The sequence below is a fragment of the Spirillospora sp. NPDC048824 genome (assembly GCF_043198455.1).
In the GTDB taxonomy this organism is placed as follows: Bacteria; Actinomycetota; Actinomycetes; order Streptosporangiales; family Streptosporangiaceae; genus Spirillospora.
This window is the reverse complement of the sequence record NZ_JBICUS010000014.1, coordinates 55,731-111,643: the sequence shown is the minus strand read 5'-3', so window position 1 is coordinate 111,643 and position 55,913 is coordinate 55,731. Positions and strand designations below refer to the sequence as shown.

The 55,913-nt window shown below is 72.5% G+C and carries 53 protein-coding genes and 1 pseudogene (2 of these 54 cut by a window edge); 25 read left to right on the top strand and 29 right to left on the bottom strand.

Annotated elements, in window-relative coordinates; all coding sequences use genetic code 11:
• A protein-coding gene (gene lon, locus ACGFIS_RS26270; RefSeq protein WP_392972879.1) for an endopeptidase La crosses the window boundary here: on the bottom strand, window positions 1-539 show its 5' end (the start). The gene continues 1,858 nt to the left of window position 1, outside the view; the window shows 539 of its 2,397 coding nt (coding positions 1-539); the start codon lies at window positions 537-539; its stop codon lies off the left edge, out of view.
• A gap of 186 nt (window positions 540-725) precedes the next feature.
• On the opposite strand from lon, the gene ACGFIS_RS26265 reads away from it, so the two are divergent.
• From ACGFIS_RS26265 to ACGFIS_RS26255, 3 genes and pseudogenes are all read left to right on the top strand, one after another.
• Window positions 726-887, top strand: a complete 162-nt coding sequence (locus tag ACGFIS_RS26265; RefSeq protein WP_392972877.1) for a hypothetical protein — start codon at window positions 726-728, stop codon at window positions 885-887.
• A gap of 277 nt (window positions 888-1,164) precedes the next feature.
• Window positions 1,165-1,404 (top strand): annotated as a pseudogene (locus ACGFIS_RS26260) (MFS transporter); the annotation flags it as partial.
• 109 nt (window positions 1,405-1,513) lie between these two features.
• Complete coding sequence (locus ACGFIS_RS26255) at window positions 1,514-2,410, top strand: MFS transporter (RefSeq protein WP_392972875.1); 897 nt, start codon at window positions 1,514-1,516, stop codon at window positions 2,408-2,410.
• 640 nt (window positions 2,411-3,050) lie between these two features.
• Here the strand turns inward: ACGFIS_RS26255 and ACGFIS_RS26250 are convergent.
• From ACGFIS_RS26250 to ACGFIS_RS26235, 4 genes are all read right to left on the bottom strand, one after another.
• The gene (locus tag ACGFIS_RS26250) at window positions 3,051-3,974 is read right to left on the bottom strand and encodes a GNAT family N-acetyltransferase (RefSeq protein WP_392898401.1); all 924 of its coding nucleotides are present in this window, start codon (window positions 3,972-3,974) and stop codon (window positions 3,051-3,053) included.
• A gap of 77 nt (window positions 3,975-4,051) precedes the next feature.
• On the bottom strand, window positions 4,052-4,381 hold the full coding sequence (locus ACGFIS_RS26245) for a DUF3817 domain-containing protein (protein WP_392972873.1): 330 nt from the start codon (window positions 4,379-4,381) through the stop codon (window positions 4,052-4,054).
• A 49-nt stretch (window positions 4,382-4,430) separates the two neighbouring features.
• Window positions 4,431-4,787 (bottom strand): hypothetical protein, encoded by a 357-nt coding sequence (locus ACGFIS_RS26240; protein WP_392898406.1) that lies wholly within the window; start codon window positions 4,785-4,787, stop codon window positions 4,431-4,433.
• 75 nt (window positions 4,788-4,862) lie between these two features.
• Window positions 4,863-5,000 carry a hypothetical protein gene (locus ACGFIS_RS26235; RefSeq protein WP_392972871.1) on the bottom strand — a complete coding sequence of 46 codons (138 nt, stop codon included), beginning with the start codon at window positions 4,998-5,000 and terminating at the stop codon, window positions 4,863-4,865.
• 360 nt (window positions 5,001-5,360) lie between these two features.
• Between ACGFIS_RS26235 and ACGFIS_RS26230 the strand changes: the two genes are divergently transcribed.
• Entirely contained in the window at window positions 5,361-5,903 is a 543-nt protein-coding gene (locus ACGFIS_RS26230) for a methylated-DNA--[protein]-cysteine S-methyltransferase (RefSeq protein WP_392898412.1), read from the top strand.
• 14 nt (window positions 5,904-5,917) lie between these two features.
• Here the strand turns inward: ACGFIS_RS26230 and ACGFIS_RS26225 are convergent, their stop codons facing one another.
• Complete coding sequence (locus ACGFIS_RS26225) at window positions 5,918-6,400, bottom strand: Uma2 family endonuclease (protein ID WP_392898415.1); 483 nt, start codon at window positions 6,398-6,400, stop codon at window positions 5,918-5,920.
• 124 nt (window positions 6,401-6,524) lie between these two features.
• On the opposite strand from ACGFIS_RS26225, the gene ACGFIS_RS26220 reads away from it, so the two are divergent.
• Window positions 6,525-7,100 (top strand): TetR/AcrR family transcriptional regulator, encoded by a 576-nt coding sequence (locus ACGFIS_RS26220; protein WP_392972869.1) that lies wholly within the window; start codon window positions 6,525-6,527, stop codon window positions 7,098-7,100.
• On the opposite strand, the gene ACGFIS_RS26215 is transcribed toward ACGFIS_RS26220, so the two are convergent.
• The 6 genes from ACGFIS_RS26215 to ACGFIS_RS26190 form a co-directional block, all read right to left on the bottom strand.
• On the bottom strand, window positions 7,097-8,005 hold the full coding sequence (locus ACGFIS_RS26215; RefSeq protein WP_392898419.1) for an oxidoreductase: 909 nt from the start codon (window positions 8,003-8,005) through the stop codon (window positions 7,097-7,099). The two genes, ACGFIS_RS26220 and ACGFIS_RS26215, sit on opposite strands and share 4 nt — an antisense overlap.
• A 152-nt stretch (window positions 8,006-8,157) precedes the next feature.
• Complete coding sequence (locus tag ACGFIS_RS26210) at window positions 8,158-8,646, bottom strand: glutathione peroxidase (protein WP_392898422.1); 489 nt, start codon at window positions 8,644-8,646, stop codon at window positions 8,158-8,160.
• 100 nt (window positions 8,647-8,746) lie between these two features.
• Window positions 8,747-8,902, bottom strand: a complete 156-nt coding sequence (locus tag ACGFIS_RS26205; protein ID WP_392898424.1) for a hypothetical protein — start codon at window positions 8,900-8,902, stop codon at window positions 8,747-8,749.
• Window positions 8,903-9,071: 169 nt separating this feature from the next.
• Window positions 9,072-9,230, bottom strand: a complete 159-nt coding sequence (locus ACGFIS_RS26200) for a hypothetical protein (protein WP_392898427.1) — start codon at window positions 9,228-9,230, stop codon at window positions 9,072-9,074.
• Window positions 9,231-9,315: 85 nt separating this feature from the next.
• Complete coding sequence (locus tag ACGFIS_RS26195) at window positions 9,316-9,609, bottom strand: hypothetical protein (RefSeq protein ID WP_392898429.1); 294 nt, start codon at window positions 9,607-9,609, stop codon at window positions 9,316-9,318.
• Between the two features lie 38 nt (window positions 9,610-9,647).
• Window positions 9,648-10,829, bottom strand: coding sequence for an LCP family protein (locus ACGFIS_RS26190; protein ID WP_392898432.1), 1,182 nt, complete (start codon window positions 10,827-10,829; stop codon window positions 9,648-9,650).
• Window positions 10,830-10,985: 156 nt separating this feature from the next.
• On the opposite strand from ACGFIS_RS26190, the gene ACGFIS_RS26185 reads away from it, so the two are divergent.
• A complete protein-coding gene (locus ACGFIS_RS26185; RefSeq protein WP_392972867.1) occupies window positions 10,986-12,998 on the top strand; it encodes an ABC transporter ATP-binding protein in 2,013 nt (670 codons plus the stop codon).
• A gap of 11 nt (window positions 12,999-13,009) precedes the next feature.
• On the opposite strand, the gene ACGFIS_RS26180 is transcribed toward ACGFIS_RS26185, so the two are convergent.
• Window positions 13,010-16,633 (bottom strand): AAA family ATPase, encoded by a 3,624-nt coding sequence (locus tag ACGFIS_RS26180; RefSeq protein ID WP_392898437.1) that lies wholly within the window; start codon window positions 16,631-16,633, stop codon window positions 13,010-13,012.
• Window positions 16,634-16,810: 177 nt separating this feature from the next.
• Here ACGFIS_RS26180 and ACGFIS_RS26175 point away from each other — a divergent pair, with 177 nt between their 5' ends.
• Entirely contained in the window at window positions 16,811-17,164 is a 354-nt protein-coding gene (locus tag ACGFIS_RS26175) for an STAS domain-containing protein (RefSeq protein WP_392898440.1), read from the top strand.
• 31 nt (window positions 17,165-17,195) lie between these two features.
• On the opposite strand, the gene ACGFIS_RS26170 is transcribed toward ACGFIS_RS26175, so the two are convergent.
• From ACGFIS_RS26170 to ACGFIS_RS26155, 4 genes are read right to left on the bottom strand one after another with little or no spacing between them, the layout of a single operon-like run.
• Window positions 17,196-17,810 carry an ATP/GTP-binding protein gene (locus ACGFIS_RS26170; RefSeq protein ID WP_392899570.1) on the bottom strand — a complete coding sequence of 205 codons (615 nt, stop codon included), beginning with the start codon at window positions 17,808-17,810 and terminating at the stop codon, window positions 17,196-17,198.
• A 40-nt stretch (window positions 17,811-17,850) separates the two neighbouring features.
• Window positions 17,851-18,303, bottom strand: coding sequence for a DUF742 domain-containing protein (locus ACGFIS_RS26165; protein WP_392898442.1), 453 nt, complete (start codon window positions 18,301-18,303; stop codon window positions 17,851-17,853).
• 30 nt (window positions 18,304-18,333) lie between these two features.
• Entirely contained in the window at window positions 18,334-18,783 is a 450-nt protein-coding gene (locus ACGFIS_RS26160; protein ID WP_358451981.1) for a roadblock/LC7 domain-containing protein, read from the bottom strand.
• Window positions 18,780-22,121 (bottom strand): nitrate- and nitrite sensing domain-containing protein, encoded by a 3,342-nt coding sequence (locus ACGFIS_RS26155; RefSeq protein WP_392972865.1) that lies wholly within the window; start codon window positions 22,119-22,121, stop codon window positions 18,780-18,782. The genes ACGFIS_RS26160 and ACGFIS_RS26155 overlap by 4 nt, the downstream gene beginning before the upstream one ends.
• 347 nt (window positions 22,122-22,468) lie before the next feature.
• Here ACGFIS_RS26155 and ACGFIS_RS26150 point away from each other — a divergent pair, with 347 nt between their 5' ends.
• The 5 genes from ACGFIS_RS26150 to ACGFIS_RS26130 all read left to right on the top strand — a co-directional run bounded on the left by ACGFIS_RS26150 (window position 22,469) and on the right by ACGFIS_RS26130 (window position 27,373).
• A complete protein-coding gene (locus ACGFIS_RS26150; protein WP_392898446.1) occupies window positions 22,469-23,455 on the top strand; it encodes an ABC transporter substrate-binding protein in 987 nt (328 codons plus the stop codon).
• Window positions 23,452-24,228, top strand: coding sequence for an ABC transporter permease (locus ACGFIS_RS26145; protein ID WP_392898449.1), 777 nt, complete (start codon window positions 23,452-23,454; stop codon window positions 24,226-24,228). The genes ACGFIS_RS26150 and ACGFIS_RS26145 overlap by 4 nt, the downstream gene beginning before the upstream one ends.
• Window positions 24,229-24,277: 49 nt before the next feature.
• A complete protein-coding gene (locus tag ACGFIS_RS26140; RefSeq protein ID WP_392898451.1) occupies window positions 24,278-25,081 on the top strand; it encodes an ABC transporter permease in 804 nt (267 codons plus the stop codon).
• Between the two features lie 52 nt (window positions 25,082-25,133).
• Complete coding sequence (locus ACGFIS_RS26135) at window positions 25,134-25,997, top strand: ABC transporter ATP-binding protein (RefSeq protein WP_392899573.1); 864 nt, start codon at window positions 25,134-25,136, stop codon at window positions 25,995-25,997.
• A 98-nt stretch (window positions 25,998-26,095) separates the two neighbouring features.
• Entirely contained in the window at window positions 26,096-27,373 is a 1,278-nt protein-coding gene (locus ACGFIS_RS26130; protein WP_392898454.1) for a flavin-dependent oxidoreductase, read from the top strand.
• Between the two features lie 75 nt (window positions 27,374-27,448).
• Here the strand turns inward: ACGFIS_RS26130 and ACGFIS_RS26125 are convergent, their stop codons facing one another.
• Window positions 27,449-28,063, bottom strand: a complete 615-nt coding sequence (locus ACGFIS_RS26125) for a TetR family transcriptional regulator C-terminal domain-containing protein (protein WP_392898457.1) — start codon at window positions 28,061-28,063, stop codon at window positions 27,449-27,451.
• 113 nt (window positions 28,064-28,176) lie between these two features.
• On the opposite strand from ACGFIS_RS26125, the gene ACGFIS_RS26120 reads away from it, so the two are divergent.
• Together ACGFIS_RS26120 and ACGFIS_RS26115 are read left to right on the top strand one after the other, a co-directional pair.
• Window positions 28,177-29,568, top strand: a complete 1,392-nt coding sequence (locus tag ACGFIS_RS26120) for an MFS transporter (RefSeq protein ID WP_392898460.1) — start codon at window positions 28,177-28,179, stop codon at window positions 29,566-29,568.
• 11 nt (window positions 29,569-29,579) lie between these two features.
• Window positions 29,580-30,266, top strand: coding sequence for an SGNH/GDSL hydrolase family protein (locus ACGFIS_RS26115; RefSeq protein ID WP_392898463.1), 687 nt, complete (start codon window positions 29,580-29,582; stop codon window positions 30,264-30,266).
• Here ACGFIS_RS26115 and ACGFIS_RS26110 read toward each other — a convergent pair.
• From ACGFIS_RS26110 to ACGFIS_RS26090, 5 genes are all read right to left on the bottom strand, one after another.
• A complete protein-coding gene (locus ACGFIS_RS26110) occupies window positions 30,248-32,011 on the bottom strand; it encodes a bifunctional 3'-5' exonuclease/DNA polymerase (protein WP_392898465.1) in 1,764 nt (587 codons plus the stop codon). The genes ACGFIS_RS26115 and ACGFIS_RS26110 overlap by 19 nt on opposite strands.
• Window positions 32,012-32,142: 131 nt before the next feature.
• The gene (locus ACGFIS_RS26105; RefSeq protein ID WP_392898468.1) at window positions 32,143-32,643 is read right to left on the bottom strand and encodes a DUF4234 domain-containing protein; all 501 of its coding nucleotides are present in this window, start codon (window positions 32,641-32,643) and stop codon (window positions 32,143-32,145) included.
• A 211-nt stretch (window positions 32,644-32,854) separates the two neighbouring features.
• A complete protein-coding gene (locus tag ACGFIS_RS26100) occupies window positions 32,855-34,390 on the bottom strand; it encodes a metallophosphoesterase family protein (RefSeq protein ID WP_392898470.1) in 1,536 nt (511 codons plus the stop codon).
• A 447-nt stretch (window positions 34,391-34,837) separates the two neighbouring features.
• Complete coding sequence (locus ACGFIS_RS26095; protein WP_392898473.1) at window positions 34,838-35,770, bottom strand: diacylglycerol/lipid kinase family protein; 933 nt, start codon at window positions 35,768-35,770, stop codon at window positions 34,838-34,840.
• Window positions 35,771-35,773: 3 nt separating this feature from the next.
• Window positions 35,774-37,369 (bottom strand): FAD-binding oxidoreductase, encoded by a 1,596-nt coding sequence (locus tag ACGFIS_RS26090; RefSeq protein WP_392899575.1) that lies wholly within the window; start codon window positions 37,367-37,369, stop codon window positions 35,774-35,776.
• 73 nt (window positions 37,370-37,442) lie between these two features.
• Between ACGFIS_RS26090 and ACGFIS_RS26085 the strand changes: the two genes are divergently transcribed.
• From ACGFIS_RS26085 to ACGFIS_RS26070, 4 genes are all read left to right on the top strand, one after another.
• Window positions 37,443-38,081 (top strand): TetR/AcrR family transcriptional regulator, encoded by a 639-nt coding sequence (locus ACGFIS_RS26085; RefSeq protein ID WP_392898476.1) that lies wholly within the window; start codon window positions 37,443-37,445, stop codon window positions 38,079-38,081.
• Window positions 38,078-39,649, top strand: a complete 1,572-nt coding sequence (locus ACGFIS_RS26080; RefSeq protein ID WP_392898479.1) for a glycerol-3-phosphate dehydrogenase/oxidase — start codon at window positions 38,078-38,080, stop codon at window positions 39,647-39,649. Before ACGFIS_RS26085 ends, ACGFIS_RS26080 begins: the two co-directional genes overlap by 4 nt.
• 90 nt (window positions 39,650-39,739) lie before the next feature.
• Complete coding sequence (locus tag ACGFIS_RS26075) at window positions 39,740-40,642, top strand: sucrase ferredoxin (protein ID WP_392972862.1); 903 nt, start codon at window positions 39,740-39,742, stop codon at window positions 40,640-40,642.
• Window positions 40,643-40,827: 185 nt separating this feature from the next.
• Window positions 40,828-41,124: a WhiB family transcriptional regulator gene (locus ACGFIS_RS26070; RefSeq protein ID WP_021600082.1), complete on the top strand. Its 297-nt coding sequence runs from the start codon at window positions 40,828-40,830 to the stop codon at window positions 41,122-41,124.
• Window positions 41,125-41,410: 286 nt separating this feature from the next.
• Here ACGFIS_RS26070 and ACGFIS_RS26065 read toward each other — a convergent pair whose 3' ends face one another.
• From ACGFIS_RS26065 to ACGFIS_RS26055, 3 genes are all read right to left on the bottom strand, one after another.
• The gene (locus ACGFIS_RS26065; RefSeq protein WP_392898484.1) at window positions 41,411-42,115 is read right to left on the bottom strand and encodes a phosphoribosyltransferase; all 705 of its coding nucleotides are present in this window, start codon (window positions 42,113-42,115) and stop codon (window positions 41,411-41,413) included.
• A gap of 126 nt (window positions 42,116-42,241) precedes the next feature.
• On the bottom strand, window positions 42,242-43,228 hold the full coding sequence (locus ACGFIS_RS26060; protein WP_392972860.1) for a phosphotriesterase: 987 nt from the start codon (window positions 43,226-43,228) through the stop codon (window positions 42,242-42,244).
• Between the two features lie 39 nt (window positions 43,229-43,267).
• On the bottom strand, window positions 43,268-44,386 hold the full coding sequence (locus ACGFIS_RS26055; RefSeq protein WP_392972858.1) for a YihY/virulence factor BrkB family protein: 1,119 nt from the start codon (window positions 44,384-44,386) through the stop codon (window positions 43,268-43,270).
• A 677-nt stretch (window positions 44,387-45,063) separates the two neighbouring features.
• Here ACGFIS_RS26055 and ACGFIS_RS26050 point away from each other — a divergent pair.
• The 4 genes from ACGFIS_RS26050 (at window position 45,064) to ACGFIS_RS26035 (ending at window position 48,726) form a co-directional block, all read left to right on the top strand.
• Window positions 45,064-46,731 carry a nitrite/sulfite reductase gene (locus ACGFIS_RS26050; RefSeq protein WP_392898493.1) on the top strand — a complete coding sequence of 556 codons (1,668 nt, stop codon included), beginning with the start codon at window positions 45,064-45,066 and terminating at the stop codon, window positions 46,729-46,731.
• Between the two features lie 205 nt (window positions 46,732-46,936).
• Window positions 46,937-47,647 carry a phosphoadenylyl-sulfate reductase gene (locus ACGFIS_RS26045; protein ID WP_392898497.1) on the top strand — a complete coding sequence of 237 codons (711 nt, stop codon included), beginning with the start codon at window positions 46,937-46,939 and terminating at the stop codon, window positions 47,645-47,647.
• 8 nt (window positions 47,648-47,655) lie between these two features.
• On the top strand, window positions 47,656-48,429 hold the full coding sequence (locus ACGFIS_RS26040) for a sirohydrochlorin chelatase (protein ID WP_392972988.1): 774 nt from the start codon (window positions 47,656-47,658) through the stop codon (window positions 48,427-48,429).
• Between the two features lie 72 nt (window positions 48,430-48,501).
• Entirely contained in the window at window positions 48,502-48,726 is a 225-nt protein-coding gene (locus ACGFIS_RS26035) for a hypothetical protein (protein WP_392898499.1), read from the top strand.
• On the opposite strand, the gene ACGFIS_RS26030 is transcribed toward ACGFIS_RS26035, so the two are convergent.
• Window positions 48,727-49,431 (bottom strand): DUF1707 domain-containing protein, encoded by a 705-nt coding sequence (locus ACGFIS_RS26030; RefSeq protein WP_392898501.1) that lies wholly within the window; start codon window positions 49,429-49,431, stop codon window positions 48,727-48,729. It lies immediately after the preceding gene.
• 182 nt (window positions 49,432-49,613) lie between these two features.
• Here ACGFIS_RS26030 and ACGFIS_RS26025 point away from each other — a divergent pair, with 182 nt between their 5' ends.
• Complete coding sequence (locus tag ACGFIS_RS26025; protein WP_392898505.1) at window positions 49,614-51,239, top strand: acyl-CoA dehydrogenase family protein; 1,626 nt, start codon at window positions 49,614-49,616, stop codon at window positions 51,237-51,239.
• Here ACGFIS_RS26025 and ACGFIS_RS26020 read toward each other — a convergent pair.
• Window positions 51,208-51,489: a hypothetical protein gene (locus tag ACGFIS_RS26020; RefSeq protein WP_392898508.1), complete on the bottom strand. Its 282-nt coding sequence runs from the start codon at window positions 51,487-51,489 to the stop codon at window positions 51,208-51,210. The genes ACGFIS_RS26025 and ACGFIS_RS26020 overlap by 32 nt on opposite strands.
• 313 nt (window positions 51,490-51,802) lie before the next feature.
• Here ACGFIS_RS26020 and ACGFIS_RS26015 point away from each other — a divergent pair, with 313 nt between their 5' ends.
• Window positions 51,803-53,977 (top strand): DUF6461 domain-containing protein, encoded by a 2,175-nt coding sequence (locus tag ACGFIS_RS26015; RefSeq protein ID WP_392898511.1) that lies wholly within the window; start codon window positions 51,803-51,805, stop codon window positions 53,975-53,977.
• A gap of 383 nt (window positions 53,978-54,360) precedes the next feature.
• On the opposite strand, the gene ACGFIS_RS26010 is transcribed toward ACGFIS_RS26015, so the two are convergent.
• Window positions 54,361-55,095 carry a class I SAM-dependent methyltransferase gene (locus ACGFIS_RS26010; protein ID WP_392898514.1) on the bottom strand — a complete coding sequence of 245 codons (735 nt, stop codon included), beginning with the start codon at window positions 55,093-55,095 and terminating at the stop codon, window positions 54,361-54,363.
• Between the two features lie 327 nt (window positions 55,096-55,422).
• Here ACGFIS_RS26010 and ACGFIS_RS26005 point away from each other — a divergent pair, with 327 nt between their 5' ends.
• Window positions 55,423-55,913 carry the 5' portion of a hypothetical protein gene (locus ACGFIS_RS26005; RefSeq protein ID WP_392898517.1) on the top strand. Its footprint extends 370 nt past the window's final position, so only the first 491 of its 861 coding nucleotides appear in the window; its start codon is at window positions 55,423-55,425; its stop codon lies off the right edge, out of view.

The following is a 55,913-nucleotide window of genomic DNA, read 5'->3' as shown; positions in this document are numbered from 1 at the left end:
ATCTTCTGCTCGTCCGACAGGTACGGCGCGTAGCCGGCGTTGTCGGCCAGGGTGGACGGGTCGTCGATCTGCTGCACCACGTCCACGACCTGCCACGCGCCCCGCTTCTGCAGGATCACGCTGACCAGGCTCTTGTACTCCTTCGCCAGCTCCTGCGCCCGCCCGGACGCGGGCGGCGCCTCGATCGCGGTGCCCTCGACCCACAGCGCCGCGCCCGGCCCGGTCGTCCCGGTCCCGATCCGCACCCGCTGCACGCCCCGGACGACCGCGCCCGGCTCACCGCCGGGCAGCCGCCCCTCCTGCTCGACGACGCCCAGCGTCCCGATGCCGGCGTACTGCCCGTTCAGCCTGGGCACCAGCAGCACCCGCGGCTTGCTCACCGACCGGATGCCCGGCCCCTTGGACTGGGCCGCCGCCCGCGCGGCCTCGATGGCCGACCGGACCTCACCGCTCTCGGACAGGTCCAGGGGCACCACCATGCCCGGCAGAACGGCCCCGTCGTCCAGGGGCAGCACCGGCAGCGTCAGGGTCTCGCTCATGCTCAGCTCCAAGTCCGTACGTCGACCCAACGGCAAGTTGAGTCATCCACACTCAAGAAAACGGAGCAGCATTTTGTTTCCTCAGCAACGTTCGCTCTCAGCGATCACATCCACCGGGGCGTCCCGCCGTCCACGTGCGACGAGCCGGGATCGCGCGTCCGCGGCCGCCCTTGACACACTTCCCTGATGATCGACCTGACCGACGAGTTCCTCACGCCCACGCCCACGCCCACGCCCACGCCCGGGACCATCTCCTACTGGCCAGCCGGACTCGACCATCCGGTCGCCGGAACCTGGAGCCTGCGCTTCGAACCGGGGCGCCTCACCGAAACCGCAAAGCAAGCCTGAACGAGATCGCCTGCAGGCATCCGGACCCCGCTACGACGCCAGGATTGAAACGGGGTTGCGGTGGTTACGGGGGGTATGCGATCTTCGGCGTGATGTTCCGGCTCCGGTTCTGGAGGCAGATCGTGTACACGGGTCTCGGCAAGTCCACGACCGGCGCCTCGGCGGCGGAGCGCACCACGGCCTAGCCGGCACCGCGCTCCTCGACGCCGAGGCGAATCCCGCGCGGGGGTTCTCCCCCGCCGCCTCGATCCTGCCGCGTCGAATCGATGGAGCATCCGTGTCCTCGCATGCCTCGCAACCCGTTGGCCTCAGCCGTCGGGTGATCTTCCTACTTGCTCTGACCTGCGGCGTCGCCGTGGGGAACATCTACTTTCCGCAGGCGGTCAGCCCGCTGGTCGCGTCCGGCCTGGACGTGTCGCCGGGGACGGCCGCGCTGGTGGTGACCGCGGCGCAGTTCGGGTACGCCGCGGGGAACTTCCTGCTGGTGCCGCTCGGGGACCGGTTCCCGCACCGGCCGCTGATCGTGGTGATGCTCGTCGTCACCGGGATCGGGCTGCTGGGCGCGGCGGGCGCCCCCCGGGCTGCCTGCGCTGGCCGGCGCCAGTGCCCTCGTCGGGATCACGACCGTGGTCGCGCAGGTCATCGCGCCGATGGCGGCCGGGCTGGTAGCCGACGACCGGCGCGGCGCGGTCATGGGGACGCTGCTGTCGGGGTCGATCGGCGGCATCCTGCTGGCCCGCACGTTCGGCGGGATGATCGGCGAGTGGCTCGGCTGGCGGGCACCGTACCTGGTCTCCGCCGCGGTCGCCCTGTGCCTGGCGGCGGCGCTGGCGTTCGCGCTGCCCGCGACCGTCCCGCCGTCGAAGCAGTCGTATCCCGCGCTGCTGGCCGAGCCGCTGCGGCTGCTGCGGCGTGAGCCGGAGTTGCGGCGGACGTGCTTCTACCAGGCGACGATCTTCGGCGGGTTCCAGGCCGTCTGGACGGGCGTCGCGCTCCTGCTCACCGGGCCCGTCTACGGGTTCGGGGCGCAGACCGTGGGGGTGCTGGCCCTGGTCAGCGCGGGCACCATGATCGCCACGCCCATCGCCGGACGGCAGGTCGACCGGCGGGGCTCCGATCCGGTCGGCCTCGTCGCCATCCTCGGGACGATCGCGGCCGCCGGGGTGCTCGCGGCCGGCGCCGCGGGCGGGCGGTCCGGGCTGGTGGCGCTCGCCGCGGGGACACTCCTGCTGGACGTCGCGATGCAGTCCGGCATGGTCGCGAACCAGTCCCGGATCTTCGCATTGCGGCCGGAGGCCCGGAGCAGGCTCAACACGGCCTACATGACCTGCTCCTTCCTGGGCGGGAGCACCGGTTCCTGGCTGGGGGCCGCGGGCTACTCCCGGTACGGCTGGACGGGCGTCTGCGCGCTCGTGGCGTTCCTGGCCGTCCTCGCCCTGGCCCGCCATGTCCTGCGCCGCCGTCCCGCCGCGGCGGAGCGGGTGCCGGGCAATGCGGAGGCAAAGTCCGCTTCGCGATCATGATTCTTTGCGGCGGGCCGGTTTACGTGCGCATGACGCGCGGGTACCTAACGCATCAGGTTCGTGACACAGAGTGAGCGAGAAGGCCTCGGGGCGGCAAAGCCCCAGGTCGGGAAACGGGAGGGACCGGGATGCACCGCACGGAGCGTGAGACCCGCGTCGTCCCCGCGCCCCCGTCCCCGCGCGGCCCGGCCCGTACGGCCGAGGGCGATCGCGGCGCGCTCCACCGCGGCCGGCACCGTCCCCCAACGGGTGCCGCGGGCGGGGCGGGCGGCGATACACCTCGGGTCCTCGGCCGTACCGGTCCAGCCGGGCCCTTCGACCATCCCCGGACCCCGGTGCCGCACGCCCCCGCGGCACCGGCGTCCCCCACGAGCCGGGCCGGCGGCATCACCCGAGCCGTGCCGCCGGCCCGGCCGCCGTCACCGGGGCGCCGTTGCGGCGCCCTCCCCCGAGCGCCGGACGGGTCCCCCGGCCGGCCGGAGCGGAAGGGAGGTGGGAACCAGTCCTGAGCCGAACCGGCGCAACGCCGGTGAACACAGGCGGCCGGAACCTCCGTCCGACCCCCGTCCCGGCCGCCGACGCAGTCAGGGATCGCTGCGGAGCCGGGCCCGTGGAGGCGTCACGCCCCCGCGGGCCCGGTTCACAGTTTCCTGCGCCAGACCTGCCCGTGGACGACGTCCCCGAAGCGTTCGACCGGGGGCTCCTCCTCGTCCAGGACGAATCCGGCCCGTTCGTAGAGGCGGTGCGCCGGACGCTGCAGCGCCGTCGTCCACAGCATGATCTCGGAGTATCCGGCTTCGGCCGCGAAGCGGACGCACTCGCCGACCAGCGCCGCCCCGATGCCCATCGCGCGGGCGTCCGGCTCGACGTGCAGCAGCCGGAGCTGCGCGACGTCGCCGGCGCTGCGGACGCAGAAGACGCCGCCCACCCGCATGCCGCCGGATTCGGCGATCCAGGCGTTCTCCCGTTCCGGATCATGGTTCTGCACGTAGTCGGCGACGACCTCGGCGACGAGGGCCTCGTAGGTGCGGTCCCAGCCGCATTCCCGGTCGTAGAGGGCGCCGTTGCGCTCCACGATCCAGCCGAGGTCGCCGGGGCGCAGCGGGCGCAGGACGAAGCCGTCCCCGCGCGGGCGGTCGCCGAGGATGCCGTGGACGGAGCGCATCGCGGCCAGGAGGCGGCGCCGGTCATCGGCGGGCAGCCCGTCCAGCAGCGCGCGGATCTCGGCGACGGACCGCTCGTCGAGCATGGCGAACACCTCGCGGCCCCGCGGCGTGAGCCGGACGATCTGCCGGCGCGCGTCGCCGGGCGCACGTTCGCGCCCGACCAGCCCGTCGGCCTCGAAGCGGGCCAGCATCCGGCTGAGATAGCCGGCGTCGAGGTCGAGGGCGCGGCGCAGGGCGAGGACCTCGGTGTCGTCCCGCTGGGCCAGCTCGAAGATCACCCGGGCCTCGGTGAGGGAGTACGGCGTCTGGACGAGGCCTTCGCCGAGCACGCCGATCACCCCGGTGTAGAACCGGTTGAACGACCGGACCGTGCCGATGTCCCCGTCGGTCACCGCCATGCCCGCCTCCCAATGTTTGACTCAGTCAAACATTAGTCGACCCGGCGGCGGTCATCCAGTCCCTTGAGGAACGGCCGTCAGGCGCTCGCCTCGGCCTCGGCCTTCGCGCCGCCCAGCTCCCGCGCGTCCTGCACGATCCGGCGCTCGACGAAGAACGTCATCAGCGGGACGATGCCGCCGAGCACGATCACCGCCATCCTGCTCAGCGGCCAGCCGGTGCGCCGCCACAGGTCGTACGCGACCGCGAGGTAGACCATGTAGAAGAAGCCGTGGATCGGCGAAACGACGGCCACCATCTCCGGCATGTCGGTCGGCCCGTACTTCAGGACCATGCCGATCGTCAGCAGCACCAGCAGCGTGCCGACCACCAGCGCCAGGATCCGGTACCTGGTCACCGCGCCTTCCACAGATCACACCTTTCGTCGACGGCCCGCACGGGCGGCCCGTGCGGACGGGTCAGCGGCGTCCGCCGCTCTCGGAGTTCAGCCGCGCGAGGTAGCGGTTGTAGGCGGCGAGGGCGGGATCCTCGTCCTCCTGCTGCCGGATGATCCGCCGCGTGATCTCCGCCTCCGCGGGCTCCTCGATCACCGCGGGCGCCGGGGCGGCGCCCGATCGCTCGTCGCGGATCATCTTGACCCACATCACGACCACGAAGAGCGCGAAGATCGGCCACTCGAAGGTGTAGGCCCAACTGCGGTCGTTGCCGCTCTGGGCGCGGTCGTACTGCCACCAGCCGAAGCCGAGGAACGCGCCGCACAACACGATCGCGATCAGGTGCAGCCCGAGCCAGCCTGGGGTGAGGAACCGTCGCACACCCCCGAGCCTACCCTCGGCCCGGTGGAGTGCGGCCACGACCCCGTCCGGGCGCATGGACGGCCCGCGCGCCGGTCACCCGGCGGGAATCGGCGGCCCGGTGAAGACGGCGCGGGAACGCAGCGGGCCGCCCCGGCCGTACTCCTCCAGCGCGTGCGCGAGCCACCCTGCGGTGCGCGCGACGGCGAAGACCGCCTCCCCCGCACCCGGCACGAGGCCCGCGACCGCACCCAGGGTCGCCGCCCATCGCCCGACTTGTAGACGGTGTGCCCGAACCCGGGGATCCCAGGCCGGCGATCAGGGCGCGTCCGGGCGCGGTGACGGTCTCAGGGTCGAGGTGGTGACGCAGCGGGTCGGTCGCGGCGAGCGCGGCCACCCGCGTCGCCGAGACCACCGGTGCCAGGGGCACGATCCCGGCCGTCGCGGACGTGGCGTCCCGGGGCGGCTCGAGCCGCCTGGTCAAGGAGTCCGCCCGGCTCCACCGCACCCACGCAACGTGAGGAGCCGCAGCGGTGTTGAAGAAGATGACGGATCCGCATGGGACGCTGAACACTCCGGAAGGAGCGCCGCACGATGACCGAGACCCTCGCGTTCGGCACGGTCGACACCGTGCTCGGCCGCCTGCTCATCGCCGAGACCGAGACGGGAGTCGTCTCCCTGCACTTTCATGACACCCCCGCCGCCCGTGCCCGCACGGCCAAGGCGACCGGCCTGCCCGTCGTGGACGCTCCGGGCCGCCCGGCCCCGGCCCTGTCGGCCCTCCGCGACTACTTCGCCGGCGACCTGAAGCGGTTCGAGGTCCCGATCGACTGGCGGCTCACGTCCGACGTCCAGCGGCAGGTCCTGTCGACGCTGCACGACTCCGTCCCGTACGGGCAGGTCATCACCTACGGCGGCCTCGGCGACCGCAGCGGCACCGGCGTCCACGCGCAGGTCATCGGCCAGGTGATGGGGAGCAACCCGATTCCGCTGATCGTCCCCTGCCACCGCGTCGTCGCCTCGAACGGCCTGGGCGGCTACAGCGGCGGCTCCGGCGTCGAGGTCAAACGCTGGCTCCTCACCCTGGAGGGCGCACTCCCCGCCACCCTCGACTGGGACCTCACCCGCGCCCCCTGAGCCCCACGGCGCCTTCAGACGCCGGGCCGGCGCGGTCCCACGAGAATCGCCGGGTCGAACGAGACCTCGAACGGCTCCGACAGCCGCAGAGTCCGGCCCGCGCACACCCGGTCGGCCTGCACGTACTCGGCGCCCTTGAGCACGAGCACCTCGACGCAGGGCGCCCCCTCACCGATCAGCTCGACCCGCAGAAACGTGGGAATCCCTGCGGCCGCATACATGCGGGGCTTGTCGGTGAAGTCCCGCATGCGATTCCGCTTTCCCGGGCTGACCACCTCGGCCACGAGATGTATCTCGCCGGGATCCAATGCCACGGTAGCGGCCTGCATGGCCTCGGCGTTGCCGAGCACCACGTCCGGGGTCGCCCCCTCCCCCGCACACGGGACGTTGGCACCCTCGGTGATGTCGAAGTCTTCCGGTGCGGCGGCGATCAGGATGCGCGCCAGACGCCCCGTACAGAGCTGATGGCTAATCGCTGTCATGTGGGTGTGATCCACAGGCGATCACACTGGGCGTTCGCTCGGTTACGTCGAGAGACCCGGACTCTAGAGGATCTGTCAGCCAGATGCGCCGGGAGTCGAAACTTACCTACGGATAGTCGGGAATCGTAGGATGGGGGGCGTGCCGAGGATCAGTGAGGCGACCGTCGCGGCGCATCGGGCGCGGCAGTTGCGGACGCTGCTGGACGCCGCGCGGGCGCTCGTGGCGGAGGAGGGCATCGAGGCGCTGTCGCTCGCGGCGCTGGCGAGGCGGGTCGGGCTGTCGCGGCCGGCCCTGTACGAGTACTTCCGGTCGAAGGACGATCTCGTCGCCGCGATCGTCGAGGAGGAACTGCCCCGGTGGGCGTCCCTCGTCGAGGACGCGCTGACCGGTCCCGGTGATCTGGACGGCAAGGTCGAGGCCTACATCCGGGTTCAGCTCGGCGTCATGACCGACGGGCGGCATGCCGCCGCGGTCGCCTTGGCCGAGCATGCGCTGGCCGAACCGGCCCTTGAGCGCATCCGGGTGGGGCACACGATGCTGCTGCGTCCGCTCGTCACCGCCTTGGAGGACGGCGGCGTCGCCGAGCCGGCGCTGCGGGCGGAGCTGATCCAGGGGCTGGTCGATACGGCCGCGCGCCTCGCGCAGCGTGCGCCGTCGGACGCCGGGACCGTCATCGCTGCGACGCTGGCCCAGGCCACCGCGGGGCTTCGCTAGGCCTTCTCGTAGGTGACGTCGGTGAGCGTTTCGGAGATCTCCCAGAGGCGTTCGGCCTGGGCGGGACGGTTCGCCCGCGGAGGCGTGACCACTTCGGTCGGGGCGCCGCGGTACTGGAGCAGGCGCGGGCCGTAGCAGGCGCCGCCGTGGACGTCCGGGGCGGTGGCGGCGTAGAGGGACGGCAGGGCGCCCGCGGCGGCGGACTGGGCCATCACCGCGTTGCCCAGGCCGGCGGCCCTCTCCATCAGAGGGCTGCCCTGCATCCTGGGGCCGGTCTGCTGGAGGTTGGTGGCGGCGTAGCCGGGGTGGGCGGCGACGCTCGTCACCTCGGGGACGCGGCGGTCCAGCTCCCGGGCGAAGATCAGGTTGGCGAGCTTGGCCTGGCCGTAGGCGGACCACTTGCGGTAGCGGCGCTCGCCCTGCAGGTCGTCGAAGTTCAGCCGGCCGGACCAGGCGAACGCCGAGGTGAGCGTGACCACGCGGGGGGACGGGGCCGACCGCAGCGCGGGCAGCAGGAGGCCGGTGAGGGCGAAGTGGCCGAGATGGTTGGTGCCGAACTGCATCTCGAAGCCGTCGGCGGTGGAGCGGCGCGGGATGGCCATGACGCCGGCGTTGTTGACCAGGATGTCGACGGGCGCGTCGCCGTACCGGGCCGCGAACTCCCGGACCGACGCCAGGTCGGCGAGGTCCAGTGAGCCGAGGACGAGGTCGGCGTCCGGCGCGGCGGCCTTCACCCTGTCGAAGGCGGCCTGGCCGCGTTCGGCGCTGCGGCAGGCCAGCACGACGGACGCGCCGTGCCGGGCGAGCTGGAGAGCGGTGTGGTAGCCGATGCCGCTGTTGGCACCGGTGACGATCGCCCGCCGGCCGTGCAGATCGGGGATGTCTCCGGTCGTCCATCCGCGCATGGGCACCTCCACGTCATATCGCGACTTCACAAGCTAGACGACCCGGCCGCGCCGCGCAGCCGGGCGTCCACGAAAACGGACGGCGAATGCGCCGTGTGGCGCAATTCACAGCCGCGGGGCGCGCCCTCCGGACGCGGAGGGCGCGTCCGCTCTCAGGCCGGCAGGTTCTCTTCGATGGCGGCGACGACCTCGTCCGCCTCGGGCTCGGCCTGCGGCGCGAAGCGGGCCGCGACCGTGCCGTCGGGGGAGATCAGGAACTTCTCGAAGTTCCAGCGGATGTCGCCGGTGTGGCCCTCGGCGTCGGGCGCGCCGACCAGCCCCTGGTACAGCGGGTGCCGCCCGTCGCCGTTGACCTCGACCTTCTCGGTCATCGGGAACGTGACCCCGTAGGTCGCCGAGCAGAACTCCGCGATCTCGTCCGCGGTGCCGGGTTCCTGCCCCATGAACTGGTTGCAGGGGACGCCGAGGACGGTGAAGCCGCGTCCCGCGTACCTCTCCTGCAGCCGCTCCAGGCCGGAGTACTGCGGGGTGAGGCCGCACTTGGAGGCGACGTTGACAATGAGCACGGCTTTGCCCCGGTACTGGCCGAGGTCTGCGGGTCCGCCCCGCAGGCCGTCGATTTCTACGTCGAAGACAGACATGGGGCCGATCCTAGGAGATCGCCCTCCGTGGCCGGCCATGTCCTCGTTCGATCACCCGCCGGCGCCGCCGGGCCCGCGGGCCCGCGCCGCCGGCGCATCCTCACGTGCCCAAGGCGTTCACGAAGGCGGCCAACTGGTTGCCCGCCTCGCCGAGCTGGCTGAAGGCGTTGTTGACCACCCCTGCAGCATCCGTGGGTGAGCTCAGCAAATAGAAGATGACGAACGCGATCGCCACATAGCGGAGGTTCTTCTTCATCCGTACGCCGTCCCTGGTTGTAGCGCAGCGACACAACTGACCCGATCCAATTGTGCCCAGGCGCGTCTGCCCGCAAAGCGCGATTTTACTGTGACGCGGAGGCAACCGCTTGCTGGCCGCGCGTGAAAAGCCCCGCACCGCCGGGGATGCGGGGCCGGGGAGCCGCCCGTCAGCCCGGGATGGCGCTCATGAACTGCGACAACGACTCGGCGGCGGTGCCGAGTCCGCTCAGGGCGTTGTTGACGAGACTCGCCGCTCCCTCGGGCCTGCTGATGACGTACCACACCACGAAGGCGATGGCGGCGATCTTCATGTGCTTCTTGTTCACTTCAACCACCCTCTGCAGTCAATTAACTACGGAGAGTGTTTCCCAGTGATGGCCGACCAGAGAGCAACGACGGGCAAAGAGCCGGTCAGGTCCCGTTGGCGTGCGCCGTGAGGTAGTCGATGTAGAAGGGCCGGAGCGCGTCCGCCATCTCCCCCTCACCCGCGTGCGTGAACTCCTCCAGCAGCGACAGGCCGTGCAGCAGATCGAACTCGGCGCGGCCGACCTCCCCCATGGACGCCGCCGCGGCGGGGATCGCGCGCAGCAGGTCCCACAGGAAACCGACGTCGCGCCGCTCCTTCGCGAGGCTCATCGCACGCTCATACAGCTCCTTGGACGGCAGCTCCTCCAGCTCGGCGCCGTCCGGCGTCACATCGGCCATGCCCCGACTCTAACCAAGCGGACGGGAACCGGTCCCCGTCACTTCTTCTGGATGACGTCCTGCGGGATCGGCTGGTCCTGCTTGAGCGCCTCGAAGAGCTTGGACGCCTTGGCCTTGTCCCAGGTGATGTACGAGCCGACGCCCGCCGCGCTGCCGTTGCCGCCGATCGGGACGGTGGTCGTGACGCCGTCCTCGCCGCTGACGCCCTTCATCGCCCACATCATGCGGACCAGGTGGTGCAGATGGTCGCCCTCGTCCACCAGGAAGTTGCTGGTGGAGTTCATCGCGAGCGGGACGCTCTTGAACGGGTTGAGGAGCGTCCCCGGGCTCGCCGCCTTCTTCATCAGCGCGGCGAAGAACTGCCGCTGGTTCTCGACGCGTTCGAGGTCGGCGCGGGCGAACGCGCGGGTCCGCACGTATCCGAGCGCCTGGCCGCCGTTCAGGGTCTGGCAGCCGGCCTTGAGGTCGAGCCCCGCCTTGGGGTCCTTGAGGTCCTCCTTGATGCACATCTCCACGCCGCCGATGGCGTCCACCACACCGACGAAGCCGCCGAGGCCGATCTCGGCGTAGTGGTCGATGCGGAGGCCGGTGGCCTCTTCCACGGTCCGGACCAGCAGCTTGGGGCCTCCGAACGCGAACGCCGCGTTCAGCTTGTTGCGGCCCTTGCCCGGGATCGGGACGTAGGAGTCGCGCGGGAGGCTGATCATGGACGTCCCGCCGGAGCCGTAGTGCAGCAGCATCATCGTGTCGGTGCGCCGCCCCGAGGCGAAGCCGGTCCTGAGCTCGCGCTGCTCGGCCTTCGACAGGCCCTCGCGGCTGTCGGAGCCGACGATCAGCCAGTTCGTCCCGGGCGTGTCGGCGACGCGCCCCGGGTAGTCCACGAGCACCGCCTCGCGCTTCAGCCGCGAGTCCAGGTAGAAGTAGCTGCCGGCGAGGACCAGCAGCAGGACGACCACGATGGCGCCGAACACCCGCCCGCCGCGACCGCGGCGCCGCCGCCGCCGGGGCGGAGGGCCGCCGTAGGGGTCGCCCTGGCCGTGACGGGCTCCGCCGCGCAGCTGGTCACCGGCATGCGGGTCGTCGTACGGGTCGTAGGAATCGCCGTACGCTTCCCGCCCGTAGGCGGGCTGGTGATGCTCCGCCCGGACGGAGTGGTGCCTGCTGCGGGCCACGCGGTCGCCCTCCTTGCGTGTCCGGCCTTCCGGCCAGCCGTCGTTCATGCCGTAGACCTTAGACTTCCCGGGCGTCCGCCGCGTCCTTCTCCTGCATGATTGTCCATACGGCCAAATCACCGCGCTATGTGACATATGAAGCGGAAACCGTCGTCCTCAGGACGCACACTGCCCTTGGCACGCAGGACGCGCGGAGGGCGGCGCATGGGTACACGACGGCGTTCTTCCCGGCGATTCAGGCTCCGCAGGGCGGACCGGCGCCGCCGCGAGGCCCGCCCGGCGCCCGATCTGCCGGAGCTGACCGCGCACACCTGGCACGCGAAGGACGGGGAACTCGCCGAGACCGGCCTGGGCACGGTGGCGCGGCGCCTCCCCGCGGTGATCGTCCAGGCGGCGCGGCTGGCCTGGCGGGCGAGCCCGGCCGACACGGTCGCGACGGTCTCCCTCAACCTCCTCGCGGGGATCTTCACGGCGTTCTGGCTGCTGGCGACGACCGGCGTGCTCACCGCGCTGTTCAGCGCCGGGCCGACGCCCGACCGGGTCCGCGACGCGCTGCCCTCGCTCGCGCTGGTCGCGAGCGCGGTGGCGCTGCGGGCCGGGCTGCAGGCATGCGCGGGGTGGTCGCAGTCGCGGCTGGAGCCGCAGGTCCGGCGGCTCGCCGAACTCCGGCTGTACGAGGCGACGACCTCCGTGCACCTGGCCGCGCTCGACGACTCCGACTTCCTGGACGAGCTGCAACGCGCACAGACCCGGGGCATGGTGTCGGCGCCACGCGTCGTCCAGCAGGCGGTGGACGTGCTCACCGGCGCCGTGGGGATGGTCGCGGCGGCCGGGACGCTCGGTGTGCTGCATCCGCTGCTTCTGCCGCTGCTTCTGCTGACGGCCGTCCCGGAGGGCTGGGCGTCCGTGCGCAGCGCGCGGATGCAGTACCTGACGATGCTCACCCTGGTCGAGGTCGCGCGCCGCAAGTGGATCCTGTCGGACCTGATGGTCGAGCGGGAGCACGCAGCCGAGGTGCGGTCGTTCACGATGCGGACGTTCCTGCTCGACCAGTACGACCGGCAGGCCGCGCACCAGCGGACCGTCGAACTCGACCTCGCCCGCAGGCAGACCATCGCGCGGGTCACCGGGGACATGCTGAAGGGCGTCGCCACGGCGGCCGTCTACATCGCGCTGGGGCTCATGCTCTGGAAGGGCGCGGTGCCGCTGGCGGTGGCGGGAACGGCGGTCCTGGCGATCCGGTCGGGCCAGTCCTCCCTGGCCAGCCTGGTGTTCGCGGTCAACCAGTGCTACGAGGAGGGTCTCTACTTCGGCGACTACCTGTCGTTCTGCGCGAAGGCGGAGAAGCGGATCCCCCGCCGCGCCTTGCCGCCGGGGGACACGGCCCCTCATATCCCCCTCGGCGACCACTTCGGCTGCATCCGTGTCCGCGACGTCACGTTCACCTACCCGGGTGCGGATACACCGTCCCTCAACGGGATCTCACTGGAGCTGCGCAAGGGCGAGGTGGTCGCGCTCGTCGGCGAGAACGGTTCCGGCAAGACGACGCTCGCGAAAGTCATGGCCGGCCTGTACGACCCGGACGCGGGCGAGGTCTTCTGGGACGACGTCCCGCTGACGAAGGTGGCGCCCGACGACGTGTGGGAACGCGTCGCCGTCATCGCGCAGAAGTACACGCACTGGCCGATGACCGCCCGGCAGAACATCACCATGGGACGCGGCCGCGAGCACGCCGAGACCGACGGCGAAGACCCGGCGATGCTCGCCGCCGCCCGCGCCGCCGGGGCGGACGAGGTCGTCGGCGGCCTCGCCCGCGGATACGGCACGCTGCTGGACCGCCGGTTCAAGGGCGGCGCGGAACTGTCGGGCGGCCAGTGGCAGCGCCTCGCCGTCGCCCGCGGCTTCTTCCGCGACGCGCCGCTGCTGATCTGCGACGAGCCGACCGCCGCCCTCGACGCGCGGGCCGAGCACCAGCTGTTCGAGCGGATCCGCACGCACGCCGACGGCCGGACCGTCCTGCTCATCACGCACCGGCTCGCCAGCGTCCGCTACGCCGACCGCATCTACGTCCTGGAGCACGGCACGGTCATCGAGGAGGGCGACCACGCCTCCCTGATGGCCCGGGGCGGCCTGTACGCCGACCTGTACTCCCTCCAGGCCGCCGCCTACGGCAACGGCGACGCGCACACGCAGGCGGGCCGGACACGGGCCGACTGAACACGGGCAGGTCAGAGGTAGGCGCCGAAGCCGATGCCTCCGCGTTCGGGCGCGGGGGCGTCGGGGAGGTCCTCCGGGCGGAGCGTCCCCACCTCGGCGGCCTCGACGCCTCCCGGTTCCTCGTCGTCCTGCGCGGTGATGCGCCGCGCCTGCCGGGAGATCGCCGCCTCCAGCAGGTTGCGGACGAGCCTCGCGTTGCCGAACGAGGAGCCCCGCGGCTGCGCGGCGACCAGGCCGCGGACCGCGTCGACGGTGCCGGGCGCGAGCACGAACCCGGCCTCCGCCGCCATGAACTCGAAGATCGTGACGAGCTCGTCGCCCGAGTAGTCGGGGAAGCGCAGCACCTTCGGGAACCGGGACTTGAGCCCCGGGTTGGCCTTCAGGAACCCCTCCATCTCGGCGTCGTACCCGGCGACGATGACGACCAGGTCGCCGCGGTGCTCCTCCATCAGCCGCAGCAGCTCGGCGATCGCCTCATGGCCGAAGTCGCGCCGGTCGCCGCCCGAGGACGACAGCGCGTACGCCTCGTCCACGAACAGCACGCCGCCGAGGGCGCGCTCGACCGCGCCCCGCACCCGTGGCGCGGTCTGCCCGATGAACTCGGCGACGAGGTCGGCGCGGGTCACCTCCACCAGGTGGCCGGACGACAGCAGCCCGAGCCGCGCGTACACGGCGGCGATCAGCCGGGCGATCGTCGTCTTGGCCGTGCCCGGGTTGCCCATGAACACCATGTGCCGGGACGGGGACGCCGGGGACAGCTTGGCGTCGCGCCGCAGCTGCTCGGCGCGGACCTCGGCGACCAGCGACGACACCTCCCGCTTGATGTCGGCCAGGCCGATCAGCCGGTCGATCTCGGCGAGCGGGTCGCCGGGGACGTCGTCGCGGCCGCGGGTGAGCGTGCCGGGGACGTCCTCCAGCAGGATCTCGTCCAGCGACTCGGTCTCGTCGACGATGCCGTCGGCCAGGACGCGCCGGCCCTGCATCGCCACCGCGCGGTCGAGCAGGTGGATCATCGCGCGGGCGTTGCCGAACCCGCGTTCGCGCGGCGCCGCCTCGGCCAGCTCGCGGACCTTCTCCAGCACTCCCGGCGCCAGCTCGAACCCCGAGTCGGCGGCCTTGGCGGCGAACACCTCGACCAGCTCGTCCTCGGTGAGGTCGGGGAACCGGACGGTGCGGGGGAAGTGCGCGGCCAGGTCGGGATGCGACTTCAGCAGCCCGTTCAGCTCCGCCTCCGGGCCGGTCAGCACCACGACGAGGTCCTCGGGGTGCGCCTGGACGCCGGTGAGCAGCACGTCCAGGACCTCGCGTCCCCGCGCCGCGTCCGCGGCGGCCGACACCAGGGCGTGCGCGTCGCGGACGACCAGGACACCGCCGTGGGCCTGCTCCACCGCCCGGCGGACCCGCAGGACGCTCTCGCTCGCGTACTCGCCGAGCAGGTCGGCGCGCTCCACCTCGACCAGGTGCCCGGACGACAGCACGCCGAGGTCGGCGTAGAGCCGGCCGAGGATTCCCGCGACCTTGCTCTTGCCGGTGCCGGGGTTCCCGATGAACACCAGGTGCCGGGGCCGGGCCCTCGCCGTCATGCCCGCCTCGCGGCGCAGCCGCGCGGCCCTGGCCTCGGCGACCAGTGCGTCCACCTCCCGCTTGGCGGACTCGATGCCGGCGCACGCGGCCAGTTCGGCGAGCGGGTCGGTGCCGGCGGAGCGGCCCGGGACAAGCCGCTGCGGCAGGTCCTCCGCCGTGACCTCCGGGGGGCCGGCCGGTGCGGCGGCGTCCGGCCGCCCGGCCTCCTCGCCGGCGCGCCCTGCCTCCTCGCCAGCGCGCCGGGCCGCCGCCTCGACGGCCTCGCCCGCCATGTGCTCCACCAGCCGCGCACCGCGCAGGTTCAGCAGCGGCGGGGTACGGCGCAGCATGCCGGCGGCGGTCGCGGCCACCTCCGGTTCGACGTGCGCGCCGCGCCGCACGACGGCCAGGGTGAACAGTTCCGCGAAGTCGTCCTCGGCGAAGTCCCGCGTGCGGGCCACGTCGAACGCCCGGACGAGCGCCGGGTTGGCGTCGAACAGCCGCCGGTCGCCGCCGGGACGGCACAGCGCGACGACGCTGAGCGACGGCGAGCGGGCCATGAGCCGCCGCAGCTCCTCCGCGGCGGCGGCACCGCACCGCTCGTGCGCGGCGAGTTTCTCCAGGTCGTCCACCACCAGGAGCATCCGGGCCTCCAGGCAGTCCCGGACGCGGGACTGCAGCCACAGGACGGCGTCGCTCACCCCCAGCGACGCGAACACCTGATCGGAGATCCACATCGCCTCGCGGACCGCGCCGCCCTCGGCGAGCCGGCGCTCCACGACCTCGGCGGCGGTGCCCTTGCCGGTGCCCTCCGGGCCGGCGATCAGCAGCCGGACGGGCCGCTCACCGGCCAGCCGCGCCGTCACCGCGTCCCGGAGCACCCCGGACAGCTCCGGCTGCCCGACCAGCGCGTCCCCCTCGACGTCGTCCCGCCGGGGACGCGTCTGCGCGGTCTCCCCGCCGTTGCGGGCGGCGCCCAGAGTGGCGCCGAGCGTGTTGACGACCCGCCGCGCGGTGAACAGCCGCCGCAGATCGGCCTGGAACGGCCGGACGGGCACACGGCACCGCGGGCTGACCGGCGACTCCGGCAACCCCTGCACCGCGCCCGTGATGCGCACGGCCATGTCCAGCCACGCGCGGGCCGCGTCGGCCTCCCCCGCGACCAGTCCCCTGGCCAGCCACGCACGCACGTCCTGCTGCCACGCCTCGACGGAGAAGCCCTCACGCGCCGCGCGGAACCGCTCCTCCAGGTTCTCGTAGCGGGCCGTCCCCAGCACCACCGCCAGCTCCGCCGGGACGACCGTCGCCTCGGCCGCCAGCAGCAGCCGGGCGAGAGCGACGTCGGGCTCGTCCCCGTCCGCGACGGCCCCGGCCAGGCGCTCATGCGCGGTGTCCAGCCCGGCGCACGCCCATCCCAGATATCCGACCGGCCCCGCCAGCTCGGGCAGGACGGCCAGTTCCCCGTCGGTCAGCCCGGCGGCCCACGCCTCCTCCAGCCGCGCGTTGGGGACGCTCATGTCCACCTCGCGCAGCTCCGGATCGGCGGCGCGCCGGTCGAACAGCGCCATCAGGGCCCGCCTGCGCCGCTCCACCGGCTCCAGCCCCTCGAAGACGTCCAGCCCCGCGCGGGCCAGCTCGAACATCACCGTGCGCCGTTCGCGGTCGTTCCCGGCCGGTTCGGGCAGCCACAGGCCCGGCGGACGCCACCGCCCGCCCTGCGTGAACCACGCCAGCGGGTCCTGGACGGCGGACTCGGGCGTCGCGAGGAACGCCGACAGGAGCTCGTAGTCCACGTCTCCCCGCGACCCGCCGCGGACCGCCGACGCGCCGAGCAGGAACGTCAGCAGCGACCACTGCTCGGCACCCGCCGCACTGGTGTCGCCCCCGTAGAAGTCGCTGAGCTGCCGCGTCAGCACCACCGCGCGGGGGTCCCGGTTGTACTCCACGGCGCGTTCGCGCATCTCCTCGACCAGGCCGTCGGGGACGCGCCAGGGCCCGTACGCGTACACGTCCAGCACGGGCTCCTCGGTGAGCAGCACTTCGAGATGATCCGGCAGCCGGGGGGAACTCACCTGGGGTCCTTCTCCTACATGGGGTCGGGCATGGCGTCCGACAGCACCCTATGACCCGGCTTGATCACGCACACCCCCGTCGCGCGCCGCGTTTGGCAGGCGGGCCGTCCTCGGCGATAGTTGTCGTATGGAAACCATTCGCCGGACGAATGAGTGCAGACACGAGGAGAACCCCGCGTGCCGCTCCTGGAAGTGACCACGCGGCCACACGGCGGACGCGCCGTCGTGCGGCTGCGCGGAGAACTCGATATCGCCTGCTCGGACGACCTGCACAGGCAGCTGAGCGACGCCCGCCGCGAACACGGCGAGCATCTGGTCCTCGACCTCGCCGACCTGGAGTTCATGGACTCCGGCGGCCTCTCGGTCATCGTCGCCTGCTACAAGGCCACCACGGCGGCCGGCGGCAGCCTCACCCTCGCCGCCCCCCGCCCTCTCATCCGCCGCACCCTGGAGATAACCGGCCTCCACCGCCGGATCCCCGTCGTCGCGACCGTGGAGGACGCGATGGCCGGACCCGGCCCGGCCGGCTGAACCTCACGCAGATGTCAGGTCCAGCTGGGCGTCAGGTCCAGCTGGGCGACGCGCTGCCCAACTGGCCGCCGGGCGCGGCGGGCGGCGCGGACGCCCCCGCGGAGGGCGTGGCGTGCACCGACATCGCGTGCTGGACCAGCATGATCAGCACCTGCTTCGTCGACTCGCGGCTCCGCGCGTCGCACTGGACGATCGGCACGTGCGCGCTGATCGACAGGGCGTCGCGGATGTCGTCGACGGCGTACTGGAACTCGCCGTGGAACCCGTTGACGCCCACCACGAACGGCAGGCCGAGCTCCTCGAAGTAGTCCACCGCGGCGAAGCAGTCCTCAAGCCGGCGGGTGTCGACCAGCACGACGGCGCCGATCGCGCCGCGGACCAGGTCGTCCCACATGAACCAGAAGCGGTGCTGCCCGGGCGTGCCGAACAGGTAGAGGATCAGCTCGCTGTCGAGCGACACGCGGCCGAAGTCCATCGCGACCGTGGTGGTCGTCTTGTCGGGCACGGCCGACAGGTCGTCCACGTCGGCGCTGGCCGCGGTCATCACGGCCTCGGTGGTGAGCGGCATGATCTCCGACACCGAACCGACGAAGGTGGTCTTGCCGACACCGAACCCGCCGCCGACGACGATCTTGACCGAGGTCAGCTCGGCCTCTCCGCCGTGCGGCCCCGGGACCGGAACCTGGTCAGAGCTTCCGAAGGCCACTGAGCACCCTTTCTAGCAAGCGGAGGTCCGGCTGTCCGCCGGCGGTGGTGGCGGGCTGGGACTGGTGCAGCCGCAGCAGCCCTTCGACGGCCATGTCGGCGACGAGCACCCGCGCCACCCCCAGCGGCAGGCGCAGGAGGGCCGAGACCTCGGCCACCGAGCGGGCCGAACGGCACAGGTCCATGATCGCCCGGTACTCCGGGGTCAGCACGGCCACGTCCCGCGGCGGGTAGGGAGCCGCGGTGACCAGGGCCTCGATGGCCAGGTCGTAGCGCGGCTTGGTCCGCCCGCCGGTCACGGCGTACGGGCGCACCAGCGAGCTGCCGTCGCCCTCGGGCCGTTCGGGGGGGCGTCCCTGGGCCGGAACCCTCCCCTGATCACCCGGCCAGCGCCCGGGGACCCCGGGACTGCCTCCGAAGCTGCCTCGATCCATGTCGCCGACCTCCGTCAGAGTCAGTCACGGTCAATAGCGGGCGGGGCCGGCGCCCATCTCCGTCACCGGAGGCCCCGAGTACGGAGGCTGCTGTTCCTGCGCGCGCAGCGCGGGCGTCAGCACCCGGCCCACCCGCTCCACCAGCAGCGTCATCTCGTACGCGACGAGCCCGAGGTCACAGTCCGGCGCCGCGAGGACCGCGAACACCGACCCGTTCGTGATGGACATCACGAACAGCAGGCCGCGGTCCATCTCGACGACGGTCTGGTTCACCCCGCCCGCGTCGAAGATCTTCGCCGCGCCCTGGGTCAGGCTCATCAACCCCGAGGCGATCGCCGAAAGCTGGTCCGCACGCTCGGGCGGGAAGCCCGACGAGTACGCCATCGGCAATCCGTCCGAGGAGACCACGACGGCGTGCGCGACCTTCGCGACACGGTCCGCGAAGTTCGTCACCAACCAGTTGAGATCCTGCCCGCTCACCGGGTGCCTCCTGTCTCGCCGTCACCCTGTGACGGCGCCTCACCTGACGTGCCTGCACCACGAGCCTCGTGGCGTCCCCGATGGACGCCGCGCTGCAGGCTCGCGAAGCGGTTGCGTACGACGTCGGCCGTCTGGCCGTGTCCCTGCTGCTGGCCCGGTCCCTGAGCGCCCGGCGCCGGCCGGCCCTGCACAGCCTGCCCCTGAGCAGGCCCCTGAGGCAATGCCTGGCCCGGCGCGGGAGCCGCCCCGGCCTGCGCGTTCCCGGCCGGAGCCGCGCGGCCGACCGCCCCCGGCACCCGGTTCTTGCCCGGCACCCGCTTGGGCAGGCCGACGCTGGTGCGCGACGTGGCGATGGGCTCGCGGGCGGCCTCGGCCGCGCGGAAGCCCGCGTCCGCCGGGGACTCCCAGCCCCGCACGGGGTCCTCCCCCGAGTTCTCTCCCGACCTCCGCATGAACCACTCCGATTGCATCGCGTCGAAGATGGGCGAACGCTCGGGTACCCGCGGCGGCATCTTCGGCTCGGGCGGTGGCTGCACCGGCGGGGCCTGCGCCGCCGGCATGGGCGGTTCGGGGACGCGCGGCCCCGGAACCGGTTCCTCCGGCGGGTGCGGCGTGGCCATCGCGCCCGGGCGCGGCGCCGGCATTTCGCCGGTGTCCCACCGGGCTCCGCCCGGCCGGTGCGTGCCTCCGGTGGGCGAGCCGTCCCCGTACGGGTCCGGCGGTGCCTGCCCGGCGTCTCCGCTGACCTGCTCCAGCGGTCCGGTCTCCCACGGGATGTGCCGCGGCGCGCCGGGCTCGGGCACCATCGGCTGGGCCTCGGGCACGACCGACTGGGGGCCGCCCGGGCGGTAGGCGCCGTTGCTTCCGGCGCCGCCGTCCTGCGAGCGCTCGCTGCGCGGCTGGAAGAGGCCGTTGGACTGGCCGTCGTCGGCCGGGCGTCCCGGCAGCTGCGCGCCCGGCCGGCGGATGGGCAGCTCGCCGGGCCTGCGCGGCGGCTGCTGGTCGCCGGGCTGGTACGGGTCGTCGCCGGGCGGCCCCTGCTCGCCGCGCGAGACGGCGGGCAGCGGGCCGGTGTTCGGGAACGCGGCGTGGGCGCCGGTGCCGGCTGCGGGGATCGGGCCGGTCTCGTTCATGGCCGGCTGGGGACCGGTGGCGCCGCGCAGGGACCGCAGCGGACCGGTGCCGCCGACCATCGGGTGGGAGCCGGTCCCGCCGCCGGGAACGCCGGCGGGCCCGTAGTCGTCCTGCCGGAACGCGCCACCGGAGCCGATGGCGGGCGGCTCCGCGGCGGTGGTGAGCGCGGCGAGCTGCTGGCCGTCGGTCTCGCGCGGGCCGAGGCCGCGGGTGCCGATCGGGCCGGACTCGCCGGGTGTGATCACCGCGTCGGGCAGCACCACGAACGCGGTGAGGCCGCCGCCCTGCGCGGCGCGCAGCTCGACCCGGACCCCGTGCCGGACGGCCAGGCGGCCGACCACGAACAGGCCCATGCGGCGGGCCGCGGAGAAGTCGATGACGGGCGGGTTCGCCAGCCGCCAGTTGGCCTGCTCCAGCTCGTCCGCCGACATCCCGACGCCGTTGTCGGTGATCTGCAGCATGGAGCCGCCGCCGCTCAGCATCTGGCCGGAGACGGTCACCTTCGTGTGCTCGGACGAGAAGACCGTCGCGTTCTCGATCAGCTCGGCCAGCAGGTGGACGAGGTCGTTGACGACGGGGCCGGCGACGGTCATGTCGCCCTGAACCCGCAGCGCGACCCGCTCGTACTGCTCGACCTCGGACAGCGACGCGCGGACGACGTCGATCAGCGGGACCGCCTGGTTCCACCGGCGCACCTGCTCCTGTCCGCCGAGGACGAGGAGGTTCTCGCAGTTGCGGCGCATGCGGGTGGCGAGGTGGTCGAGCCGGAACAGGTTCCCGAGCTGCTCCTCGTCGCGCTCGCTCTGCTCCAGCTCCTCGATCAGGCGCAGCTGGCGCTCGATCAGGGACTGGCTGCGGCGGGAGAGGTTGACGAACATCGCGTTGATGTTGCCGCGCAGGACGGCCTCGTCGGCCGCCAGCCGCACCGCCTCGCGGTGGACCTCGTCGAACGCCCGCGCGACCTGGCCGATCTCGTCGGTGGAGTCGATCTCGATCGGCTCCACCTCGATGCCGCCCGCGGCGGCCTCCGGGTCGCGGAGCCGGTCGACCAGGCCGGGCAGCCGGGTGCCGGCCACGTCCAGCGCCCCGGACTGCAGCCGCAGCAGCGGCCGCACCAGCGAGCGGGCCACGAGGATGACGGTCACCAGGACGATCGCGAGGATGAGGAACAGCAGCGCCGCGTCGCGGAACGCGTTGGTCTGCGCGTCGGACTTCGCGTCGTTGGCCGCGTCCGCGAGTTCGGCGGCGATGTTCTGCTCGACCGTCCGCAGCTTGTTGATCCGGGCGCTCGAGTCGGACGTCCAGTTGCGGGCGACGCCGTTGCCGAGCCTGACCCGCAGGCCCGGGGTCGCGTCGGCGACGGCGAGCGTCCGAAGCCTGGTGACCTCCGCGCGGTCCAGCTCGGGGCCGGTGACGGTGTCCTCGAAGAGCTGCAGCTGGCCCGCCGTGGCCGAGCTGCGGAACGCCTGGACGCTGGTGTTCAGGTCGGCGCGGGCGTCGTCGACCTCGGCGCGGTCGAGCGGTGAGAAGCGCGCCTCCCAGAGGGCCGCGCCGATGATGGCCCGTTCGCGGGACGCGGCCTCCTTGGCGCCCGCAAGGTCGGCGAGCGCCAGTGCGCTCTGCGCGAGTTCGGGCGTCGGGGCGTCCTGCGAGACCAGCAGGTGGTAGCTGCTGAAATCGTCGATGAACTCGCCGTACTTGTCGATGATCGGGCCGGGCGCGAGGCGCGCGGACAGGGCCCGCAGTGCGGGCAGGTCGCTGACCCGGTCGAGGACGTTGCCGAGCGCCAGCTCCAGGCCGGGCGAGTTGACCTCGACGTCGGCGGCCGCGTCCTGCACCTTGCGCGCGGCGGCGTCCACCGCCTCCTGGCGCGCCTTGAGATCATCGGCGTCGATGGCTCGCTGGCCGCCGGCGGCCCGGCCTGCCATGGCGTCGCGCTCGTTCTCCACTTCATGCGCGAGCGCAGTCAGTTCCTTACCGAGCGTAGCCATCTCGCCCGTCCGGCGGAAGGCGTCGGCGTCGTCCATGGACACCTGGACGCGGTAGCCCGCAAGGAGTGCGGCCACGATCGTGGGCACCGCGATGAGGGCGAACAGGCGCGTCCGCACGCGCCAGTTGCGCAGCTTGAACCGGCCTCCCAGGAAGCCTCGCTTGGGGGCGTCTTCACTGGCAGACGGGCCTGGCTGACGGGACTGCGGGGCCATCTCGGCCCCTTCGGCTTTCCGCACTGCCCTCCGCTACCTCTCAATGGGTCGATCGCTCGCGGCGCACAGTGACCCTGAACGAGATCCGGGTCGCGTCGCCTGCCCGCACCACTGTGGGCAAGCGCGGAACATTGCAACACAGAGCAACCATCATGGCCAACCCGAATGATCACACAGGTCTAGACTTGTGATGCAGAAGATGCGAATGTCACAGCTTGTTCACGTATGTTCACATAAGTGCACGTAAAGCTGGCATCTCCCCCATGGCGCGGGCCCGGTGCGCTACGCTCCCGGCTCGTTGAAAGATCAGCTTTCAACCAGCTTCCCCCGCAAATGGAGCGTTGTTCATGTCTGCTTCCCACCGCCGCACAGTCATCGGCGGCGCACTCGCCATCGCGCTCGCGCTCTCCGGAGCCGCCTGCGGCGGCTCCGAGGAGAACACCTCGGCGAACGGCCTGGAGAAGTCCGAGATCACCCTCGGCACGATGACCATCGCCGACACCGCGCCGGTTCAGATCGCCATCCAGAAGGGCCTGTTCAAGGCCGAGGGCCTGACGGTGAAGACGCAGGTCATCCAGGGCGGCGCCGCCGGCATCCCGCTGCTGAAGAGCGGCCGGCTGGACTTCAGCTTCGGCAACTACGTCTCGCTGCTCACCGCCGGGGTCAAGCAGCCCGACTTCAAGCCGAGGATCGTCGCCGAGGGTTTCCAGGGCGCCCCGAAGACCCACACGCTGATGGTGCGCAAGGACTCCCCGTACCAGACGATCGAGGACCTCAAGGGCAAGAAGATCGGCGTCAACACCCGCCGCAACATCAGCACGCTGATGGTCCGCGCCGCCGCCAAGCCCAAGGGCGTCGAGTTCGACGAGGACAAGAACTTCGTCGAGGTCGCCCCGCCCGCCATGGAGCAGGCCCTGAAGTCCGAGAGCGTCGAGGCCGTCCAGGCGATCGAGCCGTTCGGCACCCAGATGCAGCAGTCGATCGGCGCGCGCATGGTCGCCGACCTGTCCAGCGGCCCGACCGCCGACTTCCCGATCGCCGGCTACGCCGCCACAGACGAGTTCATCAAGAAGAACCCGAAGACGACCGCCGCCTTCCAGCGCGCGCTCCAGAAGGCCCAGGGCATGGCGGCCGACCGCAAGCTCGTGCAGGACATCCTGCCGACCTACGCCAAGGGCATCGACGCCAAGGTCGCCTCGACGATGAGCTACGGCTCCTTCCCGACCACGCTGAACGCGACGCGTCTCCAGCGCGTGGCGGACGTGATGCTCCAGTTCGGCTACGTGGAAGAGAAGATCGACGTCAAGAACTTCATCGCCACCTCCGCCGCATGAATTTTCGCCGTATCGCTTTCGGCGCCGCCGGGGTAGCCGGGGTGGTCGCCGTCGTCGAGGCCGTGAGCCGTCTGGGCCTCATCGACGCGTCCGCCCTGCCCCCGGCGTCGACCGTTCTGTGGGAGGCCGCGAAACTCGGCGTCGACGGGGAGTTCCTCGCCGACGTCGGGGCCACGCTCAAGGCGTGGTTCGGCGGGCTCGCGCTGGCGGTGCTCGTGGCGGTACCGCTGGGCGTCCTGCTCGGCTCGGTCCCGCTGCTGGGCACCGCCGCCCGCGCCCTGGTCGAACTGCTCCGCCCCATCCCCTCGGTCGCGCTGATTCCGCTCGCCATCATCCTGTTCGCCGACCCCACGCAGATGAAGATGTCACTGATCTTCTACGCCTGCCTGTGGCCGATCTTGATCAACACTTTGTACGCGCTCCGCGACGTCGACCCGGTCGCCAAGGACAGCCTGCGCGCCTTCGGGTTCGGGACGCCGTCGGTGCTGTGGCGCGTCTCGCTGCCGAGCGCCGCCCCGTTCATCACGACCGGCGTCCGGATCGCCGCGTCCGTCGCCCTCATCGTCGTGGTCAGCACCGAGCTGCTGGCCGGCGGGGTCAACGGCGTGGGAATCTATCTCAGCTCCACCCAGGCCGGAGGCGGCCGCACCGACCTGCTGCTGGCCGGGGCCGTCTGGGCCGGCGTCCTCGGGCTGCTGGCCAACATGGGGCTTCTCGGGCTCGAACGGATTGCCTTCCGCTGGCACGCGGCCCGCGTGGAGGGGATCGCATGAGCGGAGCGAACCGAGGGGACGGGGAGTCGCCTCCCCGCAAGGAGCAGGCATGAAAGCCCTGAAAGCGCTGCGCGGGTTCGCCGAGCGCGCCTGGCTGGTCGTCATCTTCCTCGTGCTGTGGGAGCTGATCACCCGCGCGGTGGACGAGAGCTACTTCCCCCCGCCCACCAAAATCGTCGAAGCCCTGCACGAGCTGTGGTTCTCCGGCCCGGCGTCCCGGTTGTTCCTCACGGACAACGCCACGGACGACTTCTCCACCAGCCTGACCCACCTGTTCATCGGCTGGGCCGCCGCGGGCGCCGCCGGCGTCGTGATCGGGGCGGCGGTCGGGCGGTCGCAGGCCATGTACGACATGCTGACCCCGGTGCTGGAGTTCCTGCGCGCGGTGCCGCCGCCGACGCTGCTGCCGTTCTTCATCATCGTGTTCCAGCTCGGCGCGACCATGCAGATCGTCACGATCGCGTTCGGCGTCGTGTGGCCGGTGCTGCTCAACACCTGCGACGGCGTCCGCACCGTGGAGTCCCTGCAACTGGAGACGGCCCGGGTGTTCGGGGTCGGCCGGCTGCGCCGGCTGCTGACCATCGTCCTCCCGGCGGCGGCACCGAAGATCTTCGCGGGACTGCGGGTGGCGCTGTCGTTCGCGCTGATCCTCATGGTCATCTCCGAGCTGTTCGGCAGCACGGCGGGCATCGGCTCCGAGCTCATCGGCGCCCAGCGCTCGTTCGAGCTGCCCCGGATGTGGGCCGGCATCGTCATGCTGGGCATCCTCGGCTTCGTGTTCAACGCCGTCTTCATGCTCCTCGAACGCCGCCTGCTGGCCTGGCACATCGGCGCGCAGCGGCTCGCGAACTGACCGGTGCCCCCATGCTGACCCTGACGACGTACACACAGAAAAGGCGGCCGTGATGCTCCAGATAACCGGCCTCACGCACTCCTACGCCGACGGCCACCTGGCCCTCGACGGCCTCGACCTCACCGTCCCGGACGGGCAGATGGTCAGCATCGTCGGCCCGTCCGGCTGCGGCAAGTCCACCCTGCTGCGCTGCATCGCCGGGCTGATCAGCCCGACCGGCGGGAGACTGACGCTGGACGGGAAGCCGATCAACGGCGTGCCCGACGACCTCGCGGTGGTGTTCCAGGACTACAGCCGCTCGCTGTTCCCCTGGCTGACCGTCCGCGACAACGTCGCGCTGCCGCTGCGGCGGCGCGGGAAGTCCCGCTCGGAGCGGCGCGCCGCGGCGGAGGAGGCCCTGGAGTCGGTGGGCCTCCACGACGCGGGGCGCAAGTACCCGTGGCAGCTGTCCGGCGGCATGCAGCAGCGCGTGTCGATCGCGCGGGCGCTGGCGTACCGTCCCTCGCTGATGCTGATGGACGAGCCGTTCGGCTCCGTGGACGCGCAGACCCGGGAGGACCTGGAGGACCTCGTCCTCGAGGTGCACCGCACCCAGAAGATGACGATCCTGCTGGTCACGCACGACATCGACGAGAGCGTCTACGTCGGCGACCGGGTGATCGTACTGAACCGCTCACCGGCCCGGGTGCACGCCGACCTGACCGTCGGGCTGCCCTCCGTCCGCGACCAGATCGACACCCGGGGCCTTCCGGAGTTCGTCCAGCTCCGCGCCGAGGTCGGCCGGCTGGTCCGCGGCGGCGCGAAGGTGCCCGGCGCGGCGCCCGCCGGCTCCAGGCCCGCGGACGAGCCGGAGGCGGCCGGGACGAAGACCGCGAAGAAGTCCGGCGCGGGCTCGGGCACGAAACCGGCCCGCTGAAGACGGCCGCCTGAACGGCGGCGACAACAAGACCGGGGCGGGCGGGGCCGCCACCATACCGGCCCCGCCCTGCCCGGGAACGAACGGGAGGGCGATTCATGCGCGTACTCATCGTGGGTGCGGGGATCGGCGGGCTCACCACCGCGTTGAGCCTGCACGAGGCCGGTGTCGAGGCGCTCGTCGTCGACTCCGCCGTCCGGCTGCGGCCGCTCGGCGTCGGCATCAACCTGCTCCCGCACGCCGTCCGGGAGCTCACCGAGCTGGGATTCGGCGACGAACTGGCCGAGATCGGCATCCCCACCGCGGAGACGGTGCACTTCGACCGCTACGGCGGCCGGATCTGGGGGGAGCCGCGGGGACGCGCGCTCGGCTACCACTGGCCGCAGTACTCGATTCACCGCGGTGAACTGCAGATGATGCTGCTGGACGCCGTCGTGGCGCGGCTCGGCGAGGACGCCGTCCGCACCGGAACCGTCTTCGAGGGCTTCGAGCAGGACGGCGAGCCGGGCGGGGCGGCGGAGGTTCGCGCGCGGCTGCTCGACCGGGCGTCCGGTACCGCCGGCACCGTCACGGCCGACGTGCTGGTCGGCGCGGACGGCCTGCACTCCGCCGTCCGCGCGCAGCTCAACCCGGGCGAGTCGGCGCCGCTGTGGAACGGCATCAGGATGTGGCGCGGCGTCACCGAGGGCGAGCCGTTCCTGAGCGGGCGGACCCTGGCCATCGCGGGCAGCAACGCCGCGTCCAAGATGGTCGTGTACCCCATCTCGATGCGCGCCGAGCGGCGGGGCAGGGCGCTGCTGAACTGGGTGGCGGAGGTCAGGCTCACCGACGACCGGCGAGACCGCACCGCCGACTGGAACCGGACGGGCCGCCTGGAGGACGTGCTTCCCTACTTCGCGGACTGGAAGTTCGACTGGCTCGACGTCCCGGCGCTGCTGGCGGGCTCGGCGGAGATCCTGGAGTACCCGATGGTCGACCGGGATCCGCTGGACCGCTGGACGTCCGGCCGCGTGACACTGCTCGGCGACGCGGCCCACCCGATGTACCCGATCGGCTCCAACGGCGGATCGCAGGCCGTCCTCGACGCCCGTGTCCTGGCGCACGAGCTGGCCCGGTCAGGCGACCCGGCCGAGGCGCTGCTCGCCTACGAGCGGGAACGCCGCGACCCGGTCAACTCCATCGTGCTGGCCTGCCGCGACATGCCCGCCGACCGCATCCTGCAGACCGTCAGCGAACGCGCCCCGCAGGGCTTCGACGCCATCGAGGACGTCCTGGCGCCGGGTGAGCTGAACACCATCACCGGCGCCTACCGCAAGACGTCGTTCTCCGACGTCGAGACCCTCAACAGCCGGCCGTCGTACACGGCCTCCGGCTGAGCGTTCCCGCACGGAGCGCGGTGGGGCCCGGCCCCGCCGCGCTTCGCGTTTCCGTCGCGGATCCCGCGATGGTGTTCAGGCGGGGGTCGTCACGGCGGCCAGGCGGGTGCTCATGGCGCGGGCGGCGCGATCATAGAAGGTCGGGTCGTCGTGCAGGAGCGCGTGGGCAGAGCCGGTGCGGCAGACGGCGTCCAGTTCGAACGCGAGCTGGGCGACGTCGGCGGACGCGTCGATCTCGCCTCGGTCCCGCGCGTCGCGCAGGCAGCGCTCCATGAAGTCGCGCCAGTCGCGCTGCGAGGAGGCGATGGCGTCGCGGACGCGGCCTGGGCGGGCGTCGAACTCGGCCATCGTGGAGTGGAAGAAGCAACCGCCGGGGAAGACGGGTTCGCGCTGGTAGCGCTGCCAGGCGTCCAGCATCGCACGGACGCGGCCGAGGCCCTTGGGGACGGCGAGGGCGGGCTCGACGACGTGCTCGCGGTAGATGTCGACGGCCTTGCGGACGGTCGCGAGCTGCAGCTCCTCCTTGGAGCCGAAGTGCGTGAAAACGCCGCTCTTGCTGATCTCCAGCTCGGTGGCGAGCCGGCCGATCGACAGGCCCTCCAGGCCTTCCGCGGACGCGATGTCGGCGGCACGGCACAGGATGGCCCTGCGCGTCTGCTCACCCTTGAGAAGCCGTCCGTCGGTGCTCACGGTCAATAATCTGCACGATCGTTCGTACAAAGTCAACGTTTCCAGGCCCTTGACGGGAGGAGCGTCCATAGAAGAGTGTACGACCGTTCGTTTAATTTTCTGGAGGCCCGCCCATGACCGCCGAGACCACCGCGGCGCCGCCCGCCACCGCAGGCGCCGGCGCACGGCGCGACGTGCCCTGGCTCGCCGCCGGGGCGACGTTCCTGGCGATGCTCGACGCGACCGTCGCCAACCTGGCCGTCCCCGACCTGCGCACCGACTTCCCGGGCACCTCGCTGTCCGGGCTGACCTGGGTGATCACCCTGTACGCGGTGCTGTTCGCCGCGCTGCTCGCCCCCGCCGGGCGGCTCGCCGACCTCGTCGGCCGGCGGACCCTGTACCTGTGGGGCGTCGGGCTGTTCACGCTGGCCTCCCTGGGCTGCGCGGTCGCGCCGAACGTGCCCGTCCTGCTGGCGACGCGCGGCGTGCAGGGCGCCGCGGCGGCCGCGATGATCCCCGCGTCCCTGGCACTGCTGCTGCGCGACACGCCCGCAGCGCGGCGCGCCGGCGCCATCGGGCTGTGGAGCGCGGCGGGCGCGTTCGCCGCCGCCATCGGCCCCAGCCTCGGCGGCGTCCTCGTCGACCAGTTCGGCTGGCGGTCGCTGTTCATCATCAACGTGCCGTTCGGCCTGGCCATGCTGCTCGGCGCACTGCGCCTCCCCCGCACCGAGACCGGCCGGGGCCGGCTACCCGACCTGCTCGGCACGGTCCTGCTCGGCGGCGGCGTCGGCGGCGTCGCGCTCGGCGTCACCCAGACCCGCGACTGGGCCTGGACGGACGCCCGCACGCTCGCCCTGCTGATCGGCGGCGCGGCCATGGTCGCCGCGGCACTGATGCGGTCGGCGCGGCACCCGGTGCCCGCGCTGGAGATCTCGCTGTGGCGCAGCCGCCGGTTCGCCCTCGCCAACGCCGCCTCGTTCCTGTACGGGACGGCCCTGTACTCGTGGCTGCTGCTCGGCGTCCTCTACCTCACCGCCGAGTGGGACTACTCGATCCTCAAGGCGGGCCTCGCCTCGACGCCCGGGGCGCTCACCGCCACGGCGGCCGCGATCACCATGGGCCGGCTGACCGGCCGCATCGGCGTCCGGCCCGCCGTCACGGGAGGCGCGCTCGTCATGGTCGTCTCCGGGACCTGGGCGGTCGCGTCCCTCCCGCCGGAGCCGCACTTCCTCACGTTCTGGCTCCCCATCGGGCTGCTGGTCGGAACGGGCATGGGGATGCTCACCACCGGCACCGCGTCCGCCGCCGCGCTGTCGGTCGACCCGCAGCGGTTCGCCGGCGCCACCGGCCTCAACACGACGGCGCGCCAGCTCGGCGGCGCGCTCGGCATCGCCGTCCTCGCCGCGATGCTGCCCGGCCAGGCCGCCCACGGCGACTACACCGCCATCTACCTGTTCTGCACACTCGCCGCCGCCGGAGCGGGCCTCGCGGGGCTGCCGCTGACGCTCCGGCGCACCACGTCCTGATGGGAGACGACATGACCGAGACGACCCTGTCCGAATGGACGGACCCGGCCGTCCTGCCCGCCGCCGAGGCCGCCGCGCTGCTGGCCGGCGCGCCCTGGACCCGCATGGTGACGATCGGCGACAGCGTCGCCGAAGGCGTCCGCGAGCCCGTGCCCGGCTACCGCGACATGTCGTGGGCCGACCGGGTCGAAGAGGCCCTCGCCGCCGTGACGCCCGGCTTCACCGCCCTCAACCTCGGCCGCCGGGACCTCGTCGCCGCGCAGATCGCGGCCGAGCAGCTGAAGCCGGCACTCGCGTTCGGCCCCGACCTGGCCGTCGTCGTGGGCGGCGGCAACGACATGCTCCGCCCGCACTTCGACGCGGAGGAGGTCCGGCACGAACTGGCCGGCATGGTCTCCGCGTTCCGCGCCGCCGGGGCGGACGTCGTCACGATCGGCCTCCTGGACATCACCGTCGCCGGCCTCGGCCCCGCCCGCTACCGGGAGGTCATGTCGTCCCGGACCCGGCGGCTGAACGCCCTGGCCGCCGACGTCGCCGCCGAACACGGCGCCTGCCACGTCGTCAACCCGTACGACCATCCGGCCGCCGCCGACCCCGGCATCTACTGCGGCGACCAGCTGCACCTCAACGCCCGGGGGCAGGCCTTCGCCGCCGCCAACACCATCCGCGCCCTCGCGGACTACTTGGCGTCGGCGTAGCGGTCCACCACCGCGACCTCCATGGGGAACACGACCGGGGTGTCGCCGAACAGCAGCCGCCGCGCCTCGTCCGCCGAGGCGTGGACGGCGGCGGCGACGTCCCCGGCCAACTCGGCGGGCGTGTGCACGATGACCTCGTCATGCTGGAAGAACACCAGCCGCGGAGCGTGCAGCGCCATGAGGCGGCGGCGGAGGGAGCCGAGGAGGGCGAGCGCCCAGTCGGCGGCGGTGGCCTGGACGACGAAGTTGCGGGTGAAGCGGCCCCGGCTCCGCAGCGCCTGCGCGGCCGTGCCCTGCCGCGACTCCGGCGCGTCGTCGTCGCCCGCCGAGGTCAGCTCCCGCCAGCCCGCCGACGGCGGCGGGCAGGTGCGGCCGAGCCGGGACCGGACGAGGCTCCCGCGCTCCCCCGCCCGCGCGGCGGCCTCCACGTATTCGAACGCGTCCGGGAACCGGTTCTTCAGAACGGCGAGGAGCTGCACCGCCTCACCCGTCCCACCTCCGTACATGGCGGACAGCAGCGCCAGCTTCGCCTTGTCCCGCGCATCCAGCCCCCGCCCGCCACCATCCAACCGACGAGCTCCGCTCGGCCTCTCGTCGGCGCGGAAGGCGTCGGCGAGGGCCTCGTAAAGGTCACCGTGGGCCGCCGCGTCGGTGAACGCCCTGTCGCCCGCCAGCGCGGCCAGCACGCGGGGTTCGAGCTGGGCCGCGTCCGCGACGACCAGCGACCAGCCGGGATCGGCGACGACGGCCTTCCGCAGGATGCGCGGGATCTGCAGGGCGCCCCCGCCGCTCGTCGCCCACCTGCCGGACACCACGCCGCCGACCACGTACTCGGGGCGGAACCGTCCCTCGCTCACCCAGGTGTCCAGCCACGTCCAGCCGTGCGCGGTGTGCAGGCGCGCCAGCTCCTTGTACTCCAGCAGCAGCGGCACCGCCGGGTGGTCGAGCCGTTTGAGGACGTGCGCGCGCGTCGACGGGATCGGCAGCCCCGCCGCCGCGAAGGCCTTCAGAATCTGCGCCGGGGAGTCGGGGTTGACGTGCACGCGCGGCCCGAACGCCGCGCTGATCCGGTCGGCGAGGTCCTGAAGCCTGCGGGGCCGGAGCCCGCCGGAGGGACGCGGCCCGAGCAGCTCGGTGAGGAGCGCGTCGTGCACCTGCGCCGACCACGGCAGCCCGTCGTGGCGCATCTCGGCCGCCACCAGCGACCCGGCCGACTCCGCCGCCGCGAGCAGCGCGAAACGCCGCCCGGCCCCCGGCCTGCCGCCGTTCGAACCACGAGCTCCGGTCCCGAGCGCGGCGATGGTGCGCTGCTGCTCCGCGTGTACCGCGACGACCTGGTCGATGTCGTCGGCGGGTTCCTCCCCTTCGCCGTCGTCGTCGAACAGCGACGCCTGCGCCGCCTCCTCATGCGGCGGCCGGTCCGCGGGCACCGGCTCCCCGCGCGACCGCGCCCACGCCGCCTGGACGGAGCGCGGCTCCCCGTACCGTCCCGCGTGACCGAGCAGAAGGCTCTCGACCAGCTCCAGATCGTGGCACCGCGCCACCCGCACGCCCGCGTCCAGCAGCCGGGGATGGATCCGCGCCGTCGAGGACCAGACCCACCGCGGCGCCTCGGCCTCCTCCCGCTCGGCGACCGCCGCCACCAGATCGGGGACGACCTCGACCGGCCCGGCGGGCGTCCCGTCCTCACCGAGCGGCCGCAGCACTCCCCCGCCCCGCGCCCCCACCGCCACCGCGATCCTCACACCGCCGATTCTGGCCCCGGCCACCGACAGTTCCCACCTCGGGGCGCACGCGAAGACCCCTCCGCGACGGGTGATGGCGGAGGGGTCCGGTGCGGGTCTTGTACGGGGCCAGGGCCGTGGCCCCTAGCGCATCACGCGACCAGGGAGACCTGCTGGCCCGCGGGGGTGTCGCCGTAGCGGTCGGCGACCTTGTTGAGCTGGATCTGGTAGTACAGGACGCCGAAGCCGAGGATGCCGAGCAGGAAGCCCATGCCGCCGCTGCAGCTGGCGGGCAGCCCGGCGGCGCGCTGGGCCCCGGCGATGCGGCCGCCGAGCTTGACCCACATGATCAGGGGCCAGATGCCGAGGGTGATCGCGCCGAAGAGCATGGACAGCAGCGCGTTCACTGCGGCGTTGTCGATGCGGCGGTCGTACTCGTGCAGCTCGTTGTGGACCTTGAAGAACCACACGAGGCCGTAGATCCCGAAGGTGATGATGGGCAGGCCGAGCCAGGCGCCGACCGGGTTGCGGCGCTTCATGTTCGCGCCGGCACCGACGGCGACTGGGCCCTGCTGCTGCTGGGCGGGCGCGTAGGCGCCCTGGTAGGCCTGCTGCTGTTGTGGCTGGCCCTGACCCTGCTGGGGATAGCTCATTGAGTTGCTTCTCCTGTGGACGCGGTCGAACTCCGGCCGACCGCCCGAACCGGTCACCCGTCTGGTTGATCAACGACTGTAACGGCGTTCATGCACGTCGTGGGCCAGGTTCGCCACCTTTGACGGCATTTCTGGTGGATTCTCCAACGCGCCGACCCCGGCCACCACCCCGTCCCCGCAACGACCCGAGGCATCGCGATCGCGTCCAGCCCTAGGGCCCGACGCCAAGGGAACTGCTCAAGGGAACGGTGACTTCGTCCTCGCAGGGCGGGGTCGCCTCGTGGTCGCCGCAGCCCGTGGCCGCGTAGCAGCGGATCCGCAGCCGCGACTCCGTCACGTCCAGGCGCAGGAAGCTCTTGAAGAACGGCGGGTCGTCCCAGTCCGCCAGTTCCGAGCGGAAGCGCTGCGGCAGTTTGTGCACGGGGACGCGCAGCATCCGGGGGCGGTGCCGGTCGCCGCGCGGAACGCCCAGCAACGATGCGACGAGCCGGGCCCGGAAGGACGGCTCGGGGCTCTTGTAGCCGCGGCCCGGCCTGATGCCCAGCCGGTGCCGGACGGCGGCCGTGGCCTCCTCGGGGGTGAGTTCGAAGAACCGGGGCAGGTGCAGCCACCGGCCGTACAGCTTGCTGTAGCGGGAGAGGGAGTCGCCGCGCAGCGGGTAGCAGCGGAACCGGTCCTCCTCCACCACGCGCGTCCGGGGGATCGTGTGGGTCGCGTGCATGAACGCGCCTCCGCCGCCGGCGACGATGTACTGGATCGTCCGCCCGTCGACGGTCGTGAGCGGGTAGCGCTGGTAGTTGTGGATGTCGCCGCCGATCGCCGCCACATAGTTGTGCGCGGGGTCCCGGACGATCTCGTCGACGGTCCCGCCGCCCTGGATCTTGCCGGGACGGTGCTCGTCGTCCACGTACAGCGGTTTTCCGGTCACGAGCAGCTTGGGTTTCGGACCGGCGGACACCTCTCGCAGCCAGCGGCCCTGGCCGCGGTCGACGGTGCCCGTGATTCCGGTGTCGATGCCGATGATGCGCAGCGAGGGCGTGTCGATCGCCCAGTACGGTCCGGGCTGTACGGCCTGCTGGCCGGGCGCGCCCCTGTACCGCCGGCGGGCCTCGCCGAGCGTGCCCGAGTCGACCTCGCCCGGGTCGCGCCAGAGCAGGCGCGGCAGGAACGAGAGGGGACCGCGCCACGGGGGCGGCGAGCAGTCCGCGTCCAGGTCGCAGAAGACGTGGAGGAAACCGCGCAGTCCGTCGTACCAGTCGTGGTTGCCCGGGACTGCGTAGATGGGGGCCGGATAGTCCGTGTAGGGGCGGAAGAACTTGCCCGGGTACTGGTCCGCGTCCCCCGCCGGGTAGATCACATCGCTGGCGATGATCATGAAGTCGGTGCCGGCGGCGGCGTGCAGCAGCGGCGGGACGACCGCGTACTGCGACCGGTCGCCCTCGCCGGTGTCGCCGAGCAGGGCGAACGAGAACTCCGGCTCCGTGCGGTGGACGGTGAACGCCGCCGGCGTCCCCCGCTCGCGCAGCGCGGCGACGCAGCGGCGGCGGATCGCGTTCGAGGGGTCGCCGAACAGGCTCGCGAGGACGTCGTTGCGGGACCGCCACAGCACCCTCGGGCGGCGCCAGGAGAAATCGGTGACGCGCTCGGGAAGCAGCTCGTTGAAGGTCCCCGGTTTCCGGCAGACCCACCCGGCGCCCGCCTCAGAGGTGCGCGAGTTGTCGGGACCGGGGTTCACCTCGGCACACACAGAACGCCTCCGGGCAGCGGCGAGCCTTCTCGTCCCGATGTCACCGGCCGGCTCCCGACGGCCCAGCGGGGACGTAAAGGTTCGGATAGGGGGTGCCCATAGCCTGTCCGGACGCGATCTCGGCAGTCAAGCGGACTTGCCGTAGCCCGGCATGCGAGGTTCTCCGGCGTACTGCGGCGTTCTCCGGCGCGGAATGCGGGTCAGCGCGTGTACGTGGTGGACGCCGGCGCCACCCCCAGAGACGCCGGCGCCACCACGACGAGGGCGCCTGCGTTCTTCATGAGTCCCCCCAGAACGGCGAACTCAGTCGCCTTCTCATGATGCTTCCGCAGACGGCCCCAACGGTCCCTTAGCGGGACGTAACTGACGCTATCCGAGGGACCGTAATGCTGGCGTAAACCATCCCAAATATCGGGCCAAACCCTGGGCCGCCGGCGAATCCGCTGGTCAGGGCGCCAGGACGCGGAGCGCGCCCGGCATCACCCGGGCCGTGACCGGCAGCGTCCCGGGCAGTTCGCCGTCCGCGCCGTACGGAAGCGTCCTGCCGGGCGGGCCCGCCAGCTCGATCCGTACTTCGCGGCCGCGCATGACCTCGACCTCGGGCCTTCGCACGTGCGAGCCGTCCTCCAGTTCCCGCATGACGGAGAAGAAGAGCTTCTTGGGCGCCTGCCGGATGAGGATCACGTCGAGCAGCCCGTCGTCCACCGCCGCGTCGGGGGCGATGTGCTTGCCGAACCCGTAGTAGCCGGAGTTGGCGGCGACTACGGTGTAGCCCTGCCGCGCGTGCGACTCGCCGTCGACGGTGATCAGGTAGTCGGCCGGGCGCCACGAGACGATCGCGCGGAGCGCCCCGAAGTAGTAGGCGGCGGAGCCGCGCAGCAGCCGCGTCCTGTTCGCATTGTCGTTGGCGACCGCGTCCACGCCCGCGTAGACGCTGCCGAGGACGGCCGTGCCGTTGGCGTCGATGGCGTCCACGGCGCGCGGTTCGCCCTCCAGCAGCAGCCTGGCCAGCTCCTCCGGGTCGGAGGGGATGCCGAGCTGCCGCGCGAAGTCGTTGCCGCGTCCCGCCGGGACGATGCCGAGGACCGCGCCCGTCCCGGCGTCCATCTCGGCCAGGGCGCCGCCGACGCAGCCGACCATGCCGTCGCCGCCGACGCCGAGCACCACCCGCCCCGTTCCCGCGGCGGCGCGGGCGACGTCCGTGGCGTGCTCCAGGCCGCGGCTGTACTCGACCGCGACGTCGGCGCCCGCTTCGCGCAGCAGCCGGGCCAGCGTGATCAGCGACGAGGCGGACGCGGAGCCGCCCGCCGCCGGGTTGACGATCGCGGTGAACGAACGCGGGCCATCGTCACCGGTGGCCTCCCGGTTCGCTTCGCTCATGGGTCACTCCCCTGCGGCCGGCGGGACGAGGACGCCCGGGTTGAGGATCCCGGCCGGATCCACCCGGTCCTTGACGGCGCGGAGCACCGCGGCGCCCAGCGGCCCGATCTCCCGGGCGTACCAGTCGCGATGGTCGGTGCCCACACCGTGATGATGGCTGATCGTGGCGCCCGCGTCGATGATCGCGTCGTTGGCGGCCCGCTTGGCCGCGTCCCAGTGCCCGACCGGATCCTTACCCTGAGCGGACACGACGGTGAAGTAGAGGGACGCGCCCGACGGGTACACGTGCGAGATATGGCACATCACCAGCGGCGGCGTGCCCGCGCCCGACAGGGTGCCGATCAGCGCGACCCGGACGGCCTCGTACAGCGCGGGGATGCCCGCCCAGAAGGCGGCGGTCTCCAGCGTCTCCACGAACGCGCCCACGTCCAGCAGCGAGTCGCGCAGGTAGGGGGCGTTGAAGCGGCCGTGCTCCCACTTCTCGCCGGGCCCGGTGCCGAGCGGTTCGCCGCCGGCGGCGCGCAGCACGTCCGCGGCCCGGGCACGCCGCTCGGCGACCCGCGCCGGGGCGCCCTCGAACCCCAGCACGGCCAGGCATCCCGCCGATCCCCCGTCCTCCAGCCCTCCGATGGCACCGGGGTCGGCCAGGCCGATCATGGTCTCGGTCTCGTCGGAGAGCCGCAGCACCGCGGGCATCGGCCCGTCCTGGGCGAGCCGGCGCAGCGCGGCGGCGCCCTCCGCGAACGACGCGAACCGCCAGCCCTCGTACTCCCTGGCCTCCGGGACGGGATGGATCCGGACGGTCACGGAGGTGATCACCCCGAACGCGCCCTCCGAGCCGAGGACGAGCTGCCGCAGGTCGGGCCCGGCGGCGGACTTGGGCGCCCGGCCGAGATCGAGGGGGCCCTCCGGGGTGGCGACGGTCAGCCCGACGACCATGTCGTCGAAGCGGCCGTACCCGGCGGACGCCTGCCCGCTGGACCGCGCCGCCGCGAACCCGCCGATCGTCGCCCACTCGTACGACTGCGGGAAGTGCCCGAGGGTGTAGCCGTGCCCGGCCAGCAGCGCCTCGGCGTCGGGGGCGCGCAGGCCGGGCTGGAGGACGGCGGTCCGGGCGACCTCGTCGACCGAGACCAGGGCGTCCATGCGGCGCAGGTCGAGGGCGATGAACGCGCCGACGCCGGCCGGTGCCAGGCCGCCGACGACGGAGGTGCCGCCGCCGAACGGGACGACCGCGATCCGTCGTCCCGCGCAGTACCGCAGCACCGCGAGGACCTCGTCGTGGGTGCCGGGCAGGACGATCGCGTCCGGCGCGTCGGCGGTATCGCCGGCGCGGATGCGCAGCAGGTCGGGAGTCGACTTGCCCCGCGTGTGCCGGACGCGCGTCTCGGTGTCGGCGCGGACGTTCCGGTCGCCCACGAGCTTCGCCAGCGCGGTCAGGTCGCCGGCCGGCAGCCGGGAGTCGCGGACCTCGAGGCCGGCGAGGGCCACCGGGGGCCGCTCGGCCGGCCGGACGCCGAGCATCTCGCGCAGCAGGCCCACGACCTGCTCCGGCAGCGGCGCGGCCCGGCCGGGATCGCCCCAGCCGCTCCACAGCATGTCCCGCGTCTCCACCCGCGCCTCCCGTCGCCGGCCTGCCGCCGGCCTCGAAACTGTGCTTACACTGTGACACATGACGTCGAATCGTCACAACAAGGTGGAGCGCGACACGCCGCAGCGCAACGGGCCGGGCGGCCGGACGGCGGACGACACCGTGCTCGACGCCGCGCGGGACTGCGTGCTGGCCGTCGGGGTGCGCCGCACGACCCTGACCGACATCGCCCGCCGCGCCGGCGTGTCCCGGATGACGCTGTACCGCCGCTGGCCGGACGTCCGCACGATCGTCGCCGACCTGATGACCCGCGAGTGGGTCGGGCTCGGCGACACCCTGCAGCCGCCCGACGACGGCCGCCCCGTCCGGCCCCGGTTCGTGGACGGCCTGGTGACCGGCGTGCGGGCGTTCCGCGACCACCCGCTCCTCCGCAAGATCATCGAAGTGGATCCGGAGCTGCTGCTGCCCTACGTCCTGGACCGCTGCGGCGCCAGCCAGCTGGTGTTCCTGGAGCTGTTCGAGGAGGCGCTCAGGGCCGGGCACGCCGACGGCACCGTCCGCCCCGGCCATCCGGCCCGGCAGGCGCGCTCGGTGCTGCTGGTCGTCCAGTCCTTCGTGCTGTCGGCGCCGACGATGCTCGACGACGCCGACCCCGACCTCGATTCCGACGCCTTCGACGCCGAACTCCGCCACATCCTGGAAAGGATGCTCGCGCCTTGAACACACCAGATCTCCACGCACGGACCCCGCAGATCCCCCGCACCTCGCTCAACGCGGCGCGCAGGGAACGCGAGCTCGCCGCCCTGCCGGACGAGGTCGTGGACGTCCTGGTCGTCGGCCTCGGCGCGACCGGGGCGGGCACCGCGCTCGACGCCGCGTCCCGGGGCCTGTCGGTCGCCGCGATCGACGCCCACGACCTCGCGTTCGGCACGTCCCGGTGGAGTTCCAAGCTGATCCACGGCGGGCTGCGCTACCTCGCGTCCGCCCAGGTGGACGTCGCGCACGAAAGCGCGGTCGAGCGCGGCGCGCTGATGCGGCACACCGCGCCGCACCTCGTGCGCGCGCTGCCGTTCGTGATGCCGCTGACCCCGCTCGTGTCCCACTCTCGCGCGCTGGCCGTCGGTGCCGCGCTGCACGCCGGGGACGCGCTGCGGCTCGCCGCGCGCACCCCGCGCTCGGTGCTGCCCCGACCGCGCCGCCTGTCGGCGGTCGAGACGCTGCGGCTGGCGCCCCCGCTGCGGCCCTACGGGCTGCGCGGCGGGCTGCTGTCGTGGGACGGCCAGCTCGCCGACGACGCGCGCCTGGTCACGGCGCTCGCCCGGACCGCCGCCGGGTACGGCGCCCGCATCCTCACCCGCTGCCGCGCCGTCACCCTCGCGGGCGACGGCGCGCTCGTCCGCGACGAGCTGACCGGCCGGGAGTTCACCGTCCGGGCGCGTTCGGTGGTGAACGCGGCCGGCGTCTGGGCGGGCGGCCTGGTGGACGGGGTGCGGCTGACCCCGTCGCGCGGCACCCACATCGTGGTCGCGGCGGAGACGCTGCGCGGATTGTCGGCCGGGATGCAGATCCCGGTCCCGGGAGCGGCCAGCCGGTACCTGCTGGTGCTGCCGCAGGGCGACGGCCGCGTCTACGTCGGCCTCACCGACGAGCCCGCGGAAGGGCCGATCCCGGACGTGCCCGAGCCGACGGCGGGCGAGATCGGGTTCCTGCTCGACATCCTCGGTTCCGCGCTGGACGTCCCGGTGCGGCGCTCGGACGTGCTGGGCGCGTTCGCCGGGCTGCGCCCGCTGCTGGATCTCGGGCGGGGCCGCGACACCGCCGACATCTCCCGGCGGCACGCCGTGCTCACCTCGCGGGACGGCGTCGTCACGATCGTCGGCGGCAAGCTCACCACCTACCGGCGGATGGCGCAGGACGCCGTCGACGCGGCGGCGCGCGTCCGCGGGCTCGACACGGTGGCGAGCCGGACCGCCCGGCTGCCGCTGGTCGGCGCCGCGTCGCGGGACCGGCTGGACGCGCTGGACGTGCCGTCCCGTCTCGTCCAGCGGTACGGGGCCGAGGCGCCGCTGCTGGCCGCGCTCGCGAAGGACGACCCGGCGCTGCTGGAACCGGTCGCCCCCGGGCTGCCCGTGCTCGCTGCGGAGCTGGCCTGGGCGGTGCGGCACGAGGGCGCCCTCGACGCGGGCGATCTGCTGGACCGCCGCACCCGGATCGGGCTCGTCGCGTCCGACCGGGCGGCCGCGCTGCCCGCCGCCGAGTCGTTCCTGCCCCGAGCCGCGGTGCGCTGATCCGCCTTCCCGGCCCCCCGGCCGGTTTGGACCCGATACGTTAGGTTACCCTTACCTAAACGATCGAAGATCTACGGGGGTCTCCTTTTGATGCGCGGCGACGCCTGCGGGCACTGTCCCGGCAGCCACACCGGGGAGCGGCCGTGCCTGGCGAGCGCGACGGCGAAGGCGCGCGCCTGGCTGCTCGTCGAGCATCCCGGCCCCTGGCCCGAGCGCGTCGAGGACCTCGCCACGCCCGCACCGGTCGGTGAGGCGGTGCGGGCCGCGCGGAAGGCGGGCGTCCGGCCCCAGCTGATCCGCCGGCCGGGGCGGCGGCGCCGCACCCCGCCCCTCCAGGTCTACGCGGCGTTCTCGCGCGGCGCGGAGGTCTGGATCGAGGGACGCGAACTCGCCGACCCGGCGGAGCTGGAGGCGCTCGATCTGGACGCCCTCGCCGCCGGCCGGTCGCCGGGCCTCGGGGAGCCGGTGGCCGAGCCGCTGCTGCTGGTCTGCACGCACGGGCGCCACAACGTCTGCTGCGCCCGCGCCGGGGGGCCGCTGGCCCGTACCCTCACCGCACGTTTCGATCGCCTCGTATGGGAAACCACCCATGTCGGCGGTGACCGATTTGCGGCGAATTTGGTATGTCTTCCACACGGGCTCTACTACGGCGACCTCGGCGAGACCCAGGCCGTGACGGCGGCGGACGCCTACCTGCGGGGCGAGGTCGTCCTGGACAGGCTGCGCGGACGCGCCGGAACGCCCGAGCCCGCCCAGGCGGCGGAGCACTTCGTCCGCGCACACACCGGCCGCCTTGGCCTGGACGACGTGACCGTGCGATCGATCACGGGAACATCCCGGTACGAAGCGGTCGTTGTAGTACAGGAGAGCCGTTACCGGGTCGTGGTCGAGGCCGTCGAGCAGTCGGCGCCATGCGGGCCGGGATGCGGGGAGAACCTGAAAACCTACCTTGTTAGGGAACTCACCCTTCTCAACGAGGCGGCCCTCGTGTAATCTCTCTGAGGCCCCATTCGAGGGTCTTCGTGTCGCACGTCCCCAGGTTTCCGGCTTAACCGGACGGGGAACAGAGCGGCAACTCTGGACGTTGGACCATTCGGCGCTTCTGACTTCATGTCGCCTGAAGCATGTCGAGCGTCCATGTCCTGAAATTGTTCGAAACCAATCAAGGTGGGTGTTCCATGGCTCAGGTACGTCGGCAGGCAAACCTCCCTCGTCCCAGCTGGGGCTGGCAGGACGCCGCGGCGTGCCGGGGGGAAGACCTCGTCCTCTTCTTCGGTCCCGACGGCGAGCGTCAGCCCGAGCGCGAGATCCGCGAGCGTAAGGCGAAGCAGATCTGCATGGGCTGCCCCGTCCGGACGGAGTGCCTGGACTACGCGGTTTCCAGGCCCGAGAAGTACGGCACGTGGGGCGGTCTGAACGAAGACGAGCGCGCGTCCGAGCGCCGCCGCCGGATGCGTCGCGCCAACGCCGCCTAGTCGAGTACGCAGGCCGCTACAACGCTCCCATCGGAAACCCCGGCACGCCACCGAAAAACGACACGGCCCCGCCCCGCGGGGCCGTTTGCGTTGCCCGGGCCCGGTCCACGCGGACCGGGCCCGGGTGCTTCGTCACATCTGCGTCACATGTGAGTCACATCGCACCCGACTTTCCGCAGAACCGTGCTTTTACCGCAAGCGCCCTCGCGATGCGGCCATTTTTCAGAAAGTCGCCGCACCATTTTTCGCCGCCGTCCCGCCCGGACGCCCGGGCCGGGCGGCCGGGTCAGCCCGTCTCCCGGACCCGCGCCGCCCGGTCCAGCCAGGCGATCACGTCGTCGTCGGTGAGCTGCTCGAAGTCGCGGTACCACTGGCCGACCGCGCGGAACTCCCACGGCGCGGCCGGCACGACCATGTCGTCCACCTCGGCCTCCAGGCCGCGGACGGTCTCGGCGGCGCCCACCGGCACGGCGAGCACCAGCCGGGACGGCCCGCGCTCGCGCAGCGCCCGCACGGCGGCCCTCGCGGTCCCGCCGGTGGCGAGCCCGTCGTCCACGACGATCACCGGGCGGCCCGCGGTCTCCGGCAGCGGCCGCCCGCGCCGGTAGACCTCGACCCGGCGGCCCAGTTCGGCGCGTTCGGCCGCCACCGTGGCCTCCAGGTCCTCCTCGCGGAGCCCCAGCCGGCGCAGCAGGTCGGCGTCGAACACCGGCGAGCCGCCCTCGGCGATCGCCCCGACGCCCAGCTCCGGCTGCGGCGGGTATCCGATCTTGCGGGTCACCAGGACGTCGAGCCGGGACCGCAGCCGCCGCGCGACCTCGTACCCGACGGGGACGCCGCCCCTCGGCAGCGCGAGGACGGCCGCGCCCTCCAGGCCCATCGGCGCGAGCCGCTCGGCGAGCACACGGCCCGCCTCGGCGCGGTCGGTGTAGGGGAGCCGGACGGTCTCGGTCTGCTGGAGGTCATCGCGAGCGGATCTGTTCCAGGACATCCGCTCACCCCCTTCCGGGGTCACCCCTACCCACTCCCGCCGCGCCCAGAGGCTCCCACGAACGCCGACTTGCGGCGCGACGCCCCGAAGGGCACCCCGATGAGCGATACGCGCAGGTGGACGAGCTCAGGAACCGGTGAGCCAGCGCAGCGGGTTGTCGTGCAGGATCGCTTCGATGGTGGCTTCGTCGGCCCCGGCGGCGCGCAGCGCGGGCAGGAACGTGTCGAACAGGTATCCGAAGCCGGCGCCGCCGTACCGGGTGACCTGGGCCATCCGGGAGACGCCGGTGCTCAGCAGTACCCGGGAGGCGTGCCCGGCCTCCAGCAGGTCCATGACGCAGCGGACGCGCGCGCCGATGGCCGCGTGGTCCTCGCCCGCGAGGCCGAGCGTGCCGAACGAGACATAGCCGCCCGTCTCGGCGATCTTGCGGTGCTGGCCGGGGTCGTCCACCCGGTCCTGCTGGCCGACCGCGACACGGTCGGGGGACAGCCCGGCGGCGGTGAGGATCTCCATCTGGGCGAGGCCGGCGCGGCCGTAGGTGGCGACCGACAGCCCGGAGTAGCGGGCGGCCCGGGCGGCGGCGCGCAGGCAGAGCTCCTCGGCTTCGGTGGGCGCCTCGCCCCAGGTGCCGATCTCACCGATGACGCCCGGCAGGGAGTTGGTGCCGTCCATGCCGAAGCCGACCTCGGCGAGGAGCCGCTCGGCGAGCCGCTCGACACCGGTGGGCCCGTCCGGACCCGCCTCCGCGGCGAGGGTCTCGCTGACGAACGCGGGGTGGAACGGCTCGGTGAACACGCCCGTCCCGGCGACCACGGCCACCCGGGCGCCGGCGCTGATCCGGGCGAGCGCGGCGGCGTTGCGTCCCATACCGGAGCAGGTGAGGTCGACGACGAGGCCGAGGCCGTGCTCCTTGCGCAGCCCCGTCAGCTCCCGCTGGACGGCCTTCTCCTCGTCCAGCCAGCGGCCCGGATCGGACTCGACCAGCTGCGGGCGCTGCGGCCAGCGCAGATCCATCTGCAGGTGCTCGTGGGAGAGCACCGGCCCGGTGACGTCGGACGTCGCGATCATGCCGGTCACGGTCCGGAGCCGGCCGGTCTCCTCACGGGGGGTCATGTCAGGCGAGGTTACGACATGTTTTGCCTTATCAGGACCTCATTCGGGGTTGTTTTTACTTCCCGCGTCCTCGTCCTCCCGCCGCTCCTCCGCCTGCGCGTCACGGACGGCCCGCGCCCGCGCGGTGTCGGCGCTCGGCCACAGCCGGTCGATCTCGGCGTTCAGCGCGGCGCCGATCAGCACCGCGATCGCCGCGACGTAGAGCCAGGCGAGCACCGCGATCGCGGCCGACAGCGACCCGTACAGCGACACCCCGCTGAGCGACCCGGCCAGGAAGAGCCGCAAGCCGAAACTGCCGGCGATCCAGATCAGCAGCGCGAGGACGGCGCCGGGCAGGTCCCACCGCCACGGCGTCCGCACCGGGACGCTCAGGTGGTACAGCGTCGCGAGGAAGACGATCGACAGGGTCACCACGACCGGCCAGTAGAGCGCCTGGACGAACTCGGCGCTCTCCGGCAGCGCCCGCCGGACCAGCGTGGGCCCCGCCACCAGCATCGGGATGACGATCAGCATGACCAGCAGGCCGATCAGGTAGAGGAAGAACGCCCGCAGCCGGGTGCGGATCATGCCGCGGATGCCCGAGAGCCCGTAGGCGATGCTGATCGTGTCGATGTAGACGTTCGTCGCCCGCGACCCCGCCCACAGGGAGAGCAGGAAGCTGAGCGAGATGATGTCGGGACTGCCGCCCTCGATCACGCCGTCGATCAGCGGGACGACGACCGTGTCGACCGTCGAGCCCGTCAGCACGGTTCCGGACTGGTCGATGACCCAGGTGCGGATCTCGGTGACGGTGCCGCGGCCGAACATGCCGCGCAGGTGGCCCATCGTGCCGATCAGCCCGATCACCAGCGGCGGCAGCGACAGCAGCGCGAAGAACGCCGCCTCGGCGGCCAGCCCGGTCACCCGGTAGCGGAACGCGCCCACCGCGGTGCCCTTGGTCAGGGTCCAGGCGACCCGTGGCACCGCGCCCGCGCCCGCACGGACGCGTGCGCGCAGGAGGCGGGCCCGGCCGCGCGGACCGGAGCCGCCCGGGTCGGGGGCGCCGTCAGGATCGTGAGCGTCCGCCTCGGGGTTGCCCGGATCGAGGGCGGTGGGGCCCTCGTCCGGATCGGAGTCCCCGGCCGGGGGGACGCCCGCGGCGTCGGAGACGGTGGTCACACCGCCCCACCGTAAAGCGTTACGGGCCCGGAACATGCCGCATCGCCCATTTCAGTGGTCCGCTCCGCGCGTCGCGTTCCGACCGCCTCCCCCGCCCGAATGTCGCGTCGGCGTGTGGCATGTCCCCTACACACCCATTGGCTCATACCCGCTTCGACGACCCGGAACGTCATCTCGCCCATGATCGTTTAGGCCCGGGGGGCGCGGGCACCGGCCTTGATGGGTGACACTGGAACCATGATCTGCCGGTCGTGCCGAGAACGCCGCCACGAGGAGTGCCGCGGCGGATCCTGGTGCGACTGCCAGCACCGGCCGGCCCCGGCGACGTCCGGGCGGGAACGCCGGCCCGGTCCCGGTACCAGCGGCGACACCGAGCCCCCGGTGAACTGGAAGCGGCAGGGATGACGCATCTCACTCGTCCATATGCCGGACGTAACTGGACAGCCCGCGAGACCGCGTGTCAGAGTTCGGGTATGACTGCTGCGGACCCGTTGCTGGCGAAGCGCCGGCACGTGGACTTCCTGCGCGTCCGCAGCGCGATCTGTCGGTGACGCCCCGACCACGCCCCTGCTCAGCGGGCCGCGTGGTGCATCGGCGTCATCTTTGACTTCACCCTGCTCAGCGTCGAGCCGGCTGCCTCAGACTGCCGGTGCGCTACGCGTCCCTCACGACAACAGATGAGGACGCGCGCCGTGCCACCCGCGATCAAGCGCAAGAAGGCCGAAGGCCAGTGGGCCCTCGGCTACCGGGAACCGCTCAACAAGACCGAAGAGAACAAGAAGAACGACGACGGCCTCAACGTCCGCCGCCGCATCATCGACATCTACTCCAAGCACGGCTTCGACTCGATCGACCCGGCCGACATGCGCGGCCGGTTCCGCTGGATGGGCCTGTACACCCAGCGCAAGCCCGGCATCGACGGCGGCAGGACCGGCGCGCTGGAGGACGAGGAGCTCGAAGACCGCTACTTCATGATGCGGGTGCGCATCGACGGCGGCCAGCTGAGCGGCCCGCAGCTTCGCACCATCGCCGACATCTCCACCCGGTACGCCCGCGGCACCGCCGACATCACCGACCGGCAGAACGTCCAGCTGCACTGGGTGCGGATCGAGGACGTCCCGGCGATCTGGGAGGCCCTCGAAGCCGTGGGGCTGCACACGATGGAGGCGTGCGGGGACGTCCCGCGCACCATCATCGGCTGCCCGCTGGCCGGGATCGCCGCCGACGAGGTGATCGACGCGACGCCGCAGCTGCGCGACATCCACGACCGCTACATCGGCTCCCCCGAGTTCTCCAACCTGCCGCGCAAGTACAAGACGGCGCTGTCGGGCTGCACCTCGCACTGCACCGTCCACGAGATCAACGACATCGCGTTCGTGGGCGTGGTGAACGAGCTGGGCGAGACCGGCTACCAGGTGTTCGTCGGCGGCGGGCTGTCCACCAACCCGATGTTCGCGCAGAGCCTCGGCGTGTTCGTCAAACCGGAGCAGGCCACGGAGATCTGGCACGGGGTCACCTCGATCTTCCGCGACTACGGCTACCGGCGGCTGCGCAGCCGCGCCCGGATGAAGTTCCTGGTGAAGGACTGGGGCGTGGAGAAGTTCCGCGAGGTGCTGGAGAAGGAATACCTCGGCTACGCGCTGCCGGACGGCCCGGAGCCCGCCGCGCCGCTCGCCCGCCGCGACCACGTCGGGATCCACCCGCAGCAGGGCGGCGGCTTCTACGTCGGGTTCGCACCGCGCGTGGGCCGCGTGAACGGCGAGCTGCTCGGCGTCATCGGCGAGCTGGCCGACCGCTACGGTTCCGGCCGGGTCCGGACGACCATCGAGCAGAAGATGGTGATCCTGGACGTCCCGGAGGAGGACACCGAGGCGCTCGCCGACGAGCTGGCCAAGCACGACCTGCAGGTCCGCCCGTCCACGTTCCGGCGCCAGACGATGGCGTGCACCGGCATCGAGTACTGCAAGCTCGCCATCGTCGACACCAAGCAGCGCTCGATGGACCTCATCGACGAGCTGGAGAAGCGGCTCCCGGACTTCGACCAGCCGCTCACCATCAACGTCAACGGCTGCCCGAACGCCTGCGCCCGCATCCAGGTCGGCGACATCGGCCTGAAGGGCCAGCTCGTCGTGGACGAGAACGGCGACCAGGTGGAGGGGTTCCAGATCCACCTGGGCGGGCAGCTCGGCGCCTCGTTCGGCAAGAAGGTCCGCGGGCTGAAGACCACCTCGGCCGGGCTGACCGACTATGTCGAGCGGATCGTCCGCAACTACGACAAGCAGCGCGAAGACGGCGAGACCTTCGCCGAGTGGGTGCATCGCGCGGACGAAGCGGACCTCAAATGACGAGCGGAGCGAACCCGGGGGCCGGTCCCCCGCACACGGGCGGAGGCGAGCGGATGGCGCCGTTCTACTGCCCCTATTGCGGGGAAGAGCACCTGGAACCGCAGGAAGAATACGGTTCATGGTTCTGCCCCGACTGCGTCCGTTCCTTCAGGTTGCGATTCCTCGGTGTCGGCGCTCCCGGCACCGCAAGCAAGGAGATCCCTCGGTGACGCTTCTGGAGACCGACAGACCTGCCCTTGACCTCGAAGACGTCGTCGAATCGGCCGCCGTCGCGCTGGACGGCGCGCCCACGCTGGAGGTCATCCGCTGGGCCGCCGCCACGTTCGGCGAGCGCATCTGCCTCACCTCGTCCATGTCGGACGCGGCGCTGATCCATCTGGTGTCGAAGGTGAAGCCCGGCATCGACGTGCTGTTCGTCGACACCGGCTACCACTTCGCCGAGACGATCGGCACCCGGGACGCGGTCGAGGCCGTGTACCCGGTGAACGTCATCAACGTCACCCCGTCCCGCACGGTCGAGGAGCAGGAGGCCGCGCTCGGCCCACGGCTGTTCGGCCGCAACCCGGACCTGTGCTGCCACCTGCGCAAGGTGGAGCCGCTCGGCCGCGCGCTGGAGGGCTACATGGCCTGGTTCAGCGGCATCCGCCGGGACGAGACCGCGAGCCGCCGCGACCGCCGCGTCGTCGAGTGGGACCGCAAGCGCGGCATGGTCAAGGTGAACCCGATCCTGGACTGGTCCCAGGAGGACATGGACAACTACATCGAGGACAACGGGGTGCTCGTCAACCCGCTGCACTACGACGGCTACCCCTCGATCGGCTGCGCCCCGTGCACACGCCCGGTCGCGGCCGGCGAGGACCCGCGCAGCGGCCGCTGGGCCGGATCGGGCAAGACCGAGTGCGGTATCCACCTGTGAGCAGGCCGATGGTGGCGGTGGCGCACGGGAGCCGCGATCCGCGTGCCGCCGCGACCGTCGCCGAGCTGCTCGACGTCGTGCGGGACCGCCGCCCGGACATTCCCGTCCACGCCTCGTTCCTGGACCACGCGCCGCCGGCGCCCGACCGCGTCCTGGACGGACTCGCCCGGGACGGCGCGACCGGCGCGGTCGTGCTGCCGCTGCTGCTCACCGCTGCATACCACAGCAAGACCGACATCCCGGGCGTCCTGAACCGGGTGCGCGGCCCGCATCCGCGGCTGCGCCTGCACACGGCCGAGACGCTCGGCCCCCACCCGCTGCTGACGGACGCCCTGGACCGCCGCCTGTCCGACGCCGGCGTGGAACCCGGCGACCCGGACACGGCGGTCGTACTGGTGTCGGCGGGCTCCAGCCACGCCTCGGCCAACGCCACCATCGCGCGGCTCGCACGTGAGTGGCGGCGGCGCGGCTGGCGGGACGTGGTCCCGGCCTACGCGTCGGCGGCCCGCCCCGGGCCGGCCGAGGCGGTGGCGGCGCTGCTGGACGCGGGCGCTCCGCGTGTGGCGGTGGCGTCCTATTTCCTGGCCCCGGGGTACTTCGCCGACAAGGTCCGGGCGGCGGCGCTGGACGCCGGCGCCACCGCGGTCTCCTCCGTCCTCGGGGCGGCCCCGGAAGTCGCCGACCTGATCGTCCACCGCTACGACGAGGCGGTCGTCTCCCGGGTGGACGACCCTTCAAACCCCCGGCCTGCTCAGACGTCCCACAGGGCACGGGCCGTCTGAGCACGGGCCGTCTGAGGAGGGGCCGTCTCGATTCCGCGTTCGGCGCCCGGCTGGGCGGGTATGCGGGCTGCCATGAAGCGTGAGGATCTCGGACACGAGCCAGAAGAGACGCACGACCGCGACTTCGCCCCCGTCAACGAGGACTCCGACGCCCGCGGCCGGACCCGGCCCACCACCGATCATGGCGCCGGCGGCACGGGGACGCCCGGCGTGGAGATCGAGCACCCCGACACGCTCCCGCCCGACGAGGAGGGCGTCGAGGAGGCCGAACGCCACGACGACTCCCGCCGCCGGTAGCTACTTCTTGTCGCGCCACCAGGAGACGATGGCGCGGCGGAGCGGGGCGTAGTGCTCGTCGTCGACGATCTTGACGTCGCCCATGACGGCGTGGGCGGTGACGTGGACGACGGGCACGGGGGCGCCGGGCTGCGCTTCGCGGACGGCGATCTTGCGCTCGCCGAGGAAGGCGTGCCCGGACAACTCGACGCTGACGCCGTCCGGGACGATGATCTTGACGTCGCCCATCACGGCGGTGGCGGAGATGTGGATCTCGCCGGTGGGAACCTGGGCGCCGCGCAGGTCGAGCACGACGTCGCCCATCACCGCCACGGCCTCCAGCGGCCCGTCGATGCGCCCGACGATGCTCTCCTTGCAGTCGCCCATGACGGCGCTGAACTTGCGTTTGATCTGGCGGGGCGCGCGGTTGGCGCCGGGCGCGCCCATGCCCGGCAGGTCGTCGGTGATGCGCTCCAGGTCACCGCGGGTGACGGCCGCGTAGGCGGCCTCGCTGCGCTCGGTCAGTTCCTCGAAGGTGAGCCGTCCTTCGACGGAGGCGATCCGCAGCCGCTCGACGACGGCCTCCCGCTCGGCGTCCGAGGCCCGTATCGCGTCGGGGCCCGGCTCGAGGGGGTCGGTGACGGGCCGGTCGGGGTGCAGGTCCTGCCGCCGGTCCCGCGGGCGGCACGAGGAGCGCCGCTCCGGCTGCGGACTGGACTGACTCATGATTCCGAAGGTATGCCCCCGCGGCCGCGGGACAATCCGCCGCGCGGACGAGATCGCCCCACCACTTGAGGAGGATGGACGCACGGGCACGCCGAGGGCAGGATCAATGGTTGCCCGAACGGGATTCTGTATCCTGCGTCGCGATGGCTCGAACGTAGTCGGAGCAACGCGGGAGCGGCACGGTGACGCACGAGGTGTTCAATCAGGTTCCCCCGCTCGCCGGGCACGACACGGCCGACGAGGCGGTCCTGCTGGACGGGCTGGAGCGCGAGGGCGCCGGGTGGGCCGAGGCCGAGGTGCACGAGCTCGGGAGGCTGGCGGGCACCGAGCGGGCACAGGAATGGGGACGCCTCGCGAACGAGAACCCGCCGGTTCTGCGCACCCACGACCGCTACGGGCACCGGATCGACGAGGTCGAGTTCCACCCGGCGTGGCATGAGCTGATGACCGTCGCGGTGACGCACGGGCTGCACGGTTCCGCCTGGACCGACGCGCGTGCGGGTGCTCACGTCGCGCGGGCCGCCAAGTTCTACACGTGGCGGGTGGACGCGGGTCACGGCTGCCCGATCTCGATGACCTACGCCGCCGTCCCCGCGCTGCGGCAGTCCCCGGAGCTGGCGGCACGGTACGAGCCGCTGCTCGCCGAGCGGGAGTACGACTTCGGCCTGCGCGCCCCGCTCACGAAGAACGCGCTGATCGCCGGCATGTCGATGACCGAGAAGCAGGGCGGGTCGGACGTGCGGGCCAACACCACCCGGGCGGCCGCGCAGCCGGACGGGACGTACCGGCTCGTCGGCCACAAGTGGTTCACCAGCGCCCCGATGTGCGACGTGTTCCTGACGCTGGCGCAGGCCCCGGGCGGCCTCACCTGCTTCCTGGTCCCGCGCGTCCTGCCGGACGGCGAGCTGAACCCGCTGCGGCTGATGCGGCTCAAGGACAAGCTCGGCAACAGGTCCAACGCGTCCTCGGAGGTGGAGTACGAGAACGCCGTCGCCTGGAGGGTCGGGGACGAGGGCCGCGGCGTCCGCACCATCATCGAGATGGTCAACATGACCCGGCTCGACTGCGTGATCGGCGCGGCGTCGGGGATGCGGCAGGGCGTCACGACCGCCGTCCACCACGCCGCGCACCGCAAGGCGTTCGGGGCGTACCTCATCGACCAGCCGCTGATGCGCAACGTCCTCGCGGACCTGGCGATCGAGTCCGAGGCCGCGACGATCACGATGCTGCGGCTGGCGGGCGCGACGGACCGCTCGGTGCGCGGGGACGAGACGGAGTCGGCGTTCAAGCGGCTCGGGCTCGCGATCAGCAAGTACTGGATCACCAAGCGGTGGCCCGCGCACGCCGCCGAGGCCCTCGAATGCCTGGGCGGCAACGGCTACGTGGAGGACTCGGGCATGCCCCGCCTCTTCCGGGAGTCGCCGCTGAACTCGATCTGGGAGGGCTCCGGCAACGTCGCGGCGCTCGATCTCCTCCGCGCGGTCCTACGCGAGCCACAGACGCTGGACGCGTTCTTCTGCGAGGTCGAGCTTGCCCGAGGGGCCGACAAGCGCTTGGACGCAGCCGTCCAGGATGCCAAGGAAAGCTTCACCGACACCGCAACGATCGAGCTCCGTGCCCGCCGCGTAGCCGAGCGCCTGGCTCTCGTCCTGCAGGCGTCACTGCTGGTCAGGCACGGCCACCCGGCCGTCGCCGACGCCTTCTGCGCGTCCCGCCTGGCGGGCGACTGGGGGTCCGCCTTCGGCACTCTCCCGCCGGGATTGGACCTGTCCCCCATCATCGACCGCGCCACCCCGAAGCTCGGCTGAGCCCACATGAGGCGCATTCGACGTCGACCCGAACCACTTGTCCGGGCGTTCCCCCCGGGGCCGGATCAAAGTCGAGCAGCCACGGGGGCAGTGGTATGGCCAAGGCGGCCTCCACCGCATCGATTTCCTGTACCGCGGCCTGCGCATTGAGGTGATGCAGGGAAGCCGGCAGGACGCGACTCAGGCCGGCCTCGATCCGCGCCCACGCCTCGGCAACGCGCTTGTCGACGTCGGCTCCAGTGTCGTTCACGACACAGACTCTAGACATCGCCACCGCAGCGGCACTACCTCATCTGCCCCCGACCGCAGGCTCGAACGAGCAGCGCGAAGCCGTCGAGCCGGCCTTCGTGGCCGCGTTACAGCACCTGTCGGGAAACCGGCGGGCCGCACTTTTAAAGTGCTCGATCCCGGCAGCCGGAGCGGCGACCTCCATGAGGGACGCTCGGATACAGCAGCCGCCCGCTCTCGTTCGCGGCCGGGCGGCGAACTCCTTGGCAGGCGCAGTGTCGTAGTCGATGGCTAGGGTTCCGTCCGTCTGGTGAGAATCGGCGGTCGGAGGTGCTGTGGTCGAGGTTCCGGAAGCGGTGCTGGAGGAATTGGCGGGGCCGGTCGCCGAAGCGATACCGCTGGTCGTCACCCGCATACCCGCCGCACCGGCGGCCGAGCTCGGCCGGCTGCGGGCTGCCGCCGACGACACCTGGCGCATCCGAGGGATGACCGGCAGGCCCGGGGCCGACTTCTACTCCGGCGTCCGGCCCGGGCCGAGCGGGTCGCCGGTGCGGGACGCGCTCGCTTCGCTGCCGCCACTGCTGACCGAACGCCTCCTGGGCGCGCTGGAACTGACCGTCCCGGAACTCGACCTCGCCGACGCCCCGGACCTGGCCGGTTTCCTGGGCGGGCCGCCTACCGGCGGCCTCGGCATGATGACCATGGACGGGATGAGCGAGGCGGTGACCGCGTCGGCCATGCTGGACCATGTCCGGCCGGGCGCAGTGCCCCTGGTCGCCGCCCTGGTCCGCCGCCTCGCCACCGTCCCGCGCGTCGCCGCCCTCCTGGCGGTCGGACCCGAAGTCACCGACGAGGAGGGGGTGGCCGCGGCGCACGGCGCGGCGCGACTCGCGCTGGCCGTATCCACCACCGCCGCCGTCCTGCACCGGGCGGGCATCCACCCCCGGGTCGCCGGACCGCCCGCGGTGCTCGGCGTCGCGATCGGCACCGCGGTCCTGCTGCTGAACGAGACCCCGATGCCTCCCGGCTACGCCGCCGCGATACTCGACAAGGTCAGGGAGGAGTACCTGATGCCCGTCGCGGTCAGCGGGTCGCCGCCGGTGTCGGGGCACAGGTTCGCGTTGCTGGAGGAAGGCGACGTCCCGGAGGAGGCCGACTTCAGCGGCAACGGGCTGGTCGCGGTAGTGCCGGGCGGTGCGCTGATCCGCACCGGCCGCGAGAACGGACGCGTCTCGATGCTGGCGCACGTCCTGGAAGAGCCGCCGCAGGAGGTCGCCACGGGCTGGGAGGAGGTCGTCGAGGTCAGCTGGCATGCAGCGACCGGCGGCGCGTCCGTGACCGGGGCCCAGGAGGTCGAGCCGCAACTGCGCCGCTTCACCCCGCCCTGGCCGGGCGACTACCGGTTGCGGGTCCACGCCCGCGGCCGGGACGACGCCGACAGCCGCGAGTCCTATGACCTCTGGATATGGCAGGCTCCCGCCGCGGCCGAGATCGTGCACACCCGCACCGACCGGCTCGGCCACCGGCTGCGCGGCGAGCCGGAGCCGGTACGTCCCGAACCGCCCGAGGCCGTCTACCGGTGGTTGGACGACAGCACCCTGTCCGAGGCCGCGACGGTCACGGTGGTGACCGGGTCGGAGGCCGCGGACGTGCTGCGCGCCTTCGGAGCGGACCCGGCCCAGCCGGAGTCGCTGCAGAGAATCGCCGACGATCTGATGAACCGAAGGTCGATCGACCCTTGGGTCGCGGTGCTGGACGTCGGCGGCGCCGTGATCGCCGTTGAGTACAACGGCTTCTGCGGCTCGCGCGCGCCCGTGCTGGAGCGGGCGTCCGCCACCGGACGGGCGGCCAGCATGTACTGGAACGTCAATGCGCTGACCAGGCTGTCGTTCGCCGAGCATGGCGAAGTGCTGCTCTCGGACGAACCGTTCGGCGACCTCGACGCGCCACCACAGCTCGCCCTGTTCCTCTCCGATCTCGACTTCTCCGACCTGGACCGTCGCAAGGAGGCGCAGGGCCTGCTGGCCGTCCAGCGGTTCACCGGCCATGGCATCACCGCCGAAGACCTGGCCCGCATCGAGGCCGCCGACATCGCGTTCCGGATCGTGCCGGACCTGCCCACGCTGTATCCGCGTTGGCGGAGCATCGACAACGCGCTCGGTTCCGACGCCGAAGCACTGACCGGACTACCCGAACCGGCACTGCGGGACCTGGCGTGGTGGGCCGCCTCGGAGGCGGCCCGCTACGCGGACCTCGACGAAGATCCCGACATCGTCGCCAGCATCAACGCGCGTGCCCTGACCTCGGAGGCGCACCTGCGCGCCCGCCGCTCCCAGCTCGGCGACCACGAACACCGGTGGCTCTGGTTCGCCCTGCACCACGCGACCAACCCAGACCCGCCCTCCGCGGCCGCCGGCGCCATCAACGCGGCCCGGTACGCCGCCGGCCCCCACGCGGCGAACCTGATCACCGACGCCAAAGCGAGAATCACCGCCCTCACCACCCCTTGACCACCCGCCCACCGTCAATCATGACCACACTGCTCCCGCCAGGAGTGCTGTGTCGGTCTGTTCCAGGCGCTTCGCCCGTGGCGTGATCGAGCCCTCGTTATCCAGGCATCGCTGCTGGTCAGGCATGGCCATCCGGCGGTAGCCGACGCCTTCTGCGCGTCCCGCCTCGCGGGCGACTGGGGAGCCGTTTCCGGCACCCGCCCGCCGAAATTGGACCTGTCCCCCCATCATCGACCGCGCCACCCCGAAAGTCGGCTGAGCCCACACTCAAGCTCAGGCCCAGCAGTCCGCCGAGCCGCCCTACTGAATTCCCTGCGGGCGCTCTGTGATCGAGGGTGCTCGTCGGACGCTGACCATGGGGCCTGGATCGTGCCGGTTGGTGTTCAGGGGGTGGCTGGTTTGCGGGCGGTGAGCAGGCGGGTCGGGACCCACGGGCTGCCCCACCACGCGCGCCAGCCGAGGCCGCGTACGCGGATGTCCTGGGCGTTCAGCCGGGCCAGCACCGCAGCGTACTCGCGGGGGGTCCGCGCCAGGTCGGCGATCAGCAGGCGGCCGCCCGGCCGCAGCACCCGGTACGCCTCGGCGATCGCCTGGGCGCGGGCGTCCGCGCCGAAGATGGTGTGCACCGTCAGGCTGGACACGACCAGGTCGAAGCTCGCCTCCGCGTACGGGAGTCTGCGCAGGTCACCCCCTTGCACGTGGACGCGGTCGGCGACGCCTTCGGCGCGGGCGTTGCGCAGGGTCGCCGCCGGGGTGTTGCCGGACTGGTCCCGTCCGCGCCACAGGTCCACGCCGACCGCCCGGCCCTGCGGGAGGTGCCGGGCGGCGGCCAGCAGGACGGCGCCGCGTCCGCAGCCGAGGTCGAGCAGCCGTTCGTCGCCTCGCAGGTCCAGCTCGTCCAGCACGTCCCGCCAGACCAGGAACTTGCCGCGCAGCGTGGCGTGCAGGCTCAGGGCCAGGCATCCCGCCAGCAGGGTGCCGGAGACCAGCGCGGGCAGCGCGGCGGCCAGATCGGCGGTGACCGCCATCACCAGCCCGGTCACCCAGAACCCCAGCACGACCAGGGCCACGAAGCCGAACCCGTAGGGCGCATCCATCCCGTACCGCGCTCCAGACATCCCGCCACTCTGCCACGAACCGGCCGCTCGGGAGCCGGCTACGACGCACTGGTCCACCGCCGACCAGCTCGCCGCCGAGTACCCGGCACCGGGACACCGTGTGTCAGCAGGAGGGAGGCGTGGGAGTGGCGCATTTGGAGGGGTCACGTCGACTCTCACGGCTTTGCGGGCTGGGGATCCGTCGCGTCCATCAGCCGCCCGACGATCGTGCGCACCGCGGCCAGATCCGGCTCGTAGCCGAGCACCGTTCCGGGACCGGAACGAGACGCGGGTGCGACATCGTCTTACCAGGGTGGGAATCGGCAGCGTCCAGCATCGGAGGCCGGGGTGTCCGTTCGGCGGCTCGTCGCACTCGGCGTGACACTGCTGGCCGTCGCCGTGATCGCCGGGTGCGGCGGCGGAGGGCCCGTCCCCCGGCAGCATGCCCGGCTCGGCGTCACCGTCCTGCCCGGCGGGGACGCCCTCCTGGACCTCCACGCGGCGGGACGGCTGCGATCGGACGCCGAGGTGCGGGCGCTCGCCCGGCGGATCGCGGAGCGGACGTTCCCGGAGGCGCGCGGCGTCCGCGTCCACACCGAACAGGACCGCGGCATGCCGTTCGCCAGCGCCGCCGTCGACCGCGCCTACCGGACCGGCCGGAGGGCGTCGCTGCGGATCGACACGGCGGGCGCCGTGCGGCAGCTCGCCGACAAGGGCTTCGGCGTCACGTCCATGACGCTGACGCTGCCGTCGGTGCCGGCCACGGTCGGATCGGACACCCGGCCCTCGGGCCACCGCACCTGGCGGCTGCGTTCCGGGGAACCGCCGCCGGTCCTGCG

What these genes read in the sequence shown, in the direction of transcription:
- ACGFIS_RS26205 (WP_392898424.1), bottom strand. Translation starts at nt 8,902, where the DNA reads ATGAAGAAGAACCTCCGCTATGTGGCGATCGCGTTCGTCATCTTCTAT.
- ACGFIS_RS26070 (WP_021600082.1), top strand. Translation starts at nt 40,828, where the DNA reads ATGGCTCAGGTACGTCGGCAGGCAAACCTCCCTCGTCCCAGCTGGGGC.
- ACGFIS_RS26090 (WP_392899575.1), bottom strand. Translation starts at nt 37,369, where the DNA reads ATGCTGTGGAGCGGCTGGGGCGATCCCGGCCGGGCCGCGCCGCTGCCG.
- ACGFIS_RS26135 (WP_392899573.1), top strand. Translation starts at nt 25,134, where the DNA reads ATGCTCCAGATAACCGGCCTCACGCACTCCTACGCCGACGGCCACCTG.
- ACGFIS_RS26185 (WP_392972867.1), top strand. Translation starts at nt 10,986, where the DNA reads ATGGGTACACGACGGCGTTCTTCCCGGCGATTCAGGCTCCGCAGGGCG.
- ACGFIS_RS26065 (WP_392898484.1), bottom strand. Translation starts at nt 42,115, where the DNA reads ATGTCCTGGAACAGATCCGCTCGCGATGACCTCCAGCAGACCGAGACC.
- ACGFIS_RS26120 (WP_392898460.1), top strand. Translation starts at nt 28,177, where the DNA reads ATGACCGCCGAGACCACCGCGGCGCCGCCCGCCACCGCAGGCGCCGGC.
- ACGFIS_RS26105 (WP_392898468.1), bottom strand. Translation starts at nt 32,643, where the DNA reads ATGAGCTATCCCCAGCAGGGTCAGGGCCAGCCACAACAGCAGCAGGCC.
- ACGFIS_RS26165 (WP_392898442.1), bottom strand. Translation starts at nt 18,303, where the DNA reads ATGGATCGAGGCAGCTTCGGAGGCAGTCCCGGGGTCCCCGGGCGCTGG.
- ACGFIS_RS26030 (WP_392898501.1), bottom strand. Translation starts at nt 49,431, where the DNA reads ATGAGTCAGTCCAGTCCGCAGCCGGAGCGGCGCTCCTCGTGCCGCCCG.
- ACGFIS_RS26140 (WP_392898451.1), top strand. Translation starts at nt 24,278, where the DNA reads ATGAAAGCCCTGAAAGCGCTGCGCGGGTTCGCCGAGCGCGCCTGGCTG.
- ACGFIS_RS26230 (WP_392898412.1), top strand. Translation starts at nt 5,361, where the DNA reads ATGACCGAGACCCTCGCGTTCGGCACGGTCGACACCGTGCTCGGCCGC.
- ACGFIS_RS26190 (WP_392898432.1), bottom strand. Translation starts at nt 10,829, where the DNA reads ATGAACGACGGCTGGCCGGAAGGCCGGACACGCAAGGAGGGCGACCGC.
- ACGFIS_RS26150 (WP_392898446.1), top strand. Translation starts at nt 22,469, where the DNA reads ATGTCTGCTTCCCACCGCCGCACAGTCATCGGCGGCGCACTCGCCATC.
- ACGFIS_RS26145 (WP_392898449.1), top strand. Translation starts at nt 23,452, where the DNA reads ATGAATTTTCGCCGTATCGCTTTCGGCGCCGCCGGGGTAGCCGGGGTG.
- ACGFIS_RS26215 (WP_392898419.1), bottom strand. Translation starts at nt 8,005, where the DNA reads ATGCGCGGATGGACGACCGGAGACATCCCCGATCTGCACGGCCGGCGG.
- ACGFIS_RS26265 (WP_392972877.1), top strand. Translation starts at nt 726, where the DNA reads ATGATCGACCTGACCGACGAGTTCCTCACGCCCACGCCCACGCCCACG.
- ACGFIS_RS26250 (WP_392898401.1), bottom strand. Translation starts at nt 3,974, where the DNA reads ATGGCGGTGACCGACGGGGACATCGGCACGGTCCGGTCGTTCAACCGG.
- ACGFIS_RS26195 (WP_392898429.1), bottom strand. Translation starts at nt 9,609, where the DNA reads ATGGCCGATGTGACGCCGGACGGCGCCGAGCTGGAGGAGCTGCCGTCC.
- ACGFIS_RS26210 (WP_392898422.1), bottom strand. Translation starts at nt 8,646, where the DNA reads ATGTCTGTCTTCGACGTAGAAATCGACGGCCTGCGGGGCGGACCCGCA.
- ACGFIS_RS26115 (WP_392898463.1), top strand. Translation starts at nt 29,580, where the DNA reads ATGACCGAGACGACCCTGTCCGAATGGACGGACCCGGCCGTCCTGCCC.
- ACGFIS_RS26155 (WP_392972865.1), bottom strand. Translation starts at nt 22,121, where the DNA reads ATGGCCCCGCAGTCCCGTCAGCCAGGCCCGTCTGCCAGTGAAGACGCC.
- ACGFIS_RS26050 (WP_392898493.1), top strand. Translation starts at nt 45,064, where the DNA reads ATGAGGACGCGCGCCGTGCCACCCGCGATCAAGCGCAAGAAGGCCGAA.
- ACGFIS_RS26075 (WP_392972862.1), top strand. Translation starts at nt 39,740, where the DNA reads ATGCGCGGCGACGCCTGCGGGCACTGTCCCGGCAGCCACACCGGGGAG.
- ACGFIS_RS26085 (WP_392898476.1), top strand. Translation starts at nt 37,443, where the DNA reads ATGACGTCGAATCGTCACAACAAGGTGGAGCGCGACACGCCGCAGCGC.
- ACGFIS_RS26040 (WP_392972988.1), top strand. Translation starts at nt 47,656, where the DNA reads ATGGTGGCGGTGGCGCACGGGAGCCGCGATCCGCGTGCCGCCGCGACC.
- ACGFIS_RS26130 (WP_392898454.1), top strand. Translation starts at nt 26,096, where the DNA reads ATGCGCGTACTCATCGTGGGTGCGGGGATCGGCGGGCTCACCACCGCG.
- ACGFIS_RS26095 (WP_392898473.1), bottom strand. Translation starts at nt 35,770, where the DNA reads ATGAGCGAAGCGAACCGGGAGGCCACCGGTGACGATGGCCCGCGTTCG.
- ACGFIS_RS26035 (WP_392898499.1), top strand. Translation starts at nt 48,502, where the DNA reads ATGAAGCGTGAGGATCTCGGACACGAGCCAGAAGAGACGCACGACCGC.
- ACGFIS_RS26010 (WP_392898514.1), bottom strand. Translation starts at nt 55,095, where the DNA reads ATGTCTGGAGCGCGGTACGGGATGGATGCGCCCTACGGGTTCGGCTTC.
- ACGFIS_RS26060 (WP_392972860.1), bottom strand. Translation starts at nt 43,228, where the DNA reads ATGACCCCCCGTGAGGAGACCGGCCGGCTCCGGACCGTGACCGGCATG.